The sequence below is a fragment of the Burkholderia sp. Bp8991 genome (assembly GCF_003853795.1).
Lineage (GTDB): Bacteria > Pseudomonadota > Gammaproteobacteria > Burkholderiales > Burkholderiaceae > Burkholderia.
In genome coordinates this window covers 1-56,928 of record NZ_QTQJ01000015.1, presented here as the reverse complement: position 1 = coordinate 56,928, position 56,928 = coordinate 1, and the positions used below count along the sequence as shown (strand labels likewise).

The window sequence follows — 56,928 nt, the reverse complement described above, 5'->3', positions numbered from 1 at the left end:
CGCGGCGAGCGTCGGTGCGAGCATCCGGCGGCCGGCGTTCACGAGTTCGAGCCGGTTGTCGTCGCGCATCGCGCCGGGCGGCAGCGAGCCGTCGCGCTGCATGCCGTCCTGGCCGAGAAACAGCGACGGCAGGCGATCCTGCGCGAGCCGCCGGTACCAGACCCAGTTCACGCGCCGCTTGCCGGGCGCGATCGCGCCGTCGCGGCCGGGCACCAGATAGGTCAGGAACAGGTGGGCGTCGCCTTGCTGGAACGTGAAGCGTTCGCGCAGCACCTGCAGCACCGGGTCGGGAAGCAGGTGCTCGTCGACGAGCCCGCGCCACGCGACATACCCCGCGTACGCGGGGCGCGCATCGGGCAGCAGCTGCGCGCGCACGGCCGAGCGGCCGCCGTCGGCGCCGACCAGCAGGTCCGCCTGCTCGACGCGGCCGTCCGAGAAATGCGCGATCACGCGCGCGCCGTCCTGCTCGAACCGGTCGAACGCGACGCCGGCGTGCAGGACGTCGGCGGGCAGCGCGCGCTTCAGCGCCGTGTAGATCACGTTCCAGGCGGTCTGCGTCTGTGGCATGTAGAAGCGCTGCACGATACGGTCGCGTTCGTCGACGTAGATCCGGTCGCCCGAATCGACGCCCGCGTCGCGCGGCACAGGCACGCCGCCGAACGCGAACGCGCGCTCGATCGGCGGCTGCAGCACGATGCCGCCGCCGCGACTGTCGAGATCGTTCGGGGATTGCTCGAACACCTTGACGCGCCAACCGGCCGCCCGCAACGCGGTTGCCGTGAACAGTCCGCCCACCGATCCGCCGACGACGATCGCCGACGGTCCCGAAACATCGCTCATGATTGCTTTCCCCCGATGATTCGCCGCACGCGGCGGTTCAACCTTCCCAGTGCGCGAGGAAGTCGAGCAGCAACGCGTTCACGCGCTCCGGCTGCTCCTCCTGCGGCAGGTGCCCGCACTGCGCGATCGGCTCGGCGCGCAGGTTCGTCGCCATGCTTTCCCACACGGACTTCATGTCGAACAGCTTGCCGACCGCGTAGAAATCCTCGCCCCAGATGGCCATCGTCGGGCAGGCGATCGGGACGTCGGCGTCGACGAGATCCTGCTTCACGTCCTCCGCGTTCGCGCGATAGTCGGCCAGCGCGCCGCGCACGGCGCCCGGGCGCCGGTACGCACGCACGTACGTGTCGAACGCGTCGCCGGAGATCGCGTGCGGGTTGTAGCACCAGTCGGCGAAGAAATGGCTCAGCCACTCGGCTTCCTTGCCGGCGATCAGCGCCTCGGGCAGGTCGGGCACCTGATGGAACAGGAAGAACCAGTACGCGCGCGCGGTTTGCGCGGTCATGTTCTGCGCGACGATGCGCGTCGGCACGTTGTCCATCACGACGAGCCGGTCGACGCGCTCGGGGAAGTCCTTCGAGAAGCGCGTCGCGACACGCGCGCCGCGATCGTGGCCGACGAGCGCGATGCGGCCGATGCCGAGCGCATCGAGCAGGCCGGCTACGTCGCGCGCCATGTTGCGCTTGTCGTAGCCGGCGGCCGGCTTGTCGGTTTCGCCGTAGCCGCGCAGGTCGGGCGCGATCACGCGGTAACGCCGCGCCAGCGCCGGGATCTGGAAGCGCCACGCGAAGCTGGTTTCCGGGAACCCGTGCAGCAGCACGACGACCGGCCCGCTGCCGGCATCGATGTAGTGCTGGCGGATGCCGTTCGCGGTGACGGTGTGATGCGTGATCGAAGGCGCGTCGTGGGTCATCGGGTGGTCCCTGTCCGGTTCGGTGTGCGCGCAGCCGGAGGCGGGCGCAGATGCCGTTCGAGGATAGGCGAAGCGATCGGCGCGCCGGATAAATTGTTCTGAAATCGTCTGGCGGCGCGCGGCGCGCCGGATTACGCGCGCCGGCGGCGCCGGCCACCCGCGCCGGATGCGAGCTGCTTCAGCGTAGCGGGCGTGCCGTGGAGAAACGCATCGACCAGCCGTTCGATTTCGGTGTCGAGATCGTCGGGCACCGGCAGGCCGTAGACCCACTTGCGGACGCCGAAATAGAAGATGCTCGCGTGCAAGCTCCAGACCAGTTCGATTTCCGCGTTGCGCTGTGCCTCGGTCGCCGGCGTCGCAATGTCGTATTCGTGCCGCAACTCGCGCAGCACCGGCAGGAACACGCGTTCGCGCAACCGCGACAGGTAGCGCGTGTTGAAACCCTCGCGGCTGAGCCCCGCGAAGATGAAGGTGCGGATCCATTCGCGCCGCAGGATGGTTTGCGCGTACGCGCGATAGAACGTGACGAGCCGTTCCTGCAGCGGGACCGTGCGGTCCGCGATCAGTTTTTCCCAGTCGGAGTTCCACGTGTAGATCTCCTCGTACACGCGATCGATCAGCGCTTCCTTGCTCGGGAAGTACCGGTACAAGAGCGGCTGGGTGACGCCGATTTGCCGCGCGAGTTCGCGCGTGCTGCCGGAAAAGCCGTGCGTCGCGAAGTGCTCGATCGCCTTCTCGACGATTTGCCGCTCGCGCGCTTCCGGCGCGAGCCGGCGGCCCGGCGTGACGGCGTTGCCGTCGGCGTCCGTCCCACGCTCGCGGGCCGGCGTGCTGCGTTTTCTTTCGGTCATGCATCGGCTCCTGATGGCGCGCTTAAGCTATCGATCGAAAAATAACACGATCGGACCGTGCGGGCCGATCGCTGCGCCGCGGTCGCTGCGATGCGGGAGCGTTTGCCTAAGCGTACCGCGTCGCGTCGACCCCGCAGTCCGGCCGGGCGCCCGGGCGGCATATTCAGGAAAATTCAGGGCCGCCGCCATGACATTAAGACGTTCCTTAACTAGTCTTGCTTCCGAACCGCCGTTGGGACCGGACGCCAGTCGGCGCCCCCGGGCCGTTCGGCGTAACCGGAGCGGAACATGCGTTATCTGAACTCGCCGGACGCAGGCAGCACGTGCGCCGGCGCAACCGTCGCCATCCAGGAACCCGGGCCATGCCGACGCAGCCGGTAACCGCGGCCGCGGCACCCGACCACGTGCGCGGCGAGGACGTGTTTCTCGCGTCGATCGCCGGCTACGTCGACACGCTCGGCTTCGTCGCGCTGTTCGGCCTGTTCACCGCGCACGTCACCGGCAACTTCATCCTGATCGGCTCGGGGCTGGCCGGCGTCGGGCAAGGGCTCGTGATCAAGTGGCTCGCATTCCCGGCCTTCATCGCCGGCATCGTCGGCGCGCGCGTGCTCGACCACCGGATGCGTTCGCTCGGCCACGGCCCGCGCGCGCGTTCGCTGTATGCACTGCAGGCCGTGCTGCTGGCCGGGTTCATGCTGGCCGGCGTGATGGCGTCGCCGATCGCGGACGCCGACGCACCGCGCACGATCCTGTGCGGCCTGCTCGGCGCCGCGGCGATGGGCGTCCAGAACGCGCACGGCCGGCTGACGGCGCGCTCGGTCGTCGCCAACACGGTGATGACGGGCAACGTCACGCAGGCGGTGATCGATGCGTTCGACTGGCTCGTGCCGCTTGCCGCGCCGGCCGAACGCGAAGCCGCGCGCGTGCGGCTGCGGCGCACGCTGCCGCCGGTCGCGGGCTTCGCGCTCGGGGCCGGCGCGGGGGCTGCAGCCTATGTGTCCGCCGCGTTCTGGGCGCTGGCGTTGCCGCTCGCGGCCTTGTGCTTCCTCGCCTACCGATCCGGCCGGCCCGACGACGGGCCGGCGTCACGCTGAATCCGCGCGCGGCGTATGGCCGCGCTTGTCATTTTCAAGGAGATTTCGATGATTGCACTGAAGTTGCGACAGGTACTGCGGATGATGGCCGCATCGACGGCCATGTTCGGCGCATTGCTGGCGAGCGCGCCGGCCCACGCGGACGAGACGCGCCTGCTCGATACCTCGTCAGGGAAGGTGCCGGCCGTCGCGGTGGGCCCGCAATACGACACGACGCACGTGTGCGTCGCGCCGGAAGACTTCGACCGCTTCACCGACAGCTTCGTCGCGACGTTCGGCGGCAAGAAGTCGCAGCAGGGCGTGTTCCAGGTCACGCCGACGCCGAGCCAGACGATGTCGCAGCTCGTGCTGACGCCGTTCGGCACGATTTCGGTGTTCGGCTTCAAGACGCCGATCCCGTATCCGTTCTGCGAGGAGCGCACCGGCTACCTCGTCACCGACATGGACGTCGCGATGAAATCGGCACGCGCGCACGGCGCGGACGTGGTCGTCGACACGTTCCCCGATCCGATCGGCCGCGACGCGATCATCCGCTGGCCGGGCGGCGTGAACATGCAGTTGTACTGGCACACCCAGGCGCCGCACTACGACCCGCTGCAGACGGTGCCGGAAAACCGCGTGTACGTGTCGCCGGAAAGCGCGAGCAAGCTGGTGCACGACTTCGTCGCGTTCTCGCGCGGCAAGGTCGTGTCCGACGTGCGCAAGGCGCCGGGCATCGAGATCGGCCGGCCGAACGACACGTATCGCCGCATCCGCATCGAGTCGGGCTTCGGCAGGATGACCGTGCTGGCGACCGACGGCCGTCTGCCTTACCCGTTCGGGCGTGAGATGACCGGCTACGAAGTGCCGGACCTCGCCGCCACGCTGGAGAAGGCCAAGGCCGCCGGCGTGACCGTGCTGGTGCCGCCCTTCACGTCGGACGGGCGCGATGCGGCGCTCGTGCAGTTCCCGGGCGGCTACGTCGCCGAGATCCACGCGCGGTCGAAGTAATGGCGCATCGGGCGATGAGGCGAGCGTGGCGGGGCGTGCTGCCGGCCGCCGTGCTGGCGGGCGGCGTCGCGACATACGCCGGGACGGCGGCCGCCGCCGAGGACACCGTGGCGCCGGCGCCGACCTCGGCCTCGGCCTCGGCCGCCGGCACGACATGCACCGCGAAGCGGCCCGCGGTGCTGTTCAACCGCTGGCAGGAAGACTGGTCGGTGCTCGCGAATCCGTGCGTGCCGCGCAAGCCGCTCGACGGGCTGAAGTACATCCCGCTCGGCGGCGACCCGTCGACCTACCTGTCGCTCGGCGCGAACCTGCGCGAGCGTTTCGAGCTGAACAACGCGCCGCTGTTCGGGCTCGGCGCCGCGCACGACGACAACTACGTGATCCAGCGCGCGACGGTGCACGCGGACCTGCGCTATGCCGGGCATTTCCAGGCGTTCGTGCAGTTCGTCGATGCGCGGCCGTTTGGCAAGGACACGGTCGGTACGGTGGACAAGGATCAGCTCGACATCGAGCAGGCGTTCGTCGCGTATGTCGACCAATTGGGCGGCGGCACGTTCAAGGCGCGGATCGGCCGGCAGGAAATGGCGTACGACCTGCAGCGGTTCGTGTCGGTGCGGGACGGCCCGAACGTTCGTCAGGCATTCGACGCGCTGTGGGCGGATTACGAAATCGGCAACTGGCGGCTGATCGGCTACGTGACGCGTCCGGTGCAATATCGCAACGACGCGGTGTTCGACGACGTGTCGAATCGGCACCTGCGCTTCGACGGCGTGCGGGTCGAGCACAACGCCGTGGGCCCAGGCGAACTGTCGGCCTACTGGTCACGCTATACGCGCGACAACGCGCGCTATCTCGCCGGCGCCGGCACCGAGCGGCGCGACGTGTTCGACATGCGCTACGCGGGCAAGTCTTCCGGGTTCGACTGGGACGCCGAAGCGATGCTGCAGACCGGCCACATCGGCCAGGACACGATCGGCGCATGGGCCTTTGGCGCGCTCGGCGGCTACACGTTCGCGAAAGCGCCGGGCACGCCGCGCATCGGCATCCAGGTCGACGGCGCGTCGGGCGACAAGCATCCCGGCGACGGGCGCATGGGCACGTTCAATCCGCTGTTCCCGAACGGCTATTACTTCACGCTCGCCGGCTACACCGGCTACAGCAACCTGATTCACGTGAAGCCGTCGCTGACGTTCAAGCCGGCCAGCAACGTGACGGTGCTGACCGCGGTCGGTTTCCAGTGGCGCCAGACGACCGCCGATGCGATCTACGGGCAGGGGATGCAGGCGGTGCCCGGCACGGCCGGCAAGGGCGGCGCGCGCACGGGCATGTATGCGCAGGCGCGCGTCGACTGGCTCGTCAATGCGAACGTGGCGCTGGCGGTCGAGGCCGTGCATTTCCAGGTCGCCGATTCGATTCGCGCGCTCGGCGCGCGCAATGCCGACTACGTCGGCATGGAGGCGAAGTTCGGCTGGTAACGCGGCAAGCCGCGCCGCGTCGCGCGGCTCACGGCTGCGCGCGTGCGAGCGCCTCGACGAAATCGATGAACGCGGTGACGCGCTTCGAGCCGCGCTGATTCGGCAGGTACAGCGCGGTCACGACCGAGCGCGCCGCATCGGGCGTGACGTCGTACGTTTCGAACAGCCTGCGCAGGCGGCCCGACTGGACATCGGCATCGACGAGCCAGTCGGGCAGCAGCGCGATGCCGGCGCCGTCGAGCACGGCCTCGCGCAACACTTCACTGTGATTCGATTTCAGGCGCCCGGCGACCAGCACCCGCGTCGTGCCGTGCGCATCGGCGAACGACCACGCCTGCTGGTCGCCGCCGAAGTGAAAGCGCACGCACGCGTGATCGACCAGTTCGCCCGGCGTTGCCGGCGTGCCGTGCGCGTCGAGATAGTCGTGGCTCGCGACGACGTAGCGCTGGAACGTCGCGAGCTGCCGTGCGACGACCTCCGCGGAAGGCGCCGCTTCGCCGAGCCGGATCGCGACGTCGATCCGGCCGGCGACGAGATCGACGCGTTCGTCGGTGAGCTGCAGGTCGAGGTCGAGTTTCGGATGGCGCGCGAGGAAGGCCGCGACATGCGGCGCGATGCGTCGCACGCCGTACGCGACCGGCACCGACACGCGCAGCGGTCCGGACGGCTCGTCGCCGCGATCGGAGACAAGCGCGTCCGCTTCCGCGAGCTCCTCGAGCAGCCGCTTCGCGCGCGCGTAGTACATGGAGCCGGCATCGGACAGCGTTACCTGGCGCGTGGTGCGGTTCAGCAGCGCGGTGCCGAGCGATGCCTCGAGCGCATCCACCGCGCGCACGACCGACGAGGCCGCGAGGTCGAGACGGCGTCCCGCGCTCGAGAAGCCGCCGGCTTCCGCCACTTCCACGAACGCGCGCAGCGCGGAGAATTTGTCCATGTCGTCGCCTTTGTGCATGCCGCAACGATCCGTTGCGCGCCGTTCGCATTCTAGCGCCGGCCGGCAAGCGCTATCGTTGAAACTGCAATCAACAGGAGAGCGCAATGAATTCCGTCGAAGTCACGGTCACCTACGACCTCATCTGCCCGTGGTGCTGGATCGCCGAGCGCAGGCTCGCGGAGGCGATCGACGCAGCGGGACTGACCGGTGACGTGAAGGTCAGGTTCGTGCCGTTCGAACTGAACCCGGCGATGCCGGCCGCAGGCATCGATCGCAAGGCATACCGCAGCGCGAAATTCGGCAGCTGGGCGCGCTCGCAGGCACTCGACGCGCAGGTGGCCGAGGCCGGCCGCGCGGCGGGCCTGGTGTTCGATCACGCGCGGATCGCGCGTACGCCGAACACCCGGCTCGCGCACCGGCTCGTCTGGTTCGCGCAGCAGCGCGGCAGTGCGGCCGCGCTCGTCGATGCATTGTTCGCCGCGTACTTCCGCGACGGCCGCGACATCGGCGATGCGGACATGCTCGTGGAGATCGCGGCCGGCGCCGGCTTGCCGGGCGACGCGGTGCGGGCGTTCCTCGCGTCCGGCGAGGGACTCGACGCGGTGATCGCGCTCGAGGCCGACGCGGTGCGCGCAGGCATCGCATCGGTGCCGTCGACGCGCATCGGATCCACCGTCATCAGCGGCGCGCAACCGGCCGCCGTGTTTCTCGAGGCGTTGCTCGCCGCGCATCACGCGGCCGCCTGACCAGCCGCCGCCGCCGGGGCCGTCGCGCCCCGGTTTTCAGAACGTTTCATGTCCGGCTCAGGATTATTGCGCCAGCCGCCGGTACGCTCGACGTCGTGCGGATGTCGCTTGCCGGACCGGCAGGCGCCGCGCGACGTCGATACGCAACCGGGGAAATCGGACATGAACAGGCTCAACCGGCGCATGCATGCGCTGCGCGCGGGCGCCATGCTGCTCGTCGCATGGTGCGTCGGCCTTCTCGCATCGGCCGCGTTCGCCGCCGACCCGGGCGGCGGCACTCAGCCGCCGGGCTTCTACCGGCAGAAGGTCGGCGACCTGACGATCGTTGCGCTGTCCGACGGCACGCATCCGTTTCCGGTCGATACGGTTTTTCGCGATGTGTCGAAGGACGAGATCCGGCGCGATCTCGACCGCGCCTTTCTCGAGCCGCCGGTGCAAGGGTCGATCAATGCGTTCCTGGTCGACACGGGATCGCGGCGGATTCTGGTCGATACGGGCGCCGGCGTGCTGTACGGCGACTGCTGCGGAAAGCTGCTCGACAACCTGCGCGCGGCAGGCTACGCGCCGGAGCAGATCGACGAGGTGCTGCTCACGCACCTGCACAAGGATCATGTCGGCGGCATCGTGACGGACGGGCGGATGACCTTTCCGAACGCGGTCGTCCGGGTGAACGAGATCGAGGCGAATTACTGGCTCGACCCGGACCACAAGGCGCAGGCGCCGGCGTTCCTGGCGTCGTTTTTCGATGCGGCGGCCGCGTCGGTCGCGCCGTATGTCGCGGCCGGCCGTTTCAGGACGTTTCGTGGCGAAGCGACGCTCGCGCCCGGCGTCCGCGCGGTGCCGATGCCCGGCCATACGCCGGGCCATACGGCCTATCTGATCGAGAGCGGCGACGCCGGGTTGCTCGCATGGGGCGACATCGTGCACGTCGCGGCGATCCAGCTGCAGGATCCGGATGCGACCGTCCAGTACGACAGCGATGCCGATGCGGCGCGCCGCACGCGGCGCGACGTGCTCCGGCGCGTGGCCGGCCGGCGCTATCTGGTCGGCGCCGCGCACATCGCGTTTCCCGGGCTCGGGCACTTGCGCAGGGACGGGGAGCGGTACGACTGGGTGCCGGTCAACTACGACGCGACGCCGCTGCGCTGACCGGATGACGTGCGCGACGGTGTCAGCGCGTCATGCCGCGCCGCCATGCGCCGGGCGGATGGCCGACGATGCGCGCGAAGATGCGGTTCAGGTGGCTCTGGTCGGCGAAACCGCAGACGGCCGCGATTTCCGCGAGCGTCATGTCGGTCGTCTCGATCAGCTGGCGGGCCCGGATCACGCGCTGCTCGAGCAGCCACTGATGCGGCGTGCGCCCCGTCGTGCGCGAGAACGCGCGGATGAAATAGCCGCGCGACAGATCGCATTCGCTCGCGACTTCCTCGATCGATACGCCGAGGTTCGCCTTTTCCATCAGCAGTTCCTTGGCGAGCGCCGTCTTGGCCGGCGACAGCAGGCCCTTGCGCTGCAGGTCGCGCGCCTGCGCATTTCCGTAGCGGCTGGCGAGATGCGCGCCGATCGCGACCCCCATCTGCTCGACGAACAGCGTGTTCAGCGCGCCCGGCACGTCGAGGCTGTCGGCGACCGCGTGTGCGAGATGGCCGAGCACCGGGTCCTGCACGTCGGGCGCGCAGGTCAGGCCGCCGATCGCCGTGCCGTCGTGTTCGCGGCCGAGGCGGTCGAGATAGCTGTGCGACAGCTCGATCAGCACGAAATCGAACTTGCCGTACAGGTCGGCGCGGAAATTCCGGGAAAAGTCGCGAATGTAGATCGAGTCGTGCTGGAACCGCCGCTCGGATTTGCCGGCGCCGCCGTAGATCGTGCGCCGGTGGCCGTCGTTCAGCGACACGCCGATCAGGAAGCCGCGATCGCTGGCGGCCATCTCGATGCGCTCGAAGTGTTCGTCGCGCATGCATTTGCGGTGGAGCGTCAGGCCGCCGACCGACCGGTCGATATCCTTGGACAACAGGCTCGACACGCATCCGAGCGTATCTTTCGGCACCGCCGCGGGCACTGCGGCGAAAGGATCTGACATGACGGAACGTCCTTCAATGGGGTACGGCATACGAGCAGTTTTACGTGCAAGTTTATACGGCACACACATCCGGCTCAGCATAACTTGAATAAATGTCCGCTTGCTGACGAAAAAATCGCCGTGCGGCCGAGCGCCGGCGCCGACGCTCGACCCGCTGGCGGAAGCGACAGGTCGAACGATATCGCCCCATTTATATCCGCGCGGCCCGCGTATCCGCCACGGGCCGAGGCGGCGGGCGCCAGTGCATTTTCGTTCAAGATTTTTATCGATATGGCGTTTAGACTCGGGCCACTTTTTGAGACTTTGCGCCCGCCTGCCGTGCAGCCGGGCGCGGACTCCCGCCCCGGTGAACCGCGTGTTCACATGGCGGTCATCGTGGGGAACCTGGAGGCGGCCATGATCCAGATCGGGAATTTGTCGGTGGATTTCGAGCAGCGCGACATACGCGACCACGGTGCGTCGTTGCGTATTGGCGCGCGTGCGCTCGACATACTGGAAGTACTGCATCGCGCGAACGGCTCCCTCGTATCGAAGGACGACATCATGGACGCGGTGTGGCCGGGCCTGATCGTCGAGGAGAACCGGCTGCAGGTGCACGTCGCGACGTTGCGCAAGGCGCTGGGCCCGAACCGCGACCTGATCAAGACGGTGCCGGGCCGCGGCTACCTGCTGATCGCGCATCCGCCGGTCGCGCACGCGGTGGCGCCGCGCGCATCCGAGGTTGCGCCCGAGGTTGGGCCCGAGGCGGCCGCAGCACCCCATCCGGCGCCGCTCGTCGGGCGTCAGACCGAGATCGGGCAGATCGTCGACATGCTCGAGCGGGCATCGGTCGTCACGCTGGTGGGCGCGGGCGGCATCGGCAAGACGAGCCTGGCCGAGCGCGTCGCGCATGAACTGCGCGGCCGAGCCGGCGAGCGCGTGCTGTTCGTGGAACTGGCGCGCGCGGCGACGCGCGACGACGTGCTGCGCGCGATCGGCGCGGAACTCGGGCTCGACGCGGATGGCGTGCCGGCCGTCGAACGGATCGGCGAGGCCTTCGCCGCGTCGCGCGGCCTGCTCGTGCTCGACAACGCGGAGCACGTCGTCGACCTGGCGGCCGACCTCGTCGAAACGCTGACGTCGCACGCCGCGCCGCTGCGCGTGCTCGTGACGAGCCGCGAGCCGCTGCATATCTCGGTCGAGGCCGTGTTTCGCGTGAGTCCGCTGGCGGTGCCGGACGCCGATGCGGGCGTCGACGAGATCGCGCGCCATTCGGCCGTCGAGCTGTTCCTCGCGCGGATTCGCGCGGCCACGCCCGATTGCGCGGTCGATGCGGCCGGCATGCGGCTGATCGGCGACATCTGCCGGCGCCTCGACGGGCTGCCGCTCGCGATCGAGCTGGCCGCCGCGCGGGTCGCGACGCTCGGGCTCGAGGTCGTCGCGGCGCGTCTCGACGACCGGCTGAACCTGCTGACGGGCGGGCTGCGCTCGGCGTTGCCGCGCCACCAGACGCTGCGCGCCACGTTCGACTGGAGCTACGTGCTGCTGGATGCGGCCGCGCGGTCGCTGTTTCGCCGGATGGCCTGCTTCGTCGGCCCGTTTACGTTCGATGCCGCGCGTGATGTCGCGATGGACCCGGGCATGCCGTCCGCCGAAATGATCGCGCTGCTCGGCGAGCTGGTCGCGAAGTCGCTGGTGACCGTCGAGTTCAACGGCGCGCAGGCGCGCTACCGGCTGACCGAATCGACCCGCGCGTACGCGCTCGAAAAACTGCACAACGAAGGCGAGTTCGACACGGTCGCCGCACGTCATGCGCGCTACGAACACGAGCAGGCGGATGCCGCGATGGCGGCCCAGGCCCAGGCCGCGCATGCGGCCAGCCTGGGTGCCGGCGCGGGCATCGCGCCGCTGCGCGAACTCGCGGTGGCCGGGCCGCCGGCCGCGGAAATCGACGCGCTGGCGCATGCGTTGCTCGAGCCGGCGCGCATGCGCGAAAGTTCGATCCCGGCGAGGCGCGCGCTCGACACGCTCGATGCCGGCGCCCACGGCGCCGTCGACGCGGCACGCGAGATGCGCCTGCGCGCGGCCTACGCGGCGGCGCTGCTGCATACCGACGGCGATACGCACACGGCCGCCGCGACGTGGGACAGGACGCTCGGTCTCGCCGGCCGGATCGGCGACGAGGCGTTCGACGCGCGCGCGCTGGTCGGGCTGTGGAACACGATGCTGACGCGCTCCGACATTCATGAATCGCTGCGCTACGCGACGCGCTTCGAGCGGGCCGCGGAGCGGCGCGGCGACCGGCCGCAGCGGCTGCTGGCGGACGCGATGGTCGCGACCTCACTGCATTACTTCGGCGAGCATGCGCAGGCGCGCGAGCGGCTGGAGGCGGCGACGGCCGAGCTGGCCGTCGCCGGCGAGCCGCCCTGTGCTCAGGCGGCGCTGGGCATCGACGTCGCGACGCTCGGCCGGACGATGCTGACGCGGCTCGTCTGGCTGCAGGGCGATGCGGAATATGCGATGCGGCTGGCCGCGCAGGCGGTCGAATGCGCGCGCCGCAGCGGCTCGGCGCCGGCATTGTGCGTCGTGCTCGGCGCCGCGGCCGTGCCGATGGCGTTGTCCTACGGCGATCATGACGCGATTTCCGATTATCTGGAGACGCTGCGCTCGACCGCCGATGCGCACGGCTTCGACATCTGGCGCAGCCATGCCGAATGTCTCGCCGGGCAGTTCGACATGCAGGCCGGCCATCCCGGCGCCGGGCTCGCGCGGCTCGAGCCCGCGCTGCGGCGCATCGAAGCGAGCGGCTTCCGGCGCCTGCTCGCGCCGCTGGTCGTCGCCTACGCGGAAGGGTTGACGCGCACGGGCCGCGCGGCCGACGCGTGCACGAAGCTCGACGCGACGCTCGCGCGCTGCCGCGCGCACGGCGAGCATCTGTTCGTGCCGGAACTGCTGCGCGCGAGGGGGCTGGCGATGCTCGAACAGGCCCGCACCGCCGACCCGGATCTCGCGATCGCGTGCGAAGCCGACGGGCACCGTCACCTGCTGATGGCGATTCATGCGGCGAACGGCCAGGGTGCCGCGATGTGGGCGCTGCGCGCGACGCTGGACCTGGCCGATCACCTGATCGAGCGCGGGCGCACCGCGCAGGCGTCGTCGCTGGTGGCCGACCTGTCGGGGCATGTCGACCCGCAATCGCGGGCGTTCGACGTGCGCCGCCTGGCGCGCCTGCAGAACTTCGTTCGCCCGGAGACGGCTGCGCCGACGGGCCTGACGCGCAGGCGACGCGAGGCGGCGGATGCGATGCAGTCGGCGGCGTAACGGCGTGCCGGGCCCGCGCCGGGCGCCGTCGCGTCCGCGCGCCGCGGCGCGGCGGCCTGATCGTGCAATGTTCAAGGGGGAAGGGATGGTCGGTGTATCGTCAAACCGGGTGCATGCCGCGTGCGGCCGCATGCCGGCGTTCGGCGCGAGCAGGGGGGGCTGACGGTGCTCGACACGACGGCATTCGCCGAAGCGGCGGACCTCATCGTCTACAACGGCAAGATCGCGACGCAGGACGCGCGGCAGTCGTTCGTGACCGCGCTCGCGGTGAAGGACGGCCGGATCCTCGCGAGCGGCAGCGGCCGCGACGTGCTGCGCCATGCGCGCGACGGCACGCCGCGCATCGACCTGAACGGCCGCACCGTGATCCCGGGGCTGAACGATTCGCACCTGCACATGATCCGCGGCGGCCTGAACTTCAACCTGGAGCTGCGCTGGGACGGCGTGCCGACGCTGGCCGACGCGCTCGGCATGCTGCGTCGCCAGGTGCTGCGCACGCCCGCGCCGCACTGGGTGCGCGTGGTCGGCGGCTGGACCGAATTCCAGTTCGCGGAAAAGCGCGGGCCGACGGTGGCCGAGCTCAACGCGATCGCGCCCGACACGCCGGTCTTCATCCTGCACCTGGGCGACAGCGCGCTGCTGAACGCGGCCGCGCTGCGCGCGATCGGCTACGGCCGCGACACGTCCGATCCGCCCGGCGGCGAGATCCAGCGCGATCGCCTCGGCCGGCCGACCGGCATGCTGATCGCGCGCCCCGACATGGGCATCCTGCATGCGGTGCTCGAGCGCGCGCCGAAGCTCGGCCACGACGACCAGATCAATTCGACGCGGCATTTCATGCGCGAACTGAACCGTTTCGGCGTGACGAGCACGATCGACGCGGGTGGCGATTTCCAGGCCTATCCGGACGACTACGCGGCGGTCATGGCGCTCGCGAAGCGCGGCGAACTGACGGTGCGCATCGCGTACAGCCTGTTCGTGCAGCAGGCGGGGCGCGAGCTCGACGACTACGCGCGGTGGGTGACGCTGGCCAAGCCCGGCGACGGCGACGCGTTCCTGCGGATGAACGGAGCCGGCGAACTGCTGGTGTATTCCGCGGCCGATTTCGGCAATTTTCTCGAACCACGCCCCGACCTGCCCGACGCGCTCGAGGCGGAACTGGCCGCCGTGGTCCGGCTGCTGGTGCGGCACCGCTGGCCGTTCCGGCTGCACGCGACCTACGACGAATCGATCGGCCGCTTCCTGAACGTGCTGGAAGCCGTGAACCGCGAGCTGCCGTTCGACGGGCTGCGCTGGTTCTTCGATCATTGCGAGACGATCTCGGATGCGAACATCGCGCGCATCGCCGCGCTCGGCGGCGGCGTGACGGTCCAGCACCGGATGGCGTTCCAGGGCGAGTACTTCATCGCGCGCTACGGCGCGGAAGCGGCCGCGCGCACGCCGCCGATCCGCGCGATGCTGGCGGCCGGGCTGCCGGTCGGCGCGGGTACCGATGCGACGCGCATCGCGAGCTACAACCCGTTCCTGTCGCTGTACTGGATGGTGTCCGGGCGCACCGTCGGCGGCACGGCGCTTTATCCCGAATGGAACCGGCTCGGCCGGATGGAAGCGCTGCGCCGCTATACGGTCGGCAGCGCGTGGTTTTCGAACGAAGACGATCGCAAGGGCGCGCTGGTGCCCGGCCAGTACGCGGATTTCGCCGTGCTGACGGACGACTACTTCACGATCGACGAGGCGCAGATCAAGACGCTCTCCTCGGTGCTGACCGTCGTCGGCGGCAAGGTCGTGCATGCGGCCGACGAGTTCGCGCCGCTGGCGCCGCCGCCGTTGCCGGTCAGCCCCGCGTGGTCGCCGGTGGTCGAATTCGGCGGTTTCGGCCGGCGTCGTCCCGCGGCGGCGTCGCTGCGCGCGGCGGGCGGCGGCAGCGCGGATGCCGCCCGCGCGGACGCCGGTGCCGTGCGCGGCCCAGCGGCGCGTTTCGCGCGGCGCCTGCAGGTGGCTGCGCGTGAAGTCGTCGAGCAGTGCGAAGCATTCGGTTATCCCGGCGTCGCCTCGTAGGCGGCAGGTCGGCGGGCCGGCGCGTGCGGCCCGATGAGCAGACAATTTTCCGCCCCGGCGCGGGGCAGAAGGAGACGAGATGAGTGGAGCGCCGACGTGCGCACCCGCCGATGACGAAGTCGCCGGCGTTCGCATTCCGCGGACGCCGATGGCGATCGAAGCGGCCGAAGCGGCGTGTGCATCGTTGCCGCCGGTGCTGACCGGTCACGCATGCCGGGTGTTCGTCCTGGCGTCGCTTGCCGCGCGCCGTGCCGGCGAGACGCTCGATGCCGATGCGCTGTACGTGGCCGCGATGTACGCGAACATGGGGCTGAGCCCCGCCTATTGCCGCTCGAGCGCGCGCTACGAGGTCGACAGCGCCGATGCCGCGCACGCGTTCCTGCTGCGGCATCACACGTCGCAGCGCCAGCGCGACGACGTGTGGCGCGCGATCGCGCTGCATACGACGCCCGGTGTGGCCGCGCGCGTCTCGCCGCTGGCGTGCGCGCTGGCCGAGGCTGTGGCGGCGGACCTGATGGCGAGCGGCTTCGACGCGTATTCGGTGGACGAGCGTCGGGCGCTGCTCGCCGCGTATCCGCGCGAAGACGGGTTCGGTGACGCGTTCCTCGATGCGGTCGCACGTGGCGTCGCGCACCGGCCGGCGTCGACGTTCGGCACGTGGAGTGCCGATGTGCTCGAGCGTGCCGACCCGGATTTTCAGCGGCCGAATTTCTGCGGGCGCGTGCTGGGCGCGCGCTGGAAGGACGTTTGACGGCTTCGTTCCGGAGCCGGCGGCGCGAGCTTGCCGCGGCGGCAGCTTGGCCGCTGTTGCGGTGCATGGGCGTTCAGGTGCTCAGGCGCTCAGACGTCCAAGCGTCCAAGCGTCCAAGCGTCCAAGCGTCCAAGCGTCCAAGCGTCCAAGCGCCCAAACGCCCAAACGCCCAAACGCCCAAACGCCCAAACGCCCAAACGTTCAAACGTTCAAACGTTCAAACGTTCGCGCCCGCCGCGTCATGACGCGCATAGTCGACGTATCCCGCGCGGTCGCCGCCATACCAGCCGACCGGCTTCGGCGCGGCGAGCGGCGCCTTCGCCGTGATGCGCTCGACGAGGTCGGGGTTCGCGATGTAGGCGCGCGCGAACGCGACGAGATCGGCATCACCCGCATCGATCAGCGCATTCGCGGCCTCCGGCGCGATGCCGCCGTTGACGATCAGCGTGCCGCGATACGCGTTGCGCGTGTTGGCGACGATCCGCGGCAGGTCCGGCTCGCCGCTCCAGCCGTTGGTGTCCGCCGCGTGCAGATACGCGACTCCGGCTTCGTCGAGCATGCGGCCGACGTACGCATACGTCGCATCCGGATCCGCGTCGCGCACGTTGTTGTACTTCGCGTACGGCGAGATGCGCACGCCCACCCGGTCGAGCGGCAGCACGCCGCCCACCGCGTCGACGATTTCCTCGAGGAAGCGCGCGCGGTTCGGGAGCGAGCCGCCGTAGCGGTCGTCGCGGCGGTTCAGCGTCGACGACAGGAACTGGTGCGGCAGGTAGCCGTTGGCCGCGTGAATCTCGACGCCGTCGAAGCCGGCCGCCTTCGCGCGCAGCGCCGCCTGGCGGAATTCCTCGACCGTCGCGGCGACCTCGTCGGTCGTCATCGCGCGCGACGGCGTCGCATGAATCTTCGTGTAGTAGCCGTTCTGCAACTGCGCCCACACCTGCAGCTGTTCGAGATCGTCGTTGACGCCGGACGGCGACAGCGGCGCTTCGCCGCCGAGCAGCGTCAGCGAGCTGACCCGGCCGCCGTGCCAGAGCTGCGCGAAGATGCGCCCGCCGTTCGCATGAACTGCGTCGGTGACCTGTTTCCAGCCGGCCGCCTGCTCGTCGGTGACGAGCCCGGGCGTCAGTTCGAACGCCGCGGAGGCCGGGCTGACGTTGGTCGCTTCGGTGACGATCAGGCCGGCGGATGCGCGCTGGGCGTAGTACTCGGCCATGAGCGCGGTCGGCTGGCCGCGCGAAGGCGCGCGAGAACGCGTCATCGGCCCCATCACGATACGGTTGGGAAGCGGCAGGCCGCGCAGATCGTAGTTACCGAGCAGGGTAGACATGATGAATTCCTTTTGCGTGGAGCAGGGCGGCGCCGCGGATCGTGCGGCCGTGGCCGGTGTCGCGGCGGGCCCTGCGGAAAGTCGGAGGTGACGTGCCGGCAGCGTTCCAATGGCGCGAGCGACCCGAGCGGCGTTCGCGCGTGAACCGGTGCCGGCGCCGGTTCAAGCCTGGGCGTGGCGTTGCGCGTGCGGGCGCCCGATCACGAGGTAGTGGGCGAGCGCGATGATCGGGAACGCGCCGGCGACGGCCGCGACGAGCGGCCAGCCGCCATGCTCGTACAGCGGGCTCGCGAGCGCGGAGCCGACGGCCCCGCCGACGAAGATGCTGGTCATGTACAGCGCGTTCAGGCGGTTGCGGCTCGCCGCATGCAGCGCGTAGATCTCGCGCTGGCCGAGCACCATGTTCATCTGCACCGCGAAGTCGAGCACGATGCCGGTGACGACGAGGCCGTACAGCCCGGCGCCGTGGACCAGCGCGACTGCGTACGACAGCGCACCCGCGACCAGCGCGATCAGCGTCGCCCGCACCGTGTGCCCGGCATCCGCGAGGCGGCCGGCGACGGGCGCCGACGTCGCGCCGATCGCACCGACCAGCGCGAACAGGCCGATGGCCGATTGCGACAGGCCGTAGTGACGCGTGAGCTCGACCGGCACGGCGGTCCAGAACAGGCTGAACGACGCGAACATCAGGCCCTGGTAGAACGCGCGATGGCGCAGCACCGGCATCGTGCGGACCAGATGCAGCAGCGAGCCGATCAGTTCGAAATAGGTCGCGCGGTGATCGGGCTGGCGCGACGGGATCGTCAGCGCGAGCACGGCCGTCACGAGCGTCATCAGCACGGCGGCGGCCGCGAACACGAAGCGCCAGCCGAACGCGTCGGCCACCACGCTCGACAGCGGGCGCGCGAGCAGGATGCCGAGCAGCAGCCCGCTCATGATCGTGCCGACCACGCGGCCGCGCGAATGATCGGGCGCGAGGTGCGCGGCGAGCGGCACCAGGATCTGCACGGCGACCGAGCTGAAGCCGATCAGCAGCGAGATCGCGAGGAACGGCCCGGGCGTATGCACCATCGCCGCCGCCGCGAGGCTCGCGATCGACACGACGGCGGTCGTGATCATCAGCTTGCGGTTCTCGAGCAGGTCGCCGAGCGGCACGATGAAGAACAGGCCGAGCGCGTAGCCGATCTGCGTCAGCGACACGATGAGGCTCGCGGTTTCGCCCGACATGTGCAGGCTGGGTGCGATGAGTTCGGTGATCGGCTGCGCGTAGTACAGGTTCGCGACGATCGCGCCGCAACTGAACGCGAACAGCAGGATGAGGCCCTGCGTGAGCTTGGCCGCGTGCCCCTGGGGCGCGAGCGGGGTGGATTCTGCTGACATGGTCGACTCCTTCGAAAGAGATGTCGGGTGCCCGGTCGTCGGGCGGATGATGCGGTGTGGGTCGCGGCGAAACGGAAGCCGCCGCATTGCCGTCAAGATTATTGATCGATCGATAACAAGGGAATACGGCCGCCGCGCAATCGAGCATTGCGCGGCGCGCAAAGGGGGCGGATCGCGGGCGGCGTCATGCGCGTCCGCCGCGGCAGGGATCGGCCGCGAACCGCATGCCGGTGACGGCGAGCCCGGCCGCGGCGGGCGCGCAGGTGGACGCCGGTGGCGGCGAGCCTGGCCGACGCGAGCGCGCAGGCGGACGCCCGGGGGCGGCCAGATGGCCGCGCAACGGTTCGCCGTGCGTGTCGGGAAAGGTGGTCAGGCGGCGCAGTACCGCGACCGCGCCGCCCTGAGCGGGCGACGGCCGGTCGCGACGTTCGTGGACGGCGGCCTCGCGGCCGATGCAATTCAGCGTGACGGCGGCAGCCAGGCCCGCGATGGAGCCGCCGGCGATCGCGATCTTCATGATGGCCTCTCGTCGCGGGCCTCCGGCGCGGATATCGCGGATCGCGAAGCCCATGAAACCAGTCTGGATCGCGCGGGCTGAATTGTCCTAAAACGCCGCCTTAAATCACTTGATTCATGCGCTGCTCGATGCGGGTGGCCTTCAGCCTCGCTGGCCCTGCAGCGTCGGGATCTGCGCGAACAGGCCGGCGAGCCAGTCGACGAAGACCTTGAGCTTGACGGGCGTGTGCCGGTTGGGCGGATACAGGATCGAGATCGGCCGCGGCGGCGTGTTGAAATCGGTCAGCACCTCGCGCAGGCGTCCCGATTTCAGGTACGGCTCGACCAGGTACAGCGAGGTCTTGATCAGGCCGATTCCCGCGACGCCGCATGCGATGTAGGTGTCGGCGTCGTTGACCGCGACCGTGCCGCACATCTGGATGATGCGCGTCTCGCCGTCGACGACGTAGTCCCACGGCCGCGGCCGGCCCGTATCGGCCGACACGTGGCTGACCGCGATGTGCTGCGCGAGGTCGTCCACCGTGTCGGGTGCGCCGCAGCGCTCGAGATACGCGGGGGCCGCGCAGGTGCAGGTGGTGAGGCTGCCGATCCGTTTCGCGACCAGCCCCGAGTCGTCGAGCGCGCCGATGCGCACGACGCAATCGACCCCTTCGCCGACGAGGTCGATCTGCCGGTCCGTCACGCCGAGTTCGACCGAGATGCCCGGATGGACTGCGAGGAATTCGGGCAGCGCGGGCACCATGATCTGTTTCGCCATCGCCGGCGGCAGGTTCACCTTCAGGCGGCCGCGCGGCACGTTGCGCGCCTGCGAGACGGCCGCTTCCATGTCGTCGATCTCGCGCAGCACGCCGACGCAGCGTTCGTAATAGGCCTGCCCGTCCTCGGTCAGCGAGATGCGGCGCGTCGTGCGGTTCAGCAGCCGGCAGCCGAGATGCTGTTCGAGCGTGCTCAGCAGCGCGGACACGCGCGGCGTCGTGAGCCCGGTGGTGTCCGACGCGCGCGTGAAGCTGCCCGTCTCGACGATGCGCGTGAACACGCGCATCGAAAGCAAGGTATCCATCGTTCAGAAATCTCCAGCCTGTCGGGTTGCCGGCGCCGGTCCGTGCCGGCGCGGTCGGTTGTGAGGTGCGGCTATGCGTCGATCCGTTTCCTGAGCGAATCGCCGGCGAACGGCATTTCGCGCATGCGCTGGCCGGTCGCGTCGAAGATCGCGTTGGCCAGCGCGCCCGCGGTCGGCCCCATCGACGCCTCGGCCGCGCCGAGGAACGGCGCACCGGGGCGATTGATCAGATGCACCTTGATGCTTTGCGGGGCCGAGCCGAACCGCAGGATCGGATAGCTGCTCCAGTCGAAACTGCGAATGCGCTGCGTATCGTATTTCAGCGCCTCGTACAGTGTCCAGCTGGCGGCCTGCACGATGCCGCCCTCGATCTGGTTGCGGATGCCGTCCGGCGACACGACCTGGCCGGCGTCGACCGCGACTTCCGCGCGATCGAGCGTCACGTGGCCCGTCTCCGGCTCGACCGTGATCTCGATCGCGATCGCGACGTAGGCCATCAGGTTCTTGTACTTGCCGAACGCGAAGCCGACGCCGCGATTGCGCGCGCGCGGCGGCCGCGGCCAGCCGAACCGGGCCGCGGCGAGCTGGATCACCTGCCGCGCGCGCGGGTCCTGCATGTGGCGCAGGCGGAATTCGACCGGATCGACGCCGGCGGCGTGCGCGAGCTCGTCCATGAAGCTCTCGATGGCCCACACGTTGGTGTGCGCGCCGAGCGAGCGCATCGCGGAAGTCTGCAGCGGCATCGTCGGCGAGAAGTTGTTGACGATGTGCATGTTGGGCAGCGCGTAGAGCGGGATCGCGTTGCGATCGCCGCCGCCCTCGGGCTGCAGCATCGGCGTCGACGGCGCGGACACGAACGGCGGCTCGAGCATCCGCGCGGGCAGCAGCCGGCCGGCATTGACGATGCGCTCGTTGTGCGAACTGCTCCACAGCGCATAGTTCCAGTCGACGATGCGACCGCCCGCGTCGAGCGACGCGCTGAGCTCGGTGACCATCGCCGGCGTGAAGTGGTCCCACGTATGTTCCTGCTCGCGCATCCATTGCACACGGATCGGCTTGTCGGGCATCGCCGCCGCGATCAGTGCCGCATGCGCGGCCGCATCGTCCGCGCCGTTGTGCCCGTAGCAGCCGGAACCCTCGGTGTGAATGCAGCGCACGCTCGCCTTCGGCAGCGACAGCATCTCGGCAAGGGCGTCGCGCAGCGGGTAGACGCCCTGCGAGTGGGTCCACACCGTCAGCGTGCCGTTCTCGAGATGCGCGACCGAACACGACGGCCCGATCGAGCCGTGCAGCAGGTAGTTCTTCAGGAACGTGGCGGACAGCGTCTTCGTCGCAGGCGCGGTGGGCGCATGCGTGTTGGCGATTTCGATGCGCTGGGTCGCGATCCGCTTGAGCTCCGCGTGGACCGTCGCGCGATCGGGCAGCGCGCGGCCGCCGGACCAGCGGCAGCTTGCGGCCAGCGCGCGCTGCGCGACGACCGCCTGCCATTCGCCGTGCGCGACGACCGCGAGCATGCTGCCGTTGCGCACGATCCGCACGACGCCCGGCAGCTTCAGGATCGCGGCTTCGTCGAACGACTGCAGTGCCGCGTCGTACACCGGCGGCATCACGACGCGCGCGTGCAGCATGCCCGGCAGTTCCATGTCCTGCACGTAGCTGACGCCGCCCGTGACCTTGTTCGGGATGTCGACGCGCGGCAGTGACGTGCCGATCACGGTGAACGTGGCCGGGGGCTTCAGCGGCGAGGTCGGCGTCGCGTTGCGGTGCAGGTCGACGATGCGCACCGCGTCGCCGTAGCGCATCGTGCGGCCGTCCGGCGCCTTGATGACGGCATCGGCGACGGTGAGCGTGCGCGGATCGACGCCGAACTGCTTCGCCGCGCCGTCGACCAGCAGCCCGCGCACCTGCGCGGCGGCGTTCAGCAGCGCGGAGCCGCTGTCCGCCATCGTGTGGCTGCCGGCCGTCAGGCCTTCGTCCGGCGACGCGCCGGTGTCGGCGGTCAGGAACGTGATCAGCGAGGGCTTCATGTTCAGCTCCTCGGCGGCTACCTGCAGCAACGCGGTGCGCACGCCGGTGCCGAGCTCGACCTTGCCGGTAAACACGGTGACCTTGCCGTCGGGCGCGATCTTGATCCACGCGTCGAGCAGCGGGTTGGTCTTGAGGCTGCCGGCCAGCGTTTCGGTGGCCTTGGCGACGTGGACGGCGGCGCCTTCGTCCGCGATCACGACTTCGGCGGCCGCGCGCGCGGCCGGCGCGAGGCTGAACGCGACGAAGAGCGCGCCGGAGACCATGAAGTGCCGGCGGCCTTCGTCGATGTCGTCGGGTGCGTTCATCAGATTCCCTTGCTGATCATGACCGGCGCGGCGGACGGTTCCGGCTCCGGCAGGCCCGCGACCTGGCGCACGGCGGCCAGGATCCGCATGTGGGTGCCGCAACGGCACAGGTTCGGTTCCATGTGGGTGCGCAGCTCGCGTTCGGTCGGTTTCGGGTTGCGTTCGAGCAGCGCCTGCGCGCGCATGATCATGCCCGCGATGCAGTAGCCGCACTGCGCCGCCTGGTGGTCGATGAACGCCTGTTGAAGCTTGCCCGGATGGTCGGCCGTGCCGAGGCTTTCGACGGTTCTGACGCGGCGCTCGCCGAGCGCGGCGACCGGAATCAGGCACGAGAACATCGGCTTGTCGTCGACGATCACGGTACATGCGCCGCATTGCCCGAGGCCGCAGCCGAATTTCGCGCCGTGCAGGTGCAGGTCGTTGCGCAGCGCGTACAGCAGCGGCGTCGACGGATCGATGTCGAGCGTGTGCCGCACGCCGTTCACGGTGAGGGCGATCATGGTGCGCGGTCCTCCTTTCTGAGCTTCGCGGCTAGGGTGTCGATGCCGCTCCATGCGGGGCGATCGGAATACGTCTCGCGCAGGTAGGCGGCGAGATCCGCGATCTGCGCGTCGTCGTACTGGTCGAGGTAGGACGGCATGTAGTTCAGCGTGTCCTCGCCATGCCAGCCGATGCCGTTGAACATCATCTGGATCGCGTTGCGCGGCGTGTCGGCATGGATGGCCGTGCTGAACGCGAGCGTCGGCCGCTCCCCGATCGACTGCATCGGCGAGACCGGCCCGTGACACTGCGCGCACGACGCCTGGAACAGTACGGCGCCGCGCTGCGCGGCCGGCGTCGTCGGGCCGTGTTCCGTGGCGGCCGTCGTTGCGGGACGCGCGGCGGCAGGCTTCTGGATGGACAGGATGTACGCGGCGATCGCCTCGACGTCTTCCGCCGGCACCGTCGCGAGATCGCGCGTGACCGGCAGCATCGGTCCGGCAGCCGCGCCGTGCTCGCTCGCGCGGCCGGTGCGCAAGTACGTGACCAGTTGCGCTTGCGTCCACGGCCGGGCCGCGTTGCCGAGCGTGTTGAGCGGCGGCGCGTCCCAGCCGTCGACGATGCCGCCGTCGAACGCCTTGCCGGCCTGTTCGCCGCCGATCGCGTTCAGCGGCGAATGGCAGGACGCGCAGTGCCCGAGGCCGTCGACGAGCATCTTGCCGCGATTCCATTGCGCGGATTGCGACGGATCGGGCTGGTACGCGCCCTCGCGCAGGAACAGCACGTTCCAGAACGCGACCAGCGGCCGGAAGTTGAGCGGGAAGATCAGGTCGTTCGCCGGCGTCTTCGTCTGCACCGGTTCGCGCGTCATCAGGTACGCGTATGCGGCCTCGATGTCCTGGTCGGACATCCGCGTGAAATGGATGTACGGAAACGCCGGGTAGAGCGGATGGCCGTCGCGGGCGATGCCGCTGCGCAGCGCCCGCGCGAACGCGGCCTGCGACCAGCGGCCGATGCCCGTGTCGGCATCCGGCGTGATGTTGGTCGCGTAGATCGTGCCGAACGGCGTCGCGAGCGGCAGGCCGCCGGCGAACGGCTTGCCGTCCTTCGCGGTGTGGCACACGACGCAGTCGCCGAGCGCGACGACGCGTGCGCCCGCGCGCACGAGCTGCGGATCGAAAGACGTGCGCGCGGGCGGATCGACCGGCGCGATCGACGGCCGGACCATGATGCCGATCGCGACCGCGAGACCGACGACCGCGACAACCGCCGCGCCGAACCAGAGTCGTTTGTGCTTCATGCGTACTCCGCGCGAACCGGTTCATCCGGCGTCATGCAATCGGCGTGGCACGGGAACGGACGCCGGCCAGGCCGGTTGCCCGCTGCGGCGCGCACCGGTGTGGCGTAGCGCGCGGGCCGGTGTGCGCGGCCTGGACAGCGCGTGCCGGCGGTGGATGTCGCAGCCGGGGCCGCCGGATGGCGATGCGGCATCGCCGATCGATCCGGCCATGCGAGGCCTGTCCGGCCGCAGCGATTCGCGGCGGCAATCATGTCGTCACTCCTGGGGTGGGGCGCGCGGGCCAGAGGCCGCGCGGCGATTGATGGAGGCAGTCTACGCTGGCGTCGGCGGCAATTCCTGAAGCCGCGCTGAATCGTTCTGAACGGTGACGGGCGGCGCACGCGCACACGCCGGCCGTGACTTGCGCGCGAGCGGCGCCAGCGCCGGCGCGAGCAGCACGAACGTGAAGTCGCCCACCTTCGTCCCGGCAGGCGGCGACCACTTTCTTGCAGCCGTGCGCGGGTCGAATGATGCGCGTGGCAAAACAGGCCGGCGCAGCAATGGCCGCGCCGTGCGGCATCAACCGGGCGGGTTCCGTCGAAGAACGCGGCCGCCGATGCCACAACGTCAGGATAACGAAGCAGAAAGGGAACACGGAACATCATGCAATGACCTCAGCGCGGCGAGCCGAGGCCGAACGATGCGGCGAGTTGCGGCCCTTTCTCGAGCAACGCGGTCACTTCCTCGCGCCGCCGCGCCGACCATTGCGCGAGCCGCTCGACGACATCGGACGCGTCGGCCGGCAGCGCTTGCGCGAGCGACACGGCATCGCCCGCCGCCTTCGATGTGCCGGATGCCGTGTGCGGGCGCACGGTGCAGGCCGCATCGCCGACCAGTGCGACGCGACCGTCGGCGAAGGCGGGGCTCAGCACGTCGAAGATCGCCTGGTTGAATGGCGCGCGTGTCGCGAGCACCAGCTGCGACAGCGATGCCGGCAAGCGCTCTTGCGCCAGTTGCCGCAGCGACGCAACGGTCTCGTCGGCAAGCATGCCGGGGTGCACGGACGCATGATGGACGTTGCCGTTCCGGTCGGTCAGGTGGCGGCGCAGCGCGGCGCGATCGGCTTCGTTGCGATACCACAGCCAGTTGAAGCGGCGCGTGCCCGGCACGAGCGAGCCGTCGAGCGCCGGAATCAGGAACGCCATGAACAGTTCGCCCGGCGCCTTGTGAAGCGTCATGTTCTCGATCAGCGGCGCGATCGCGGCGGGCTCGAAGCCGGCTTCGTCGACGATGCCGCGCCACGCGAGGTAGCCGGCAAACGACGGCGCATGGCCGGGAAACAGGCGCGTGCGCAGGCTCGAGCCCGCGCCGTCGGCGGCGATCAGCACGTCCGCGCGGATGCGTTCGTCGCCCAGGTGCACGTCGACCCCGCCGGCATCCTGCTCGAAGCCGCTGACCGCGCGGCCATAGCGGATGCGTCCGCGCGGCAGCGTGTCGCACAGCGACCGGTAGACGGCGTCCCACGACGAGAACGGCAGCATTTCGGGTTCGTCCCGCGTGACGCTGCCGTCGCGCTCGATCCAGCGACGCCGACGCGTCGGCACGCTGATCATCTGCCGGCAATGACGGCCATGCTGTTCGAGAAACGCCATCATGCGGCGCAGCACGGCCACGCCGCCGCCCTGGCCGCGCAGCGGAGACGGCGCGCGCTCGTAGACCGTCACGTCGTGCCCGATGCAATCGAGCGTCAGCGCGGCCGCGAGACCGGCGATCGAGCCGCCGGCAATGGCTATCTTCATCGTGCGTGGTTCCTTGTTAGAGAAGCGGCATGGTGGTCCGGCCGCGCGGCGACGTTTGCCGTGCCGTGCCGACGGCTCGCCGGATGATGGCATGTCGGCCGGCGGGCTGCGCCGATCGTGCAAGCGTCGTCGCGCGAACGCGACATGGCGGCCCGATCGCGCTAGATCCGCAGCAGCTTTCCCGCATTGCCGCCGAGTATCAGCGCGCGCTGGGCCGCGCTCAGGTCGAGCCGGTCGAGAAAGCGGACCGGTTGTTCGTAACCCATGTCGAAGCAGTAGTCGCTGCCGAGCACGAGCCGGTCGATGCCGACGTTCGCGATCAGGAAGTCCAGCACCGGCCCGGAGTGGGACACCGTGTCGTAGCTGAAGCGCCGCAGATAGCTGCTGGGCTTCTGCGCGAGCCGGCGCGTTTCGGGGCGCACGGTCCAGCCCGCGTCGAGGCGCCCCGCGACGATCGGCAACGCGCCGCCGGCATGCGGCAGCGTAAAGTGCAGGTCCGGATGGCGATCGAGCACGCCACCGAGGATCAGGTGCGCGGCCGCGATCGCCGTGTCGAACGGATTGCCGAGCAGGTTGCTCAGATAGAAGTCACCGAGCCGTGCGCCGCCGACCGTTTGCTGCGGATGCAGGAACACCGGCAGGTTCAGTTGCGCGATGCGCGCGAAGACGGGTGCGAACAGCGGGTCGTCGAGATCGCGATTGTCGATGTTGGTGCCCATGTACACGCCGCGCACGCCCGGCAGCTGCGCGGCGCGCTCGAGTTCGTCGATCGCGTCGGTCGCGTTCAGCATCGGCAGCGTCGCGAGTACGACGAAGCGCGTCGGATGCCGCTCGTAGACGCGCGACGCGGCCGAGTTCCAGTCGCGCGCGAGCTTCGCATTGAACGGCCGGTCGGCCCAGTACGCCATCGGCACGCTGAGCGACAGCGCCTGGACGTCGACGCCGGACGCATCCATGTCCGTGAGCCGGGCATCGACGTCGATGAACTTCATCGGCAGCGGGCCGAGGCCGCCGGCGGGCGTGCGGAACGTGAACGACGCGTCGTCGCACGTGAACGACCCGCCGAAGCGCTTGCCTTCGCCGCCGACCAGATTGCAGAAGCTTTCCGGGTAGTAGTGCGCGTGGATGTCGATCGCGCGCGGCCGCTGCAGCGGCGCGGTGGCCGATGCGGCCGGCGTGCTCGCGGTTGCGGCAGCCGGTGCCGAACGGCCGGCCAAGGCCGTGCCGGCGAGCGCGGCGAACGTGCCGAGCAGGCGTCGCCGGGCCGGCGACGGGCAGCAGGTGCAGGTCAACGTGGGATGTCTCATGAGGATGTCGGCTCTTCGAATCGTGCGGCTCAGCCGCGTTGTGTGGTGCCCGTTGTGGTGCCCATTTCGCACGCGACGAGCTGGGTGTCGAACTGCGCACGCTCATGTCGCGCGCGGGCCGAGCGATCGGTGACGGAGAACAGGACGACGCCGGCGAACGCCGCCGCCATCGAGAACAGTGCCGGGTATTCGTACGGATAGACCGCATGCGCATGACCGAGCACCGTCACCCACACGGTCGGGCTCAGCACCGTGAGCGTGACGGCGGTGGCGAGCCCGAGCAGGCCGCCGAGCACCGCGCCGCGCGTCGTGAGCCCGCGCCAGTAGATCGAGAGCAGCAGCACCGGAAAGTTCGAGCTCGCCGCGATCGAGAACGTGAGGCTGACGATGAACGCGATGTTCTGCTTCTCGAACGCGATGCCGAGCAGGATCGCGAGCACGCCGAGCACCACGGTCGTCGCGCGCGCCACGCGCATTTCCTCCTGGTCGGATGCGCGTCCGCGGCGCAGCACGTTCGCGTAGAGATCGTGCGAGATCGCCGACGAGCCCGCGAGCGTGAGTCCGGCGACCACGGCGAGGATGGTCGAGAACGCGACCGCGCAGATGAAGCCGAGGAACACGTTGCCGCCGACCGCGTGCGCGAGGTGGATCGCCACCATGTTCGCGCCGCCCGTCACGGCGCCGGACGCGTCGTGGTAGTGCGGGTCCGGCGCGACGAGCGCGATGGTGCCGAAGCCGATGATCACGATCAGCACGTAGCCGACGCCGACGATGCCGGTCGCATGGAGGATGCTCTTGCGGGCAGCCTTGACGTCGCCGACCGTGAAGAAGCGCATCAGGATGTGCGGCAGGCCCGCCGTGCCGAAGATCAGCGCCAGGCCGAGCGACACGGCCGAGACCGGATCGGAGACCAGGCCGCCCGGACGCAGGATCGCCGCATGCTTCGGATGCACGCTGACTGCCTGCGCGAACAGCGCGTCGAGGCTGAACCCGAAGCGGCTCAGCACCATGAACGCCATGAACGCCGCGCCGGCGAGCAGCAGCACGGCCTTGATGATCTGGATCCAGGTGGTCGCGAGCATCCCGCCGAAGAATACGTAGACGACCATCAGCACGCCGACGACGAGCACCGCGACCGTGTAGTCGAGACCGAACAGCAGCTCGACGAGCTTGCCCGCGCCGACCATCTGCGACACGAGATACAGCAGCACGATGACGATCGAGCTCGACGCCGCGAACGCGCGGATCGGCCGTTGCCGCAGGCGATAGGACACGACGTCGGCGAGCGTGTACTTGCCGAGGTTGCGCAGCGGCTCGGCGATCAGGAACAGGATGATCGGCCAGCTCGCGAGAAAGCCGACCGAATAGATCAGGCCGTCGTAGCCGCTCGTGAACACCAGCGCGGAAATGCCGAGCAGGGATGCCGCGGACATGTAGTCGCCGGCGATCGCCCAGCCGTTCTGGAACGCGGTGATCCGGCCGCCGGCCGCATAGTGGTCGGCCACGCTGTGGTTCTTGCGCGCGGCCCAGCGCGTGATGACGAGCGTCGATGCGACGAACAGCAGGAACATGCCGATCGCGACCGGGTTGTGCCCGTGTGCGATCGCCGCGGGGCCGGCCGCGAACGCCGGTGCCGTGCCGGCGGCGACGATCGCGGCGAGGAGCAGGCGTTTCATGGCGTGTCTCCGTGACGAAGGGACGCGACGAGCGCGTCGTGGACCGAATTGGCCTGGAATACGTATAGCGCGACGAGCGCGAACGTGACGACGAACATGCCGAAGCCGACCGGGATGCCCCACGGCGTCGGCCTGCCCGGCACGATCGGCTGGCCGAGCAGCGCCGGCGAAAACGCGAGCGTGAGGATGAACGCGAAATAGAGGGTGAGCATGACGAGCGTCAGCGACCAGGCGAGCAGCCTTCTGCGCCTGACGAGCGTGCGAAAACGGGCATCGCGCAGCAGCGGATGGGCGGCCTGCGCCGGCGAGTCATGCGCGGGCGCGGTGCCGGCGGTGGCTGGAAGCGGGTGGTTCACGGTGTCTCCTCGATGGATCGAATGTCGCGGCCGGGTGTCGGGCGTCGCGCGTCTCGTGCGCGGCGCCCGCCCGTGCCCGGCTCGGAAATGCGGCTCAGAAATGCGGCGGCACCGCGGTTTCCCGCATCACGACTTCCGGCGTGCGATAGCGCTCGGCCATTTCGCGCTCGGTGTCGTTTTTCAGTTGCGCCTGCATGTACGCGCCGAGATGGCGCGCGTGCTGCACGATCGCGACGCCGAAGGCGGTGCGCGTCTCGCTGTATTCGCACAGTGCGTCGAGCGTGTCGGCGCGCGTGGCGAGCGACGCGACGAGCGCGAGCGCATCGCCGGCCGCCTTCGTGACGCCCATTCCGCAGTGCGGCCGCGCGACGAACGCGGCATCGCCGAGCAGCGCGATCCGGCCGAACGCCATGCGCGGCACTTCGAGGTCGTAGATCGGCTGGAACAGCGGCTGCGTCGCGCGTGCGACGACTTCCGCGAACTGCGGCGCGAGCAGCGCGTGGGCCGCGTCCTCGAGATCGGCGAGGACGTCGCGCCGGATCAGCGTCGGCGGAATGCCGCCGGCCCACAGCTTGCCGGTCTCGTCGGTCAGCAGGTTCGGCAGGTCGGTGTCTTCGCGCGTCGCGCGATACCAGACGAAGTTGTAGCGGCGCTCGCCGGGTTGCGTGCTGTTGCCCTGGCCGGCGACCGGGTAGCCGAGGATCTGTTCGTGCGGCGGCAAGCCGAACGCGAACTTGTCGAACAGGCTCGCGTGGGTCGCTTCCGACAGCGCGGCTTCGTCGACCAGCCCGCGCCATGCGACATAGCCCGCGTATTGCAACTGCGCGTCCGGCAGCAGCCGCTCGCGAATCGCGGAGCGGAACCCGTCGGCGGCAATGACGAGATCGGCATGCACGACCGAGCCGTCGGACAGCGTGATAGACGCGTGCTCCGGCCCGTCCGCGACGTCGGTCACGACGGCGCCCGCGTGATAGTGCTGATCGGGCAGCGCCGCACGCAGCACGTGGTACATCTTGCTCCACGCGGTGAGCGTCTGCGGCAAGCGCCGTTCCGATTCCACGGCGCCGTCCTGCGACAGCGTGATGCGCGACTCGACCTTGACGCCGATCGACGCGTCGATGCGCACGCCCGCGGCGAGCATCACGTCGAACAGTTCCGGATGCGTGACGATGCCGGCACCACGGCCCGACAGCGCCTCGGGCACCCGCTCGTAGACGTCCACGTCCCAGCCGTTGCGCAGCAGGAGGTTGGCGGCGAACAGCCCGCCCAGCGAGCCGCCGACGATGGCGGCCTTGCGTTTGCTTGCAGTGATGTTGTTCATGTCAGTCTCCGGTGGATGCGCCGGCCGATGCGGCCGCGTCGGGAAGCGCGAGGCCCTCGACCTCGGCGGCAGGGAAGTTGAGTTCGATCGTCACGCCGGACGGATCCTCGATGAAGACCTGGTGCAGACCGAGGCTGGGCACCGTGCGGTCGCGCCACGGGATGTTCTCGGCGCGCAGCGTGCGCCACGTCGCCTCGACGCCGGTCGCGAGGAACGCGATGTGGTCGACGGTGCCGGTGCCGGCGGCCGGCAGCGCCTTGTCGCCGAGATAGGCGGCAAGGCCGTCCGGATTGGACGGATCGACGCCGATGATGTGCACGGTGCCGTAATCGGCTTCGTCGCCGCCCTTGTAGAGCCATGCGCCGGGAAAGTCGAACGGCGGACGATAGCCGCGTTTGAAGCCGAGCACGCGTTCATAGAACCGGCACGATTTCTCGAGATCGAGCGTGCGGATCGAGTAGTGCGCAAGTCTGGATACAGGCATGGGACACCTCGTGTTTATCAGTCGATAAGTTATCGTTCGATAAATTCTAGTGGAAAAGATCGGCAGGACAAAGCCGCGATCGAGCGGTGTTTACCCGCAGTGGAAATGGGTGCCGGATGCCGGCGCGCGATGCGCTACGACGCGATTTCGCCGGCCATGACTTCGTCCGCGTAGCACCATACCCAGCGCTCGCCCGGCTCGATCGAACGGGCGAGCGGATGGCCGGTTTCGTGGAAATGCCGGCTCGCGTGGCGATTCGGCGACGAGTCGCAACAACCGACTTGCCCGCAGCTCAGGCACAGGCGCAGATGCACCCACCGGCTGCCGGACTTCACGCATTCCTCGCAGTAGTCCTTGTCGGTGTGCAGGACGCGCGCTTCGCCGAGGTGACTGCAGGTGGTAGTCATCTGTCGCTCCGATGCCGGCGCCGCAGAGCGCTCGCAGCGCGGCCGGCACGAAGCTGCAAGCGGAGGCGGACAGGATTCATTGTGGACGGTCGTGGCGCGAGCTGACCTTAATTCTTATTAAACATCGCGGCGCGATGGCGACGACGACGTACAGTCGCAAGTGCGGCCGGGGTGCAATGTCGCGGTGCGGTCGCCGGGAGGGCTTCATGACGCAGTCTCAGCATGTCAAGGTAATCGGTTTGCCGAACAGCAAGGAAGCCTACGCAATTCGCGATTTCCTGAAGCGCGGCGTGGTCGAGTACGCGTGGTGCGAACTGACGTCCGACACCGACTGCGTGCGCGAGCTGGGCATCGCGCCGCTGCGCGATGTCCGGTTGCCGGTCGTCGTCTTTCCGGACGGTACGTGCATGTACCAGCCGACGCTGCCGGAGATCGCCGCCAAGCTCGGCTGGGTCGCGCGGCCGCGCTTCATCGAGTATGACCTGTCGATCTACGGTGCCGGCCCGGCGGGCCTGTCGGCTGCCGTCTACGCGGCATCGGAAGGGTTGCGGGCCGTCGTGATCGAGCGCGATGCGGTCGGCGGACAGGCGGGGACGAGTTCGCTGATCGAGAACTACATGGGATTCCCGGACGGCATACCGGGCGCCGAGCTGGCCGAGCGTGCGCGCCAGCAGGCGGTCAAGTTCGGCGTCGAGCTGCTGATGATGCGCGAGGGCGTGCATGCGACGTTCGTCGACGGCAAGATTCGCGTCGACCTGGCCGACGGCTCGATTCTGACCGCGCGCGCGAATATCTGCGCGACCGGCATCGAATACCGCAGCCTCGGTCTGCCGGACGAACAGCGCTTTCTCAACGCGGGCCTGTTCTATGGCGCGGGATCGAGCGAGGCGCCGATGTGCGAGGGCAAGCACGTGTTCATCGTCGGCGGCGGAAATTCGGCCGGGCAGGCGGTGATGAACTTCGCACGGCACGCGCGTGAAGTCACGATGATCGTGCGCGGCGCATCGCTCGCGGCAACGCTGTCGCGCTACCTGATCGACCGGATCGAGCGCATGCCGAACGTGACCGTCCGCTACGGCACGACCGTCGACGCGTTGCAGGGCGACGGCCGGCTCGAGGCGATCGTGCTGCGCACGGAAGACGGTGCGCGGGAAGTGCTGCCGGCCACGCACCTGTTCGTCTGCATCGGTGGTGCGCCGAACACCGAATGGGCGAGGGACACGAACATCATTCGGAACGAGAGCGGCTACCTGGTCACGGGCAGCGACCTCTACGACTGTCCTGCATTCGGGCGCGTGTGGCCGCTCGAGCGCCGGCCCTACTATCTCGAAACGAGCGTGCCGGGTTCGTTCGCGGCGGGCGACGTCCGGTCGGGCTCGGTCAAGCGGGTGGCGTCGGCGGTCGGCGAAGGGGCGATGGCCGTGACCTTCGTCCACCGCTTCCTGAGCGAGGACGCGCAACGGCAGGGCGCAGCCTGAGCCGTGCGGCGCCGGCGCCGCGATGCGTTGGCCGCCGGTATCAGCCGCGCGTCGACACCGGCAACCGGAACGTCATCACGGTACCGTGCCCGTCGCGTGGCGCGGCGTCGAGCGTGCCGCCATGCGCCTCGATGATCGAGCGGCAGATCGCGAGTCCCATCCCCATGCCGTGCGATTTCGTCGTGAAGAACGGATCGAAGATCCGGTTGGCGATGTCCGCAGCGATGCCGGCGCCGCGATCGGCGATGCGGACGACCGCATGGCCGTCGCTGACCTGCGACGCGATTTCGAGTTCGCGCGGCGCGACGAGTCCGTCCATCGCGTCGAGTGCATTGGTGACGAGATTGAGGATCACCTGCTGGATCTGGGTGCGGTCGGCCATCGCGCGCACGCCGTCGCAGTGCAGGTCGACGCGCAGCACCACCTGCTTCGCGTCGATTTCCGTCTCGGTGAGACGCAGCATGTCGCGAATCAGGTCGTCGATCGCGACCGGCGCCAGCGCGGGCGGCGTTTGGCGCGCGAGCGATCGCAACGCGCGGACGATGTCGGCCGCGCGCACGCCGGATGCACGGATGTCGTCCAGGCTCGCGAGCGCCTCGCCGAGATCGGGTTGCGGGCCGCGCAACCAGCGCATGCCCGCGCCGGCGCTCGACACGATGCTCGTCAGCGGCTGATTGATCTCGTGCGCGATCGATGCGGCGAGTTCGCCCATCACCGTCATGTGCGCGGTGCGCGCGAGCTCGGTGCGCGCGTGCCGCAGCGCGGCCTCGGTCTCGACCCGGCGCGCGTTCTCGTCGATCAGTTCCGCGTAGAGCCGCGCGGATTCGAGCGCGTTGGCGGCCTGCGGCGCGAGCACTTCCAGCATCGCGATGCGCCGCGGCGAGAACACGCCGTTGCTCAGTGCATTCTCGAGATAAAGCACGCCGACCAGCGCGCCCTGTTTCAACAGCGGCAGGCAGAACAGCGAGCGCGTCGGGTGCGCGCGCAGGCTGTCGACGTGATCGGGCACGCCGTCGCGCTGCGCATTCGCGAGCACGATCGGCTTTCGCGTGCGCGCGACGGTGTTCAGGATCGACAGCGGCACATCCTGTTCGGTGGGTTCGCTGCGGGCGATATCGACGATCACGTCGCTGCCTGCGATGCGCGCCACCGCCTCGATGGTCAGCCGGTCGTGCCGGGTGAGCAGCAGCAGGCCATGGCGCGCGCCGGCATACACGAGCATGTTGCGCATCAGCGTCTGGATCAGGCGCTCGAGCACGATTTCTTCGGATAACGAATTGGCGGCGCGCATCGCGAGCGCGAAATCGAGATCCTCGCGCGCGGGCGCGGCCGGGCCGCCCGGCGACGGATCCATCACGAGGAACGGATGCTGCGCTTCCATCGCCTGCGTCTTGCCGGTCGCGCCCCAACGCCGGTAGCACGCATGGGCGAGCCGCAACTGATGACGGGCCTGGCCGGCGAGCCCGAGCGACGCGGCATGCTGCGCGGCCCGCTCGTGCGCGAGCGCCTGTTCGTGCACGAAGCCGTGTTCCGCCGCGAGGCTGGCCGACGTTTCGTACTGCTGCATCGCGACCACGTGCTCGCCGCGCACGCGCGCGAACTCGGCATCGATCAGCGCGAGCTTGTTGAGAAACGTTCCGGGATTTCGCTCGCTCCACACCGCGAAGCGGGCGCGCTGGGGCGCGAAGCGTTCGAGCATGCGTTCGGGCGGCGTTGCGCCGTCGTCGCATGCGATCCCGGCCAGCACGCTGAACAGGTGGAAATCGGCAAGCATGATGTGCGCGGGCGTCGACCATGCACTCGACGCGGCCGCATCGAGCGATGCGCGCGCCGTCGCGGCGTCGCCGAAGATGAAGGCCGCCTGGCCGGCGAGCACGTCGGTCCAGAACGCCAGGACCGACATCGGGGTCCGGGATGACGCACGGGCACGCCAGCTGCCGATCAGCCGGTCCTGGCCGAACTGCAGCGCATCGATGAATTCGGATTGTGTGGAGACGAGGTCGGTGATGTCGTCGTAGTGCGCGCCACGCGCGATCTCCAGCAGCGGGTCGATTTCGGCGCGGATCGCGGGCAGCGCCTCGCCCATCGACAACAGATCGCTGACGATGTGATTGCAGCTGTAGCACATCCATCGCAGCTCGGCGCTCGCATTGCCCGCGGCTTTCGCATCGCGTGCGCGTTCGAGTGCGTAGGACAGCGGCTGGGTCCAGACGCTCACCTGGTCGAGCGCGATCAGCGTGGCGGAGCGATAGCGCTCGAAGCCGTGGCGATCGACCAGCGCGAGCGCGACCTTGGCGAATTCGAAGCCGTCTTCATACGCGCCGTGGTGCTCCGCGATGCTCACGCCGTACCACGCGAGCCCCTGCACCGACGCGGCGGTGACGCCGTGGCGCAGCGTCAGCCGCACCATCGTCGCGAAATGCAGCAGCATCAACCCGCCGCTCGGATAGAACATCGCGGCTTCGAGCGCGGTCAGCAGTGCCATCGTGGCTTCCACGCGCGTGTCGGTCATCACGGGCAGGTCGACCAGGTCGGCGATGGCGCGGCCGTCGAGCGCCGCGCGCACCGCATCGCAGGCCGCCGCGAGATCGGCCTCGACCGGCTCGGCGGGCAGTTCGACGCCGAGCAGCGCCAGCCCGGCCAGCGCGACGTCGATCGCTTGCCGGTAGTGCGACTCCACCGTGAGCTGGGCGGCCTTCAGCCGATGCGCCTCGGCGCGGTCGGCGGGCGTGCGCGTACGTGCCATGAGCGTGTCGATCGCGTCGGACGCCTGTGCGGTTTCGCCGGTCGCGAGCAGCAGGCCGCTGCGCAGGATGCCGATCCGGCTGGCGAGGCCGTAGTGTTGCGACCAGGCATGCGGGCCGAGCAGCGATTGCGCCGACGCAAGAAACGACAACGCACGATCGCGCGCGGCGGCCGTGGCCGCGGCCTCCGCGGCGTCGGCGAGCGCACCCGCGTATGCGAGCGCGAGCGTGTCGTCGAGCGGCACGCCTTGCGCCAGTTCGATCTGGGCGGCGAGCGCCAGCAAGGAGTCGGGTGACGGCGGGTTCGCGCGCGCGAGCATCGCGGCGGCGATCCGGGCGTGGCGCAGCGCGCGCTCCGGGCGCCCCGTGAGTGCGTAGACGGCCTCGAGGATGCGGTCGTGAGCGAAGCGCCAGCGGTCGCCGGAGAGCGACACGAGACCCATCCGGCGCGCCGGGTCCAGCCAGAAGCGGAGTTCGGCCAGCGTTTTGTCGGCGGCCGCGCGCAACAGCGCTTCGTCGATGTCGATGCCGATACAGGCCATCAGCGCCAGCAGCGTTCTCGTTTCGTGCGGCAAGCGCTGCATCCGGACCGCGAGCAGGCTCACGACGTTCTCGGTCTCGTGGCGCGCCTCGATGTCGTCCGCATTCCATTGCCACGCTTGCCGCACCGGATCGTAGCCGAGCAGCTGCTCGTCGATCAGCGTGCGCAGCAGCTGCTGGATGTAGAACGGATTGCCGCCCGTCCTGCGATGAACGATGTCGCCGAGCCCGGACAAGCGGGCCGGCGCCTCGCCGAGCATGCCGGCGAGCATCCGCGTGACGTCGGGCGTATCGAGCGGTGCCAGCGTCAGCGACGCGACGCGGGCGCGATCGAGCTGCTCGCGCAGGTGCCGGAACGCCGGCGCGTCGTCATGCGGCGGCCCGCTTCGATAGCTGGCGACGATGCAGACATGGGCCGGCGGATCGAGCGCGATCGATGCGAGGAACGCGAGCGTCGCTTCGTCGGCCCACTGGATGTCGTCCAGTGTCATGACGAGCGGCTCGCCCGGCGCCGCGAACGCGCGGAATGCATTCACGACGATCTGGCACAGATGGAATTCGGGAATCGCATCGGTAGGGTCGAACGCGACGGGCTCGACGTCGAGCAGCCACCCGGTTTCCGGGAAGATCGCCGCAAGAAGACTGGCCTGCCGACCCACGCAGTCGCGCAGCCGCGCGGCGATCGCCGCGATTTCGTCGTCGCGCCTCGCCAGCGCACTGCCGAACAGCGTGCGCAGCGCCTGCAGCACGGGCGCATACGGCCGCGCGGGCTGGAACCGGTCGACCGTGGCCGACGCGAACCAGGCGGTGCGCGACGCGGCGCGCGCATGACGCACGAAGTGTTCGGCGAGCGCGGTCTTGCCGACGCCGGCCGGTCCGCCGACCAGCACGAGGGCCGACTCGCCGGTGCGCGTGACGCTCTCCAGGATCCCCTCGAGCAGATGAATTTCCACGTCTCGGCCGACCGGCAGGTCGAGCGTGTGCAGACCGGCGAACGGATCGCAGCCGCCGAGCGCGAAGGGCTCGACGCGCCCCGCGGCGAGCCAGTCGTGCAGGATCCGTTCGAGATCGTGCTGCACCGCTTCACAGGACGGGTAGCGATCGGCGGGTTCCTTGGCGATCAGCTTCAGGATCAGATCGTTCAGGATGGCGGGCACGTCGCCGCGAAACGCCGTGGGCGGCGACGGTTTGATCGCGACGTGCGCGTGGACCCAGTCGGACGTCGACGCGGCCTTGTAAGGCATCGCGCCCGTCAGCAGGCGGAACAGCGTGATGCCGAACGCGTACAGGTCGGCGCGCTCGTCGACGCACGCGCCTGCCGAGACTTCCGGCGCGGCGTACGCGGCGAAATCCGTGCGCATCGTGCGGTCCGCCGCCTGTTTCGTCGCGCGCTCCCGGGCATGGGCGAACGAGCGGAGCATGACGGTGCCGTCCGCTGCGATGACGAAACTGGTCGGCTGGAGATCGCCGTGCAGCCAGCCGCGCCGATGCAGTTCCCCGAGCGTGCGGGCGGCGCCGATCGCCGTTTCGAGAAAGGCGTCGAGCGGCAGCCGGACGTCGGTCAGCGTGTCGAACGCACGCACGTCCAGGCGCGGATGAACGAGCACCGGGCCGTCGGCCGCGCGGATCAGCGCCACCGGCAAGAGCGCCCAGGCCGGGTCCAGGATCCCGTTCAACGCATGTTCCTGCTCGAACTGCCGGCAGCGCTGGTCGAATTCCCAGCCGGTCTGGCACGCCGGCCACACGCGCCCCGTCGCGCGGTCGGTCAGGTCGAAGGTCAGGACGTCGCCCGAGCGCACCACGTTCGACAGGCGGGCACGCGCGAGCCATTCGGCATCCATTCGGTTCGTGTCGTCCGGGTTACGCAAGGGCTGATTCACGGTGGGGCGGCGGGCTGGGTGGAGGAGGTGGAAGCGGCTCGCGATGCGGGATCGGCCGGGCTCGGTCGCGCGCGTTCGGGCCGCGACCCGTGCATTGTCCGACAGCCCGCGGGATTTTGCAGTACCCGCCGCGCCCTTGAGCCCCGGCGGCCGGGGCCGGACTTAAACCTATGGATAATATTCGCGGCGCCGGTTGCGACCTACGATACGGTCACGCCTTCCGGCATGCATCGGCATGGCCGGACGGGCAACCCAGGAGCGCGTCGCCTCGCGAGGCGGCGCGAGGTGGCAGGCAGCATAAGCGAGTGCGGATCATGTACACGTTCGGACGGGTGACGGTTTCCCTTGAATGCCGCGAAGTCTGTGTCGACGGGCAGCCCCGGTATATCGGCGCCCGGGCGTTCGAGATCCTCGAACTGCTGGTGAAGGCGGCCGGCCGGCTCGTGTCGAAGGACGAGATCATGCAGGCCGTGTGGCCGAACACGATCGTGGTCGAGAACAACATCCAGGTCCACGTCTCGACGCTGCGCAAGCTGTTCGGCGGCAAGCACGGGTGGATCCGGACCGAATCGGGCCGCGGCTACCGGCTCGCGCCGCCGGCCGACCATGCGCATGGCGATCGCCCGCCGCTCGCGTTCGACTCGGCAGGCAATGTCCGCGCGAGTGCTACGCCGCGCAAATGTCCGATGATTGGCCGGGAGCAGGAAGCGGCCGAGCTGCACGGGCTGCTCGATCGCGAGGCGCTCGTCACGCTGGTCGGTCCCGGCGGCGTCGGCAAGACGCATCTGGCGCTGGAAGTCGCGACGGCCTGGTCGATGGCGCACGCGATCGAGATGGTCCGGGTCGACCTGGCCGGCCTGCGGGCCGACGCGACCCTGGCGTGCGCGGTGCTGGACGCGTTCGACCTGCCGGGCGGCCCGGGCGCGGGTCCCGCCGACGTCGTCCGGGCGATCGGCGAGCAGCGCGTCGTGCTCGTGTTCGACAACGCCGAGCAGTACGTCGACGAACTGGCCGACCTGAGCGAAGCGATCGCGGACGCGAACCCTGGCGCGATACTCGTCGTGACGAGCCGGGAGCCGTTGCGGGTGGCGGGCGAGCGGGTCTATCGCGTCGGGCCGCTGTCGTTGCCGCCGGCCGGCGCGAACGCCGACGACATCGTCGCGAGCGGCGCGGTCCGGATGTTCCTGGCGCGCGCGCGCGCGATGGGTACGGATCTTCCGGCGGACGCGAAGACGCTCGACGCGATCGCAACCCTCTGCCGCCGCCTGAGCGGCCTGCCGCTCGCGCTCGAGCTCGGCGCGGCCCGTGTCGCGTCGCTCGGCATCCAGGGGCTGGCGGCGGATCTCGACAAGTCGGTGCTGTCGCTGTCCGGCGGCCTGCGCACGGCGCACCCGCGCCAGCAGACACTCAGGGCCACCATCGAGTGGAGCTATCGGCTGCTCGACGACATGGAGCGCACCGTGCTGTGCCGTCTCGCGGTGTTTCCGGATGCGTTCCGGCTCGACGCGGCCTGCGCGCTGGCCGCCTGCAACGAACTGGGTGCGGACGAGGTGCTGGACTGTCTCGTCAGCCTGGCGTCGAAATCGCTGCTGGTCGTTCATTCGGTCGGACTGTCGAAGCGCTACTCGCTGCTCGAGGTCGTGCGCGCGTATGCGCTCGAGAAACTGGCGGAATCGGGCGAAGCCGGGCGTCTCCACGCGCGCCGCGCGTCGTTTGCGGCCGACCCGCACGCGGACGCGCTGCAGCCGGCGCCGGCCGTGCCGGTCGCCGGATCGTGGGCGTGACAGCCGGGCTGCGCGGACCTGGCGCGCAGCGGCGGCGCCTGTCGATGCGGCATGAACCGCACGGCGCTCACCTCGATTGACACCATTTAGGTTTTTATTTCATGGCCCTTGTTTGCATCATCGATGACGATGCGTCGGTCCGAAAGAGTCTTGCCAGCCTGCTGAAATCGGCGGGCCATACCGCATTGCCGTTTGAGTCGGGCGAGGAATTTCTCGCGACCGGCCCGCTGGACGACGCGGCGTGCGTGCTGCTCGACCTGAAGATGAAAGGGATGGGCGGTCTCGACGTCCAGCGCCTGCTGGTGCAGCGCAACGCGGCGCTGCCGGTCATCCTGATGTCGGCGCACGGCGACGACGAGTCGGTCCGCCGGGCGCTCGCGCAAGGCGCGGTCGCGTTCCTGCGCAAGCCGTTTCCATCGGACGACCTGCTCGACCTGATCGATCAGGTCGCATCCGGCTCACCGCCCGCGTGAGCGGCGCGTCCGCCGTCATGCCGCGCGCGCCGGCGTGTCCGCCCAGACTTTTCTCGGTTTATCATTCGATAATGAAGCGGATGCCTACACGAGGAATGCGATGGCGAGCACGCCGAATATGACTTCTGATCGCAACCAGGGCGCGGGGGAACCCGCGCCGGTCGTCTATGTGGTCGACGACGACGAAACGCTGCGGCGCGCGCTGAGCGCGCTGTTGCGCTCGGCGGGATTTCGCGTCGAGACGTTCGCGACGTCGCGCGCGTTCCTCGCATTCGAGCGGCCCGACGTGCCGAGTTGCCTGATCCTCGACCTGCGCCTGGCCGGCGAGAGCGGGCTCGCCGTTCAGGAGGAAGCGGTGCGTGCGGGCCTGAACGTGCCGATCCTGTTCATGACGGGTTACGGCGACGTGGCCACCACCGTCAAGGCCATGAAGGGCGGCGCGCTCGATTTCCTGACGAAACCGTTCGACGACGACACGATGCTCGATGCCGTCGGCCGCGCGCTGGCCCGCGACGGCGAACGCCTCGCGCGCGAGCGTGAGCTGGATGCGGTGCGGCGGGCCTATGCGTCGTTGACGCCGCGCGAACGCGAAGTGATGAGCCAGGTGATCGCGGGCCTGATGAACAAGCAGATCGCGTCGAATCTCGGGCTGCAGGAAATCACGGTGAAGGTGCATCGTGCGCAGGTGATGAAGAAGATGCAGGTCCGCACGCTGCCGGATCTCGTGCGTCGGGCCCAGGCGCTCGGCGTTCGCCCGGTCGGCGCGGGCGGTTGAGCGGGGGGCGACAGAGCAGGCGCCTGAGCAGGCGCGCCGGCCCGTTCGACGCGACGGGATCGGCACGCACGTGCCGGCGCGGCGCCCGATGCCGCGAACGGCGACGTTCATGCGGCCACTTCGCGGTCGGCATCGGCGGCATGCGTGACCGCGCGTGCGTGGTGCCGGGTGGCCGGCCGCGGGTCGCGGCCGCCGTCGAACGCGGCGACGAGATGTTCGGCGAGCGTTCTGACGCGCGCGGGCAGGTTGCGGCGCGAGTGGTAGAGCAGCGATGCGTCGAGATCGCCGACCTGCCAGTCGGGCAGCAGGCGAACGAGTTCGCCGGCGCGCTCGAGCGGCCGCGCGAGATGTTCCGGCAGCACGGCGAAGCCCGCGCCGCGCGTCGTGGCGAGAATCAGCGTGTCGAGACAGTTCGAGCGAATCGCGCCGGCCAGCCGGATCGCGGCGGTCGCGCCCGTGCGCCGGTGCCGCAGCGGCCACATCGAAGCGCCGCTGCCCGGTTTGCCGCCGTGCGCGTCCGTGCGTTCGAGGGCCTGCGGATCGTCGGGTGCGCCGGCAGCGGCGCGAAACCGCGGGCTCGCGTACAGTCCCATCGCAATGCGTCCCAGGCGTCGCTCGACGCAGGTCACGCTCGACGTCCGTTCGGTGACGATCGACAGGTCCGCGGCGCCGCTGAACGCCGCGCTCGGATGATCGACCCAGTCGACGCGGTTACGCACGAGCGGATACCGCCGATTGAAATCGGCGAGTACCGGCACCAGCCGATCGGCGCCGAACAGGTTCGAGACCTCGATCGAGACGTCGCCCTGCACGTCGCTCGCATTGGTGTGACAGCACACGGAAAAATGCTCGTATTGCGCGAGCAACGCGATCGCCTGTTCGAGCACGTCGTGGCCGACGTGGGTCAGCGTCACCTTGCGCGTCGTGCGATGGAACAGCAGCACGCCGAGCGACGTTTCAAGGCACTGGATGGTGCGGCTGATGGACGGCACGCCGAGCCGCAGGGCGTCGGCGGCTTTCGTGAAGCTGCCTTGTTCGGCAACCGTCTTGAGAATCTCGAGCGCTTTCAGGCGATCCATGACACGTCCCGCTGCGGTGAGTGCGTATGGGAGCAATGTATGCGGCGCATCCGCGCGGAACAACACAAAAAACGTTAGTAAAGCTTAAGAGCGGCGTGAAAATGCTGAAGGCCGTTCGTGCGAAACCGGCACGCACGCTCAGTCCGATGCGGAACCGCCCGGCGCGTACGCATCGCCCGTCGCGGCCGACGCCGGCGGCGTCCATCCGCCGCCCAGCGCGCGCACCAGGCCGATCGTCGCGATCGCGAGCGACTGGCGGCTGTGAATCAGCTGGCGTTGCGCGCTCAGTGCATCGCGGTCCGCGTCGATCACCTCGAGATAGCTGACGTAGCCGTGCGCATAACGGCTCAGCGACAACCGCGCGGCCGCCTCGGTCGCGCGCGCCGCGCTGTCGTAGCGCGCGATCCGCTCCTTCTGCGCGGCGATGTCGTTGAGCGCATCCTGAACCTCGCGCAGCGCGCCGAGCGCGGTCGCGCGATAGTTCGCGTCGGCGAGGTCCGCGCCGGCCGTCGCGGCGGCCACCGCGGCGTCGCGCTTGCCGCCGTCGAACAGCGTTTCGGCGACGCTCGCGCCGAGCCCCCACAGCGAACTGTTGCGATCGAGAAACGTGCCGAGATCGCGGCTCGCGAAACCACCCTGCGCGGTCAGCGTCAACGTCGGCAGCCACGCGGTGCGGGCGACGCCGATCTCGAGCGACGCCGCGTCGGCACGGCGCGCGGCCGCGTAGACGTCGGGCCGTTGCGCGAGCAGCGCGGACGGCAGGCCGGGCGGCACGTCCGGCACGCGCACGAGCGATGCGGTGGGCGCGACGGCGAATGTGGTCGGCGACACGCCGGTCAGCACGGCGAGCGCGTCGACGAGGTTCTCGCGCAGCCGGCGGCTGTCCGCGAGATCGGCGCGTGCCGTATCGAGGTCGGCCGACGCGCGCAGCGCGTCGAGATCGCTCGCCGCGCCGGCCCGCACGCGCGCGGCGATCACGTCGAGCGCGGTGCGGCGCAGCTCGATCGCGCGCGCGAGCGTCGCGAGATCCTGTTCGACGAAATGGAGCGTCAGGTAGTCGGCCGCGACGTCGGTCGCCACGCGCAGGCGCACCGCCGCGCGATCCGCGTCCGCCTGCAGCACGTTCTGCCGGCCGATCTCGGCGTCGCCGCGCAGGCGGCCCCACAGATCGACTTCGTAGCTCGCGGTGAACGGCACCGACCAGTTGTGCATCGTGCGTTTCGGCAATGCGTTGTCGACCGTGCCCGACACGCGCGAGCGGCTGAACGACGGCGCGACACCGACGGTGGGCGCCAGCGCGGCTTCGCGCACGCCGAGCAGCGCCTGCGCCTGGTCGACGCGCGCCGCGGCGGCGCGGAGGTCGGGATTGCCGGCGAGCGCGGCGTCGACGAGCGTGACGAGCGGCGGCGCGCCGAACCATGCGGGCCACTCGGCGAGCGGCGCGGCGGGTGGGTTCGCCGCATCCGCATGGCGGAACGGGGCCGGTCCGACCGCTACGGGCGCAAGCGGCCGCGGCGCGATCGTGCATGCGCTCAGCAGGCAGGCGGCGAACACGGCGGCGAACGGGGCGGCGATGCGGATCATGGCTGCGCGCGCTCGGGTTGCAGCGTGACGACGACCGACAGGCCGGGCCGGATGCGCGGCTCGGTCACCGCTTGCCCGTCGAGCAGGATCTTCACGGGCACCCGCTGCGTGACCTTCGTGAAGTTGCCGGTCGCGTTGTCGGGCGGCAGCAGCGAAAACTGCCCGCCGGTCGCGGGCGACAGGCTGTCGACGTGGCCGCTGAAGGTCCGCTCCGGCAGCGCGTCGAAGCGCAATTGCACGGCGTCGCCGGTGCGCACGTGCCGCAGCTGGGTTTCGCGGAAGTTCGCGACCACCCACGGGTGCGGCTCGACGAGCGTGAGCAGCGCTTGGCCGGGCGCGACGTGCTCGCCGGTCTCGACGGTCTTCTTGCCGACATAACCGTCAGACGGCGCGACGACGGTCGTGTATTGCAACTGGAGTTCCGCGTCGCGCAATTCGGCGTCGTTCTGGTTCGACACGGCGGCCGCCGCCTGCCACGCGGCCTGCGCGCTGCGCCATTGCGCGTCGGCCGCGTCGATGCGCGCGCGGGCGGACTTGCGTGCCGCGTTGGCCGCATCGAATTCCTGCTGCGACAGCCCGCGCGGCGTTTCGCGGGTCAGCTCGCGGGCCCGCGCGTAATCGAGCTCGGCTTTCTCGGCATCCGCATGCGCCGACACGCGCGTCGCGTCGGCCTGCTCGACCAGCGCCTTCGCGCGGCTCGCATCGGCGTGGGCCTGCGCGACGCGCGCCCGCTGCAGCGCGACGCGCACGTCGAAATCGCGCGGGTCGAGCCGCACGAGCGGCTCGCCCGCATGCACGAACCGGTTGTCGTCCACCAGCACGCGCTCGACCGTGCCGGCCACGCGCGGCGAGATTACGTGCAGATGGCCGGTCACGTACGCGTCGTCGGTGCCGCGTTCGTGCGCATCGTATTCGTAGACCAGCAGCGCGACGAGCAGCAGCGCGCCGGCGGCGATCAGCACGACCGGCCACTTGCGCGAACGCGCGGCGGGAACGGACGGCGAGTCCGGCGGGTTCGGGGTCATGGTCGGGATACTCCATCGTACGGACGACTTTCTTCGTATCGCGCTATGCTTGCGCGAGCCTCATATGCGGGAGCCGCTCGACGATGAACACCACGTTCGCCCCCGGTGGCGCGACACCGGGGCCGGCCGCCGCGCCGGCCGCCGACATACCGACGTTTCGCTCGATCGCCGCGATCGCGTCCGTGCTGCTCGGCGCGATCATCGCGACGCTGACGTCGCGCATCACGTCGCTCGGCCTCGCCGACGTGCGCGGCGCGCTCGGCGTCGGGTTCGACGAAGGCGCGTGGATCAACACGGCGTTCACCGCGTCGCAGATGTTCGTCGGCCCGCTCGCGATCGCGGCGGCCTTCGTGTTCGGCACGCGCCGCGTGCTGCTGGCGGGCGCCTCGGTGTTTCTCGTCGTCGAAACCGTGCTGCCGCTGTGCACGAACTTCGGCACCTTCATCGCGTTCCAGAGCCTCGCCGGCTTCGCGTCCGGCGTGTTCGTGCCGCTGACCGTCGGGTTCGTCGTGCGCACGCTGCCGCCGCGGCTGATCCCGTTCGGCATCGCCGCGTATGCGATGAACCTCGAGATGTCGCTGAACCTGTCCGCGACGCTCGAAGGCTGGTACAGCGAACACCTGAGCTGGCGCTGGCTGTTCTGGCAGAACGCGCTGCTGACGATGCCGTTCATCGTCTGCCTGTTGCTGTCGCTGTCGAACGAGCCGGTCAAGCGCTTCACATCCGGCCTCGACGCGCGCGGCATGCTGCTCGGCGCCGGCGGGTTCGCGTGCCTGTGCATCGCGCTCGACCAGGGCGAACGGCTGTTCTGGTTCCAGTCGCCGCTGATCGTCGCGCTGCTGTGCATCGGCATCCTGATGATTGCCGCATTCCTGATCCACGAACTCACGTCCCGGCAGGCCGGGCTCGATCTCGGCTACCTCGCGCTGCCCAACGTCGCGTTGCTGATCCTGCTCGTCGGGCTCGTGCGCTTCACCGTGCTCAACACGAGCTTCATTCCGTCGGTGTTTCTCGCGAGCACCTACGGGCTTCGCCCGCTGCAGATCGGCGATACGCTGCGCTGGATCGCGATTCCGCAACTGCTGTTCGCGCCGTGCGTCGCGTGGCTGCTGCAGCGCGTCGATCCGCGCCGGCTGATCGTGGCCGGTTTCCTGATGGTGGCGGTCGCGTTCGCGCTCGGCGCGCGTCTCACGCCCGCGTGGGCCGAGCCGGACTTCATCCCGTCGCAACTGCTCCAGGCGCTGGGGCAGACGATGGCGCTCACGTCGGTCATCTTCTTCTTCGGCAAGCATGTGACGGCCGAGCACGCGCTGACGTTCGGCGCCGTCGTGCAGACGACGCGCCTGCTGAGCGGGCAGCTCGGCACGACGTCGATCGCGGTGATCCAGCGCATCATGGAGGCTACCCATTCGAATCTCGTCGGTCTGCATGTCACGCTGTCTGATCCGCAAACGCTCGCGCGGCTGCGGGCTGGCGCGGCGTCGCTCGTGTCGCACGGCGCCACCTTCGCCACGGGCGACCAGGCGACCTATGCGCTGCTCGACCGGGCGGTCCGGGTCCAGGCGACCACGCTCGCGCTCGCGGACAATTTCCGGGTCGCGATGGCGTTCGCCGTCGCGGGGGTGTTGATCGGCATCCTGCTCAGGCCGGCGCGCGCGCCGTCGCCATGAGCCCCCGGCATCGCGCAGCGACGATCTTAGCGATCGCGCTCCCCGCGACGGAATCGCGTCGGCCTGAAAATTCCTGAATCTTCCTGAAGGGCGCGCCGGCGCCAGGGCCGCGCGCGCCGTGCCGCAGCGCTTACGCCTTCAGGAACGCGAGCAGTTCGGCATTGATCAGGTCGGCGTTGACGACGCACATCCCGTGCGCGCCGCCGGGGATCACCTTCAGCTGCGCGTGCTTCACGATCTTCGCGGACAGGCGCGCCGAATCGTCGATCGGCACGATCTGGTCGTCGTCGCCGTGCAGGATCAGCGTCGGCACGTCGATCTTCTTCAGGTCCTCGGTGTAGTCGACCTCGGAGAATTCCCTGACGCACTGATACTGGCCGTACACGCCGCCCATCATGCCTTGCGCCCAGAACGCGTCGATCGTGCCTTGCGACACCTTGACGTTCGGCCGGTTGAAGCCGAAGAACGGCACCGCGAGATCCTTGTAGAACTGCGAACGGTTCTCGGCGACGTTCTTGCGGATGCCGTCGAACACGTCCATCGGCAGGCCGCCCGGATTCGACGCCGATTTCACCATCTGCGGCGGCACCGCGCCGATCAGCACGGCCTTCGCCACGCGCTTCGTGCCGTGCCGGCCGATGTAGTGCGCGACTTCGCCGCCGCCGGTGGAATGGCCGACGAGCGTGGCCTCGCGCAGGTCGAGCGCATTCATCAGCGCCGCCAGGTCGTCGGCGTACGTGTCCATGTCGTTGCCTTGCGACGGCTGGCTCGAGCGGCCGTGACCGCGCCGGTCGTGCGCGATCACGCGGTAACCGTGCTGCACGAGGAACAGCATCTGCGCGTCCCACGCATCGGCGCACAGCGGCCAGCCGTGCGAGAACACGACCGGACGGCCGCTGCCCCAGTCCTTGAAGTAAATCTGCGTACCGTCTTTGGTGGTGATCGTGTTCATCGCATGGGCTCCTTGATGGGCGGAAGCGGCGTGTTTGGGGGCGGCGGCGGCAGCGGCCGGCAGCGCGGCAGCGGCAACGGCGGTCGCGCCGGCCAGCAGCATGTCTCGGCGGCGCGCCGAGGGAATGGCGTCGTGATCTGCGGGACGCATGAGGACTCCTTGAACGTGCGGTGCAATGGTGCCGCGTTGGATTTGAAGGGTTTCGGATCTGCCCGCGAGCGGCGCTCGCGCGGGCGGCCGGCGCGTTCGCGTTCGCGCGCCGGCAGGCACGCAAGGGCACGAACGAACGCCGACAGGAGGCTATCCCGCGACCGCGCGGCGCGTACTGAAATCGTGCTGAATTGTCATGAACGCGGCCGCCGCGCGCCACGCGAGCGCGCCCGCCAGAAAAATTAAGCCCGGCGTAAAGACTCTTCAGCGGCGGCCCGTTATCGTCGGCATCAGGTCATCCCGTCGCGGGTCTTGCCGGTTCGCGGCGGCGGATGACGCATCGCGATGCGTGCGGGTGCGAGACATCCGGCCCGTCGCCACTTGCCCGGATACGCCGCCATGGACGCCTTCAATCGCTGGGAACACGTGATGACGCTGCTCGACCCGTCGGCCGCCGCGCGCCGCCACGCGCCGCCGCCACTTCGCGATCCGGACGCCGCGTGCCGTCGCCACCGCGACGAAGTGCCGGCCGCGTCGAGCGGCGGCATGCGCCGCCGGTGCGCGATCGTCGCGGCCGAGCGGCAGACCGATTCGTCGGTCCTGATATCGTGGAGCGATCCCACGCGCTTTCGCTACGACGAGCAGCGCTGGATCAGCGCCAAGTCGCGCGGTCTCGGACGCTGCGCGCTGACCGGCATCACGATCCGTGCCGGCGACGCGATCTACAAGCCGCAATGGCGCGGCGCGAAGCGCCCGGCGAACTATCGGGACGTGATCCTCACGTCCGAGCTGAACCGCTTCATCGCCAGGCTGTCGCGGTCATGACGCGGCACCCCGCGCGCCGTCCGTCGGCACCGGCCGGCGGCCGCCTGATCACCACCGAGGAATCCGCATGAGCACGTTCACGACACGCGACGGCGTTTCGATTTACTACAAGGACTGGGGCGCCGGCCGCCCGGTCGTGTTCATTCACGGCTGGCCGCTGAATGCGGACATGTGGGACGTCCAGATGCATCATCTCGCGTCGCACGGCATGCGCTGCATCGCCTACGACCGGCGCGGCTTCGGCCGCTCCGGCCAGCCGTGGACGGGTTACGACTACGACACGCTGGCCGACGATCTCGCGACGCTGATCGAAACGCTCGGGCTGCGCGACGTGACGCTCGTCGGCTTTTCGATGGGCGGCGGCGAGGTGGCGCGCTACATCGGCCGGCACGGTACGCGGCACATCGCGAAAGCCGTGCTGATCGGCGCGGTGACGCCGCTGGTCGCGCGCCGCGACGATCATCCCGACGGTGTCGACGTCGCCGTGTTCGACGGCATTCGCTCGGGCATCGTCGCGGATCGCGCGGCGTTCCTCGAAAACTTCTGGCCGCTGTTCACCGGTTCGAACCGGCCCGCGTCGACGATCTCGCGCGCGGCGCTCGACTGGACCACGTTCATGGCGTTGCAGGCCGGGTTGAAGGGCACGCTCGATTGCGTCGGGGCGTTTTCCGAAACCGATTTCAGGGCGGATCTCGACCGGTTCGACGTGCCGACGCTCGTGATTCACGGCGACGACGACCAGACGGTGCCGCTCGCGCTGACGGGCGCCGCGACCGCGAAGCGCGTGCCGCGCGCGACGCTGAGTGTCTACGAGGGCGGGCCGCACGCGCTGTATCTGACGCACGCGCAACGCCTGAACGACGAACTGCTGGCGTTCGTCCGCGCGTGATGCGGCGGCGGAGCGACGCGGCGCGGCGGACACGGCCGGCCGCTCGCGCTCACTCCGCCCATTTCGACCCGAGCACCAGGCCGCAGAAATTCGTCCGACGATAGTCCGGGTCGCAGCGCTCGAGCACGTCGGCGACGACGTTGCCGAACGCGATTTCGGGGCGATGCGCGGTGCCCGCGGCGTATGCCTCGAGGAACGACGCCTTGAAGCGTGGGCTCCGCCCGTGGCCACGCCTGCACGATCTCGTCGCGTTTTGGCGTGTTTTGGCGCGGCCCACTTCGTCGAAACGCAGCACAAAGAGATCCGCTTCGACCCCGCGCCGAGTAATGCCGTCGGTGGTGTCATGTACGGATGAATGCCGACAGCCGCGTGCAGCGCAATCGCGCGCCATACCGCGGCCCCGTCTTCGGCGGCGACGCCGTGTCCGCCGGGAAAGAGAAACGCGTGCGTGACGTTCGCGCCGTCGCTTTCGTCGCGCCGGCGCCTGTGCCGCTGGCCTTCCGTCGGCCCGATGCGATGGAACAACGCGGCGGCGTACAGCAATTCGGCATCGAATGCGATGCCGCGGCGCATACCGATGATCGATGCAAATGCGAACACGCGCATCGCATGCAGGAACAAAAGTTTTTTCCCGCAACCTCGGCGCAATTCATTCAAATCGCCACGGCAAGTGATTCGTGCAAAAGCAAATCAGGAATGGCGGCGCTTTTATCACACCAAACGGGTTCATTGGTGAATCGCTGTTTCGCCTGTTGCCGGCGCCGGAAGCCGTGATGCGCGGCGCTGGACGAGGTGCAGCGCGAATACCGGCCTGCGGCGGCCATTCGCGGTTGTCGTCGATTCAAAAAATTTGCTCTTTGGCTTCTAATAATTTGAATCAATGGATGCTTAAAATGCCGTAGCATCTGCATCACCGGTGTCATTTCCGACAGGGCATCGATGAATGGAAAGCGATTAAGAATTCAAATGATCCGGATTGGAACACTTCACGTTTTCCTCGACAGGCGTGAAATTCGCTCGAACGGCAAACTGCTGCGAATCGGCAGTCGCGCATTCGAAATTCTCGAACTCCTGATTCGGGCGAACGGTGCGTTGGTATCGAAAGACGAGATCATGCAGCGCGTGTGGCCGCACACGGTCGTGGAGGAAAACAACCTGCAGGTGCATGTCGCCGCGTTGCGCAAGGCGCTCGCCGACAACCGGAACCTGATCATCACGGTGCCGGGGCGCGGCTACCGGCTGGTCGGCGGGCAAGCGCAGGCACAGGCGCCGGCCGCGGCGCCCGTGCGTCCCGCGACATCGCGGCTGGCGCCCGCGCCGACCGCACTCATCGGCCGCGAGCAGACGGTCGCGGACGTCCTCGCGGCGCTCGACACCGCGCGCGTCGTGACGCTGGTTGGTGCGGGCGGCATCGGCAAGACGCGGGTGGCGCTCGAAGCGGCCATGCGGGCCGAAGCGCGCTTTCCGGATGGCGCCGCGTTCGTATCGCTGGCCACGGTGGCGTGCCCGCACTTCGTGCCCGACGCGCTGGCCGGCGCGTTCGGCCTCGTGCACCCGGCCGGGTCGCTGACGCTCGAAGCGGTGCTCGCCAGCGTCGCGCATCGGCGGATGTTGCTCGTGCTCGACAATTGCGAACACCTGCTCGATGCCGCCGCGCGGATCGCGACCGCGCTCACCGAGTCGGATGCCGGTTTGTGCGTCCTGGCGACCAGCCGCGAGGCGCTGCGGATCCAGGGCGAGCGGCTGTGTCCGGTTCCGCCACTCGAGGTACCCGCCGAGGGCGCGGACGAACGCGAGACCGCGGGCGCGAGCGCGGTGCAGCTGTTCTCGGCGCGCGCCCGCGCCGCCGACCCGCGCTTTCCGCTCGACGAACGCTGCCTGGCGCTGATGGCGTCGGTCTGCCGGCGTCTCGATGGGCTGCCGCTCGCGATCGAGCTGGCCGCGGCCCGCGCAGCCGTGCTCGGCATCGACGTGCTGGCCGCGCATCTCGACGACCATTTCCGGCTGCTGACCGGCGGCTTTCGCACGGCGTTGCCGCGTCATCAGACACTGCAGGCGATGTACGACTGGAGCTACCGCCTGCTCGACGACGCGGAGCGCCTGCTGCTGCGCTGGCTCGGCGTGTTCCGCGACAGCTTCTCGATCGACGCGGTGCGCGACATCGTCGGAACGAAGGGGCTCGTCGACACGGCGCTGCTCGACGCGATCGCGGGCCTTGTGTCGAAATCGCTGCTGAGCCTCGAGAGCGCGCATGGCGCGCCGCGCTACCGGCTGTTGACGACGACGCGCGCGTACGCGCTGCAGCAGCTCGAGACCAACGGCGAATGCGCGGCCGCGGCGCTCGCGCACGCGCGCTACTTCCTGGCGCTGTTCCGGCGTGCGCCCGGTAGCGACGACGGGCAGCTCGCCGAATCGCGGCTCGACGTGATCCGGCGCGAACTCGGCAATCTACGCGCGGCGCTCGACTGGGCGTTTTCACCGAACGGCGACGCGCGGGTCGGCATCGCGCTGGCCGCGGTCGCGGTGCCCTGCCTGTTCGACCTGTCGCTCGTGGACGAGTGTCGCGAACGGGCGCGCGCGGCGCTCGACGCGATGCGCGATCTCGACGACACGCCCGCGTGCGCCGACGCGCGCGTGCGGCTGCTGGCCGCGTATGCGGCCGCGCTCGCGCACACGTCGGGGCCGACGCAGATCGCGCACGACGCATGGTCGGCGGTGCACGCGCTCGGGTTCGAGGCGGGCGAGGTCGAACTGCCGCCGCGCGACGCGTAGCGCGGCGCGCCGACCGCGCATTCAGAACGTTTCAGGCCGAACACAGGACCCGGCCGGCCGGCGCGTCTACATTGCATGCGCGGGGACTGTCCGCTCATCGCTGTCGCGACGCCACCGACTGCCGGCGCAGGGTCCCCGCCCGTCGCGAAGCACGCCCTCAGCCCATTCCAGCATGCCGAACCTGTCCGTCACGGTCGCTTACGGCGCGCCGATCGTTCTTGCCGACCTGATCGCCTGGCGGCTGCTCGGGCGCGGCCGTTCGACGACGAAAGCCGTGTGGCGCTGCGCATCGTTCGCAGCGTTGACCTACGTGCTGTTCTCGACCGGCGTGAGCCCGCTCGCGGTGCCGGCGTCGCCCGACCGGTTCGACCGGCTCGCGATCCAGGTGATCGGCGTCGCATGGTGGCTGCAGTGCGCGCTGGTGTTCAGCCTGATGCTCGATCATCTGCTGCTGCCGCGCGCATGGCGCAACCAGCGGCTGTTCCACGATATCGCCGCGGGCGCCGTGTTCGGTGCGGCCGCCGTCGCCGCGCTGGGCTACGTGCTGGGGCTGCCGCTCAGCGGCGTGGTCGCGACGTCGGGGGCGGTCGCCGTCATCCTCGGGCTCGCGGTCCAGAACACGCTGAACGACGTGTTCTCGGGCCTGGTGCTGAATACCACGCAGCCGTTTCGTCTCGGCGACACGGTGGCGATCGGCGCGCTGGAAGGGCGCGTCGTCGAAAGCAACTGGCGCGCGACCAAGCTGATCGACAGCCTCGGCAACCTGGTCGTCGTGCCGAACAGCGTCGCGGCCAAGGCGGCGATCGTCAACCTGAGCGAACCGGCGAACGTGTACGGCGTGACGCTGACGATCGAGCTCGACCCGCAAGCGCGGCCCGCGGTCGTCGTCGATGCGCTCGCGCATGCCGCGGCCAGTTCGCTGGACGTGCTCGCCAGCCCGGCGCCGATCCCGGTTGTCAAGGCGTTCAGGACCAACTCGATCGAATACGAACTCGTCTGTTACGTCGACTCGCTGCAGAAAAAGATCGACGTCCGCAACCGGCTCTACGATCTGGCCCACCGGCATCTGGCTGCCGCGGACGTCGCGCTGCGCCCGCTGACGGGCGCACCGGCGGCACCCGGTCCGGCGTCGCGCGGGCAACGCCTGCTGCGCGCGGTCGAGCTGTTCAGGCAGCTCGACGACGCGGACCTGGCGATACTGGCCGATGCGCTCGCGTCACGCGTGTTCAACAAGGGCGAGGTGATCTACGCGTCGAACTCCGACGCGCGCCTGCTGACGATCGTCGCGGCCGGCGTCGCGGCGGTGTTCGTGCCCGGCGCGACGGGCGACACGGAAGTCAGGCGGATGGCGCCCGGCGACGCGATCGGCCAGTCCGTCGTGCTCGCCGGCACGCAGCTGCATGCGAGCGTCTACGCGGTGACGGCCGTGACGGCCTATCAGCTGAGCAGTCGCGACCTGTCGCCGCTGCTCGCGAGGAAGCCCGAACTGGGGCGGCTGATGTGCGAATCGCTCACCGAGCACATCGCGACCGAGGAGAAGATGCGGATGCCGCCGGCCGCGAGCGCGCATGCGTCGTTCAACCTGATCGAGTGGCTCGAGAAGGAGATGAAGCGCCTGCACGATTCGTTCGGCTGACGCGGCGGGCGGCGGGCGGCGGGCAATGGTGGTCGCGGCCGCGAAGAGAGCGGGCTCAGGCGAGCGCGGTGAACCGGTCGACGAGATCCGGGCGGTCGAGTTGTTCGACCCACCAGTGCAGCGCGCGTCCGGCCTCGTCGCCGCGCCACGCGAGGTAGCACTGGGTCGTGTCGCGCATGCCGGTCACCTGGCGTGCGACCAGCTTGCCTTGCGCGATCGCGCGTGCCGCGATGCAGTCGGGGAGCGTGCCCACCGCGAGTCCTTCGCACTGCGCGGCCAGTTTGGCGGCGAGGGTGGGGACGGCGAGATACGGCTGCCCCGCGTCGATGGCGACCGAACGCGGCGGCAGCTCGCGGGACGTATCCGAGATCGCCGCGCCGCGATGGGCGACGACCGATGCCAGCGACAGCGGTTCCGGCAGCGCCGCGAGCGGATGGGTGGGGGCGACGGCGAACACGTGCCTGAGCGTGCCGATCGGCCGTGCCACGATGTCCGGCAGCTCGGGCGGCTCGCCCGTGGCGCCGACGACGAGATCCGCGCGGCGCGAAATCAGTGCATCCCAGGTGCCGCCGAGCACTTCGGTGGACAGTCGCAGCCGCGTGTCCATCTCGAGACCATAGAACGTGTGCACGTACGGCCACATCGCCTCGAACGGCAGGATCTCGTCGACACAGATCCGGACCTCGGTTTCCCAGCCCTGCTGCGCACGCTGCGCCTTGCGTTCGAGCTGTTCGGCGGCATGCAGCAGCCGGCGGCCCTCTTCGACGACCACGCGCCCCGCGTGCGTGAGTTTCGCGCGGCGTCCGCTGCGGTCGAACAGCGCGACGTCGAGGTCGCTTTCGAGCTTTTGTACGAGGTAAGTCAGCGCGGACGGCACGCGGTGCAGCAGCTCGGCGGCTTCGGCGAACGTGCCGGTGCGGTCGATCGCGTCCAGTGCTTCGAGCGCTTCGAATGACAGCTTCATGGCGAATTCCACGGAGGGACGTCGGGCTGCCATGTTAGCGTCAAGCGCCGCTCGATCCAATACCGTTCAGGACGATCCATCGCGCGGCCGGGCGGCGGGACGCAACGGCATGGCGCGGGCCAGGCCGCGTGGCACCACCGTGATCGAAGGAACACGACGGCATGGCGATGCCCGCGGACGGGCATGGCTGCATCCGGTCAACGGGCGTGCGTCACGTCGGCGTCACGTCGGCGTCGAATCGCGGCGCGTCGCGGCGGTGTCGGGTGCGTGGGCACCGGGCAGCGCACCGAACATGTGCTGGCTGCACTTCGCATCGCGCCACGCGGTGCCGAGCCGGATACCGCTGAACATCCGCCGCGCGACCGGCAGGATCTGTTCGCCGGCCAGGATGCCCAGCAGGCCGACGAGCGCGACGATCGGCGGCGCCGGCGACGGCACGCCGATCAGCGCATAGACGATACCGGCGAGGAGGCCGGCGAACAGCGAGGCGGTGTACGGTTTCATGGGATCCGGGTGAAATGGCGGCCGTGTAAAAAATACGGATAACTACCGATCCGGCGTCGCTTCGGCAGTCCGCGACCAGCCTATCAGGTCTTCGCGTTCACCATGGTTCGGTTCAACGAAATTCAGATCTTTTAAGCCTGAGCGTCGCGGCCCGCGCGAATCAGAATGATTAATTGGCGTGATCGGGAATTTGCGTATTGAATGATGCCGGCTGGCTGTCGAATCTCCCGGCACAGCGTATTGGCTGCCTCCCGCATGGGTCGGCGAGGCAGGCCGCATTTTTCTCCGCGTCAAAGGACATCACCGCCATGAGCAACCCGAAGCTTGAAGTACTCACTCCGCACAACAGCCAGCTGATCTTCATCGACCAGCAGCCGCAGATGGCGTTCGGCGTGCAGTCGATCGATCGCCAGACGCTGAAGAACAACGTCGTCGGCCTCGCGAAGGCCGCGAAGGTATTCAACATCCCGACCACGATCACGACCGTCGAAAGCGACAGCTTTTCGGGCCACACGTATCCCGAGCTGCTCGACGTGTTCCCGAACCAGAAGACGCTCGAACGCACGTCGATGAACTCGTGGGACGACCAGAAGGTGCGCGACGCGCTCGCCGCGAACGGCCGCAAGAAGGTGGTCGTCTCGGGCCTGTGGACCGAAGTCTGCAACACGACGTTCGCGCTGTGCGCGATGCTCGAAGGCGACTACGAGATCTACATGGTCGCCGACGCATCGGGCGGCACGACGCAGGCCGCGCACGATTTCGCGATGCAGCGCATGGTGCAGGCCGGCGTGGTGCCCGTCACGTGGCAGCAGGTCCTGCTCGAATGGCAGCGCGACTGGGCGCACCGCGAGACGTACGACGCCGTGATGGCGATCGCGAAGGAGCATTCGGGCGCGTACGGCATGGGCGTCGACTACGCGTACACGATGGTCCACAAGGCACCGCAGCGCACCGCGACGCCGCACGAGTCGATCCCGGCCGTTCCGGCGAAGTAAGCGCGGACGGTCTGCGACCGTCGATGCCGGTGCGGCGGGTTCGATGTGAACGCGCCGCGCCGGCTCCGTTGCCGCGGACGGCGGACCGTGAACGAATCACGGATGCCGTCCGCGGCATGTTGGCCGGGACATCAGGACCTGCTCTCCAACCAGTCCGAGAAATTGATCGTATGGAACCCTATCTGGTTTCCCTTGGTGCGGGCTTGCTGATCGGTGTCATTTACAGCGCCATCAAGGTGCGCTCCCCGGCACCGCCGCTGATTGCCCTTGTCGGCTTGCTCGGCATGGTGATCGGCGTGCAGGCCATCCCCACCCTCAAACAGCTCTTTGGCTTCTGATCGAAGCGAGGTGATGCATATGACCGCAACCGGGACTCAACCGGATCTGATCCTCCACAACGGACGATTCACGACCCTCGACCGCGCGAACCCCGTCGCGACTTCCGTCGC

The 56,928-nt window shown here is 69.4% G+C and carries 48 protein-coding genes (1 of these 48 only partly in view); 20 read left to right on the top strand and 28 right to left on the bottom strand.

Going from position 1 to position 56,928, the window contains the following annotated elements; translation table 11 throughout:
• The 3 genes from DIE02_RS18540 to DIE02_RS18530 all read right to left on the bottom strand — a co-directional run.
• Window positions 1-840, bottom strand: the 5' portion of a protein-coding gene (locus tag DIE02_RS18540; protein WP_124521139.1) for an FAD binding domain-containing protein. Its footprint begins 303 nt before the window's first position; the window shows 840 of its 1,143 coding nt (coding positions 1-840); its start codon is at window positions 838-840; its stop codon lies beyond the left edge, outside the window.
• Between the two features lie 37 nt (window positions 841-877).
• A complete protein-coding gene (locus DIE02_RS18535; RefSeq protein ID WP_124521137.1) occupies window positions 878-1,753 on the bottom strand; it encodes an alpha/beta fold hydrolase in 876 nt (291 codons plus the stop codon).
• Window positions 1,754-1,884: 131 nt separating this feature from the next.
• Entirely contained in the window at window positions 1,885-2,604 is a 720-nt protein-coding gene (locus tag DIE02_RS18530; RefSeq protein WP_124529639.1) for a TetR/AcrR family transcriptional regulator, read from the bottom strand.
• 362 nt (window positions 2,605-2,966) lie between these two features.
• Between DIE02_RS18530 and DIE02_RS18525 the strand changes: the two genes are divergently transcribed.
• The 3 genes from DIE02_RS18525 to DIE02_RS18515 are packed head-to-tail and all read left to right on the top strand — an operon-like array spanning window position 2,967 to window position 6,163.
• Entirely contained in the window at window positions 2,967-3,698 is a 732-nt protein-coding gene (locus DIE02_RS18525) for a YoaK family protein (RefSeq protein ID WP_044847097.1), read from the top strand.
• A gap of 48 nt (window positions 3,699-3,746) precedes the next feature.
• Window positions 3,747-4,688 (top strand): glyoxalase, encoded by a 942-nt coding sequence (locus DIE02_RS18520; protein WP_124529637.1) that lies wholly within the window; start codon window positions 3,747-3,749, stop codon window positions 4,686-4,688.
• Window positions 4,689-4,702: 14 nt separating this feature from the next.
• Window positions 4,703-6,163 carry an alginate export family protein gene (locus DIE02_RS18515; RefSeq protein ID WP_260427858.1) on the top strand — a complete coding sequence of 487 codons (1,461 nt, stop codon included), beginning with the start codon at window positions 4,703-4,705 and terminating at the stop codon, window positions 6,161-6,163.
• 28 nt (window positions 6,164-6,191) lie between these two features.
• On the opposite strand, the gene DIE02_RS18510 is transcribed toward DIE02_RS18515, so the two are convergent.
• Window positions 6,192-7,097 carry a LysR family transcriptional regulator gene (locus tag DIE02_RS18510; protein ID WP_124521131.1) on the bottom strand — a complete coding sequence of 302 codons (906 nt, stop codon included), beginning with the start codon at window positions 7,095-7,097 and terminating at the stop codon, window positions 6,192-6,194.
• A 104-nt stretch (window positions 7,098-7,201) separates the two neighbouring features.
• On the opposite strand from DIE02_RS18510, the gene DIE02_RS18505 reads away from it, so the two are divergent.
• Window positions 7,202-7,843: a DsbA family oxidoreductase gene (locus tag DIE02_RS18505; protein ID WP_124529635.1), complete on the top strand. Its 642-nt coding sequence runs from the start codon at window positions 7,202-7,204 to the stop codon at window positions 7,841-7,843.
• On the opposite strand, the gene DIE02_RS18500 is transcribed toward DIE02_RS18505, so the two are convergent.
• A complete protein-coding gene (locus DIE02_RS18500) occupies window positions 7,828-8,007 on the bottom strand; it encodes a hypothetical protein (protein WP_124529633.1) in 180 nt (59 codons plus the stop codon). The genes DIE02_RS18505 and DIE02_RS18500 overlap by 16 nt on opposite strands.
• 43 nt (window positions 8,008-8,050) lie before the next feature.
• Between DIE02_RS18500 and DIE02_RS18495 the strand changes: the two genes are divergently transcribed.
• The gene (locus tag DIE02_RS18495; RefSeq protein WP_124529678.1) at window positions 8,051-8,992 is read left to right on the top strand and encodes an MBL fold metallo-hydrolase; all 942 of its coding nucleotides are present in this window, start codon (window positions 8,051-8,053) and stop codon (window positions 8,990-8,992) included.
• Between the two features lie 22 nt (window positions 8,993-9,014).
• Here DIE02_RS18495 and DIE02_RS18490 read toward each other — a convergent pair whose 3' ends face one another.
• A complete protein-coding gene (locus DIE02_RS18490) occupies window positions 9,015-9,923 on the bottom strand; it encodes an AraC family transcriptional regulator (protein WP_124529631.1) in 909 nt (302 codons plus the stop codon).
• A gap of 396 nt (window positions 9,924-10,319) precedes the next feature.
• On the opposite strand from DIE02_RS18490, the gene DIE02_RS18485 reads away from it, so the two are divergent.
• From DIE02_RS18485 to DIE02_RS18475, 3 genes are all read left to right on the top strand, one after another.
• Complete coding sequence (locus DIE02_RS18485) at window positions 10,320-13,223, top strand: winged helix-turn-helix domain-containing protein (RefSeq protein WP_124529676.1); 2,904 nt, start codon at window positions 10,320-10,322, stop codon at window positions 13,221-13,223.
• Between the two features lie 165 nt (window positions 13,224-13,388).
• On the top strand, window positions 13,389-15,281 hold the full coding sequence (locus DIE02_RS18480; protein WP_124529674.1) for an amidohydrolase: 1,893 nt from the start codon (window positions 13,389-13,391) through the stop codon (window positions 15,279-15,281).
• Between the two features lie 79 nt (window positions 15,282-15,360).
• Complete coding sequence (locus DIE02_RS18475; protein ID WP_124488029.1) at window positions 15,361-16,032, top strand: phosphohydrolase; 672 nt, start codon at window positions 15,361-15,363, stop codon at window positions 16,030-16,032.
• 217 nt (window positions 16,033-16,249) lie between these two features.
• Here DIE02_RS18475 and DIE02_RS18470 read toward each other — a convergent pair whose 3' ends face one another.
• The 14 genes from DIE02_RS18470 to DIE02_RS18405 form a co-directional block, all read right to left on the bottom strand.
• Window positions 16,250-17,362 carry an alkene reductase gene (locus DIE02_RS18470; protein ID WP_124529629.1) on the bottom strand — a complete coding sequence of 371 codons (1,113 nt, stop codon included), beginning with the start codon at window positions 17,360-17,362 and terminating at the stop codon, window positions 16,250-16,252.
• Between the two features lie 162 nt (window positions 17,363-17,524).
• On the bottom strand, window positions 17,525-18,742 hold the full coding sequence (locus DIE02_RS18465; protein ID WP_124529627.1) for an MFS transporter: 1,218 nt from the start codon (window positions 18,740-18,742) through the stop codon (window positions 17,525-17,527).
• Window positions 18,743-18,926: 184 nt separating this feature from the next.
• Window positions 18,927-19,259 (bottom strand): hypothetical protein, encoded by a 333-nt coding sequence (locus DIE02_RS18460; protein ID WP_124488027.1) that lies wholly within the window; start codon window positions 19,257-19,259, stop codon window positions 18,927-18,929.
• Between the two features lie 141 nt (window positions 19,260-19,400).
• A complete protein-coding gene (locus tag DIE02_RS18455; RefSeq protein WP_124529625.1) occupies window positions 19,401-20,318 on the bottom strand; it encodes a LysR family transcriptional regulator in 918 nt (305 codons plus the stop codon).
• A gap of 71 nt (window positions 20,319-20,389) precedes the next feature.
• Window positions 20,390-22,651, bottom strand: a complete 2,262-nt coding sequence (locus DIE02_RS18450; protein WP_124529623.1) for a molybdopterin cofactor-binding domain-containing protein — start codon at window positions 22,649-22,651, stop codon at window positions 20,390-20,392.
• Entirely contained in the window at window positions 22,651-23,151 is a 501-nt protein-coding gene (locus DIE02_RS18445) for a (2Fe-2S)-binding protein (RefSeq protein ID WP_044847105.1), read from the bottom strand. The genes DIE02_RS18450 and DIE02_RS18445 overlap by 1 nt, the downstream gene beginning before the upstream one ends.
• Window positions 23,148-24,431 carry a cytochrome c gene (locus DIE02_RS18440; RefSeq protein WP_124529621.1) on the bottom strand — a complete coding sequence of 428 codons (1,284 nt, stop codon included), beginning with the start codon at window positions 24,429-24,431 and terminating at the stop codon, window positions 23,148-23,150. The genes DIE02_RS18445 and DIE02_RS18440 overlap by 4 nt, the downstream gene beginning before the upstream one ends.
• Before the next feature lie 653 nt (window positions 24,432-25,084).
• Window positions 25,085-26,209 carry an FAD-dependent monooxygenase gene (locus DIE02_RS18435; protein ID WP_124529619.1) on the bottom strand — a complete coding sequence of 375 codons (1,125 nt, stop codon included), beginning with the start codon at window positions 26,207-26,209 and terminating at the stop codon, window positions 25,085-25,087.
• A gap of 161 nt (window positions 26,210-26,370) precedes the next feature.
• Window positions 26,371-27,516 (bottom strand): amidohydrolase family protein, encoded by a 1,146-nt coding sequence (locus DIE02_RS18430; protein ID WP_124529617.1) that lies wholly within the window; start codon window positions 27,514-27,516, stop codon window positions 26,371-26,373.
• 29 nt (window positions 27,517-27,545) lie between these two features.
• Entirely contained in the window at window positions 27,546-29,192 is a 1,647-nt protein-coding gene (actP, locus tag DIE02_RS18425) for a cation/acetate symporter ActP (RefSeq protein ID WP_124529615.1), read from the bottom strand.
• The gene (locus tag DIE02_RS18420; protein WP_124529613.1) at window positions 29,189-29,548 is read right to left on the bottom strand and encodes a DUF485 domain-containing protein; all 360 of its coding nucleotides are present in this window, start codon (window positions 29,546-29,548) and stop codon (window positions 29,189-29,191) included. The genes actP and DIE02_RS18420 overlap by 4 nt, the downstream gene beginning before the upstream one ends.
• Before the next feature lie 94 nt (window positions 29,549-29,642).
• The gene (locus DIE02_RS18415) at window positions 29,643-30,869 is read right to left on the bottom strand and encodes an FAD binding domain-containing protein (RefSeq protein WP_044847112.1); all 1,227 of its coding nucleotides are present in this window, start codon (window positions 30,867-30,869) and stop codon (window positions 29,643-29,645) included.
• 1 nt (window position 30,870) lies between these two features.
• Window positions 30,871-31,353, bottom strand: a complete 483-nt coding sequence (locus DIE02_RS18410) for a VOC family protein (RefSeq protein WP_124529611.1) — start codon at window positions 31,351-31,353, stop codon at window positions 30,871-30,873.
• A gap of 134 nt (window positions 31,354-31,487) precedes the next feature.
• The gene (locus DIE02_RS18405; protein WP_124521100.1) at window positions 31,488-31,760 is read right to left on the bottom strand and encodes a ubiquitin carboxyl-terminal hydrolase 14; all 273 of its coding nucleotides are present in this window, start codon (window positions 31,758-31,760) and stop codon (window positions 31,488-31,490) included.
• 206 nt (window positions 31,761-31,966) lie between these two features.
• On the opposite strand from DIE02_RS18405, the gene DIE02_RS18400 reads away from it, so the two are divergent.
• Complete coding sequence (locus DIE02_RS18400) at window positions 31,967-33,238, top strand: NAD(P)/FAD-dependent oxidoreductase (RefSeq protein WP_124529609.1); 1,272 nt, start codon at window positions 31,967-31,969, stop codon at window positions 33,236-33,238.
• Window positions 33,239-33,278: 40 nt separating this feature from the next.
• Here the strand turns inward: DIE02_RS18400 and DIE02_RS18395 are convergent, their stop codons facing one another.
• Window positions 33,279-38,363 carry an ATP-binding sensor histidine kinase gene (locus tag DIE02_RS18395; protein WP_124529607.1) on the bottom strand — a complete coding sequence of 1,695 codons (5,085 nt, stop codon included), beginning with the start codon at window positions 38,361-38,363 and terminating at the stop codon, window positions 33,279-33,281.
• Between the two features lie 353 nt (window positions 38,364-38,716).
• On the opposite strand from DIE02_RS18395, the gene DIE02_RS18390 reads away from it, so the two are divergent.
• The 3 genes from DIE02_RS18390 to DIE02_RS18380 all read left to right on the top strand — a co-directional run bounded on the left by DIE02_RS18390 (window position 38,717) and on the right by DIE02_RS18380 (window position 41,434).
• Window positions 38,717-40,186: a winged helix-turn-helix domain-containing protein gene (locus tag DIE02_RS18390; protein WP_185643550.1), complete on the top strand. Its 1,470-nt coding sequence runs from the start codon at window positions 38,717-38,719 to the stop codon at window positions 40,184-40,186.
• Between the two features lie 101 nt (window positions 40,187-40,287).
• A complete protein-coding gene (locus tag DIE02_RS18385) occupies window positions 40,288-40,659 on the top strand; it encodes a response regulator transcription factor (RefSeq protein ID WP_124521092.1) in 372 nt (123 codons plus the stop codon).
• Between the two features lie 100 nt (window positions 40,660-40,759).
• Entirely contained in the window at window positions 40,760-41,434 is a 675-nt protein-coding gene (locus DIE02_RS18380; RefSeq protein WP_124521090.1) for a response regulator transcription factor, read from the top strand.
• Window positions 41,435-41,541: 107 nt separating this feature from the next.
• Here DIE02_RS18380 and DIE02_RS18375 read toward each other — a convergent pair whose 3' ends face one another.
• From DIE02_RS18375 to DIE02_RS18365, 3 genes are all read right to left on the bottom strand, one after another.
• Window positions 41,542-42,513, bottom strand: coding sequence for a LysR family transcriptional regulator (locus tag DIE02_RS18375; RefSeq protein ID WP_124521088.1), 972 nt, complete (start codon window positions 42,511-42,513; stop codon window positions 41,542-41,544).
• 138 nt (window positions 42,514-42,651) lie between these two features.
• The gene (locus DIE02_RS18370) at window positions 42,652-44,097 is read right to left on the bottom strand and encodes an efflux transporter outer membrane subunit (protein ID WP_124521086.1); all 1,446 of its coding nucleotides are present in this window, start codon (window positions 44,095-44,097) and stop codon (window positions 42,652-42,654) included.
• Window positions 44,094-45,122: an HlyD family secretion protein gene (locus DIE02_RS18365; protein ID WP_124488012.1), complete on the bottom strand. Its 1,029-nt coding sequence runs from the start codon at window positions 45,120-45,122 to the stop codon at window positions 44,094-44,096. The genes DIE02_RS18370 and DIE02_RS18365 overlap by 4 nt, the downstream gene beginning before the upstream one ends.
• An 83-nt stretch (window positions 45,123-45,205) precedes the next feature.
• On the opposite strand from DIE02_RS18365, the gene DIE02_RS18360 reads away from it, so the two are divergent.
• Window positions 45,206-46,792 (top strand): MFS transporter, encoded by a 1,587-nt coding sequence (locus tag DIE02_RS18360; RefSeq protein WP_124529603.1) that lies wholly within the window; start codon window positions 45,206-45,208, stop codon window positions 46,790-46,792.
• A gap of 130 nt (window positions 46,793-46,922) precedes the next feature.
• Here the strand turns inward: DIE02_RS18360 and DIE02_RS18355 are convergent, their stop codons facing one another.
• Window positions 46,923-47,744: an alpha/beta fold hydrolase gene (locus DIE02_RS18355; RefSeq protein ID WP_185640873.1), complete on the bottom strand. Its 822-nt coding sequence runs from the start codon at window positions 47,742-47,744 to the stop codon at window positions 46,923-46,925.
• Window positions 47,745-48,293: 549 nt separating this feature from the next.
• On the opposite strand from DIE02_RS18355, the gene DIE02_RS18350 reads away from it, so the two are divergent.
• Complete coding sequence (locus tag DIE02_RS18350; protein ID WP_124521082.1) at window positions 48,294-48,719, top strand: DUF3331 domain-containing protein; 426 nt, start codon at window positions 48,294-48,296, stop codon at window positions 48,717-48,719.
• A gap of 67 nt (window positions 48,720-48,786) precedes the next feature.
• Window positions 48,787-49,608, top strand: coding sequence for an alpha/beta fold hydrolase (locus DIE02_RS18345; protein WP_124521080.1), 822 nt, complete (start codon window positions 48,787-48,789; stop codon window positions 49,606-49,608).
• A gap of 49 nt (window positions 49,609-49,657) precedes the next feature.
• Here the strand turns inward: DIE02_RS18345 and DIE02_RS18340 are convergent, their stop codons facing one another.
• Window positions 49,658-49,903: a hypothetical protein gene (locus DIE02_RS18340; RefSeq protein ID WP_124521078.1), complete on the bottom strand. Its 246-nt coding sequence runs from the start codon at window positions 49,901-49,903 to the stop codon at window positions 49,658-49,660.
• Between the two features lie 56 nt (window positions 49,904-49,959).
• Between DIE02_RS18340 and DIE02_RS18335 the strand changes: the two genes are divergently transcribed.
• The 3 genes from DIE02_RS18335 (at window position 49,960) to DIE02_RS18325 (ending at window position 54,016) form a co-directional block, all read left to right on the top strand.
• Entirely contained in the window at window positions 49,960-50,382 is a 423-nt protein-coding gene (locus DIE02_RS18335; RefSeq protein ID WP_124521076.1) for a hypothetical protein, read from the top strand.
• Window positions 50,383-50,574: 192 nt separating this feature from the next.
• Window positions 50,575-52,380 (top strand): winged helix-turn-helix domain-containing protein, encoded by a 1,806-nt coding sequence (locus DIE02_RS18330; RefSeq protein WP_124529672.1) that lies wholly within the window; start codon window positions 50,575-50,577, stop codon window positions 52,378-52,380.
• Between the two features lie 172 nt (window positions 52,381-52,552).
• Entirely contained in the window at window positions 52,553-54,016 is a 1,464-nt protein-coding gene (locus tag DIE02_RS18325; protein WP_124529601.1) for a mechanosensitive ion channel family protein, read from the top strand.
• A 55-nt stretch (window positions 54,017-54,071) separates the two neighbouring features.
• Here DIE02_RS18325 and DIE02_RS18320 read toward each other — a convergent pair whose 3' ends face one another.
• Complete coding sequence (locus tag DIE02_RS18320; RefSeq protein ID WP_124521072.1) at window positions 54,072-54,980, bottom strand: LysR family transcriptional regulator; 909 nt, start codon at window positions 54,978-54,980, stop codon at window positions 54,072-54,074.
• 222 nt (window positions 54,981-55,202) lie between these two features.
• Window positions 55,203-55,484, bottom strand: coding sequence for a XapX domain-containing protein (locus tag DIE02_RS18315; RefSeq protein ID WP_044847129.1), 282 nt, complete (start codon window positions 55,482-55,484; stop codon window positions 55,203-55,205).
• 308 nt (window positions 55,485-55,792) lie between these two features.
• Between DIE02_RS18315 and DIE02_RS18310 the strand changes: the two genes are divergently transcribed.
• Complete coding sequence (locus DIE02_RS18310; protein WP_044847130.1) at window positions 55,793-56,479, top strand: hydrolase; 687 nt, start codon at window positions 55,793-55,795, stop codon at window positions 56,477-56,479.
• Window positions 56,480-56,649: 170 nt separating this feature from the next.
• Window positions 56,650-56,817 carry a DUF1427 family protein gene (locus DIE02_RS18305; RefSeq protein ID WP_044847131.1) on the top strand — a complete coding sequence of 56 codons (168 nt, stop codon included), beginning with the start codon at window positions 56,650-56,652 and terminating at the stop codon, window positions 56,815-56,817.
• The last annotated feature ends 111 nt before the right edge of the window (window positions 56,818-56,928 follow it).

Bases quoted from the DNA above. Each gene is read 5' to 3' on its own strand.
- DIE02_RS18535 (WP_124521137.1), bottom strand. From the start codon at position 1,753: ATGACCCACGACGCGCCTTCGATCACGCATCACACCGTCACCGCGAAC.
- DIE02_RS18530 (WP_124529639.1), bottom strand. From the start codon at position 2,604: ATGACCGAAAGAAAACGCAGCACGCCGGCCCGCGAGCGTGGGACGGAC.
- DIE02_RS18525 (WP_044847097.1), top strand. From the start codon at position 2,967: ATGCCGACGCAGCCGGTAACCGCGGCCGCGGCACCCGACCACGTGCGC.
- DIE02_RS18520 (WP_124529637.1), top strand. From the start codon at position 3,747: ATGATTGCACTGAAGTTGCGACAGGTACTGCGGATGATGGCCGCATCG.
- DIE02_RS18515 (WP_260427858.1), top strand. From the start codon at position 4,703: ATGAGGCGAGCGTGGCGGGGCGTGCTGCCGGCCGCCGTGCTGGCGGGC.
- DIE02_RS18510 (WP_124521131.1), bottom strand. From the start codon at position 7,097: ATGGACAAATTCTCCGCGCTGCGCGCGTTCGTGGAAGTGGCGGAAGCC.
- DIE02_RS18505 (WP_124529635.1), top strand. From the start codon at position 7,202: ATGAATTCCGTCGAAGTCACGGTCACCTACGACCTCATCTGCCCGTGG.
- DIE02_RS18500 (WP_124529633.1), bottom strand. From the start codon at position 8,007: ATGTCCGATTTCCCCGGTTGCGTATCGACGTCGCGCGGCGCCTGCCGG.
- DIE02_RS18495 (WP_124529678.1), top strand. From the start codon at position 8,051: ATGCTGCTCGTCGCATGGTGCGTCGGCCTTCTCGCATCGGCCGCGTTC.
- DIE02_RS18490 (WP_124529631.1), bottom strand. From the start codon at position 9,923: ATGTCAGATCCTTTCGCCGCAGTGCCCGCGGCGGTGCCGAAAGATACG.
- DIE02_RS18485 (WP_124529676.1), top strand. From the start codon at position 10,320: ATGATCCAGATCGGGAATTTGTCGGTGGATTTCGAGCAGCGCGACATA.
- DIE02_RS18475 (WP_124488029.1), top strand. From the start codon at position 15,361: ATGAGTGGAGCGCCGACGTGCGCACCCGCCGATGACGAAGTCGCCGGC.
- DIE02_RS18470 (WP_124529629.1), bottom strand. From the start codon at position 17,362: ATGTCTACCCTGCTCGGTAACTACGATCTGCGCGGCCTGCCGCTTCCC.
- DIE02_RS18465 (WP_124529627.1), bottom strand. From the start codon at position 18,742: ATGTCAGCAGAATCCACCCCGCTCGCGCCCCAGGGGCACGCGGCCAAG.
- DIE02_RS18460 (WP_124488027.1), bottom strand. From the start codon at position 19,259: ATGAAGATCGCGATCGCCGGCGGCTCCATCGCGGGCCTGGCTGCCGCC.
- DIE02_RS18455 (WP_124529625.1), bottom strand. From the start codon at position 20,318: ATGGATACCTTGCTTTCGATGCGCGTGTTCACGCGCATCGTCGAGACG.
- DIE02_RS18450 (WP_124529623.1), bottom strand. From the start codon at position 22,651: ATGAACGCACCCGACGACATCGACGAAGGCCGCCGGCACTTCATGGTC.
- DIE02_RS18445 (WP_044847105.1), bottom strand. From the start codon at position 23,151: ATGATCGCCCTCACCGTGAACGGCGTGCGGCACACGCTCGACATCGAT.
- DIE02_RS18440 (WP_124529621.1), bottom strand. From the start codon at position 24,431: ATGAAGCACAAACGACTCTGGTTCGGCGCGGCGGTTGTCGCGGTCGTC.
- DIE02_RS18435 (WP_124529619.1), bottom strand. From the start codon at position 26,209: ATGAAGATAGCCATTGCCGGCGGCTCGATCGCCGGTCTCGCGGCCGCG.
- DIE02_RS18430 (WP_124529617.1), bottom strand. From the start codon at position 27,516: ATGAGACATCCCACGTTGACCTGCACCTGCTGCCCGTCGCCGGCCCGG.
- actP (WP_124529615.1), bottom strand. From the start codon at position 29,192: ATGAAACGCCTGCTCCTCGCCGCGATCGTCGCCGCCGGCACGGCACCG.
- DIE02_RS18415 (WP_044847112.1), bottom strand. From the start codon at position 30,869: ATGAACAACATCACTGCAAGCAAACGCAAGGCCGCCATCGTCGGCGGC.
- DIE02_RS18410 (WP_124529611.1), bottom strand. From the start codon at position 31,353: ATGCCTGTATCCAGACTTGCGCACTACTCGATCCGCACGCTCGATCTC.
- DIE02_RS18405 (WP_124521100.1), bottom strand. From the start codon at position 31,760: ATGACTACCACCTGCAGTCACCTCGGCGAAGCGCGCGTCCTGCACACC.
- DIE02_RS18400 (WP_124529609.1), top strand. From the start codon at position 31,967: ATGACGCAGTCTCAGCATGTCAAGGTAATCGGTTTGCCGAACAGCAAG.
- DIE02_RS18395 (WP_124529607.1), bottom strand. From the start codon at position 38,363: ATGGATGCCGAATGGCTCGCGCGTGCCCGCCTGTCGAACGTGGTGCGC.
- DIE02_RS18390 (WP_185643550.1), top strand. From the start codon at position 38,717: ATGTACACGTTCGGACGGGTGACGGTTTCCCTTGAATGCCGCGAAGTC.
- DIE02_RS18385 (WP_124521092.1), top strand. From the start codon at position 40,288: ATGGCCCTTGTTTGCATCATCGATGACGATGCGTCGGTCCGAAAGAGT.
- DIE02_RS18380 (WP_124521090.1), top strand. From the start codon at position 40,760: ATGGCGAGCACGCCGAATATGACTTCTGATCGCAACCAGGGCGCGGGG.
- DIE02_RS18375 (WP_124521088.1), bottom strand. From the start codon at position 42,513: ATGGATCGCCTGAAAGCGCTCGAGATTCTCAAGACGGTTGCCGAACAA.
- DIE02_RS18370 (WP_124521086.1), bottom strand. From the start codon at position 44,097: ATGATCCGCATCGCCGCCCCGTTCGCCGCCGTGTTCGCCGCCTGCCTG.
- DIE02_RS18365 (WP_124488012.1), bottom strand. From the start codon at position 45,122: ATGACCCCGAACCCGCCGGACTCGCCGTCCGTTCCCGCCGCGCGTTCG.
- DIE02_RS18360 (WP_124529603.1), top strand. From the start codon at position 45,206: ATGAACACCACGTTCGCCCCCGGTGGCGCGACACCGGGGCCGGCCGCC.
- DIE02_RS18355 (WP_185640873.1), bottom strand. From the start codon at position 47,744: ATGAACACGATCACCACCAAAGACGGTACGCAGATTTACTTCAAGGAC.
- DIE02_RS18350 (WP_124521082.1), top strand. From the start codon at position 48,294: ATGGACGCCTTCAATCGCTGGGAACACGTGATGACGCTGCTCGACCCG.
- DIE02_RS18345 (WP_124521080.1), top strand. From the start codon at position 48,787: ATGAGCACGTTCACGACACGCGACGGCGTTTCGATTTACTACAAGGAC.
- DIE02_RS18335 (WP_124521076.1), top strand. From the start codon at position 49,960: ATGAATGCCGACAGCCGCGTGCAGCGCAATCGCGCGCCATACCGCGGC.
- DIE02_RS18330 (WP_124529672.1), top strand. From the start codon at position 50,575: ATGATCCGGATTGGAACACTTCACGTTTTCCTCGACAGGCGTGAAATT.
- DIE02_RS18325 (WP_124529601.1), top strand. From the start codon at position 52,553: ATGCCGAACCTGTCCGTCACGGTCGCTTACGGCGCGCCGATCGTTCTT.
- DIE02_RS18320 (WP_124521072.1), bottom strand. From the start codon at position 54,980: ATGAAGCTGTCATTCGAAGCGCTCGAAGCACTGGACGCGATCGACCGC.
- DIE02_RS18315 (WP_044847129.1), bottom strand. From the start codon at position 55,484: ATGAAACCGTACACCGCCTCGCTGTTCGCCGGCCTCCTCGCCGGTATC.
- DIE02_RS18310 (WP_044847130.1), top strand. From the start codon at position 55,793: ATGAGCAACCCGAAGCTTGAAGTACTCACTCCGCACAACAGCCAGCTG.
- DIE02_RS18305 (WP_044847131.1), top strand. From the start codon at position 56,650: ATGGAACCCTATCTGGTTTCCCTTGGTGCGGGCTTGCTGATCGGTGTC.